Annotated in this window: 41 protein-coding genes and 1 tRNA gene (1 of these 42 running past the window's edge); 9 read left to right on the plus strand and 33 right to left on the minus strand. The window is 46.5% G+C overall.

Going from position 1 to position 57,671, the window contains the following annotated elements:
• Nucleotides 1-362: 362 nt before the first annotated feature.
• From QUB20_RS07180 to QUB20_RS07260, 17 genes are all read right to left on the minus strand, one after another.
• A tRNA-Leu gene (locus QUB20_RS07180) sits at nucleotides 363-444 on the minus strand.
• A 603-nt stretch (nucleotides 445-1,047) separates the two neighbouring features.
• Entirely contained in the window at nucleotides 1,048-1,758 is a 711-nt protein-coding gene (locus tag QUB20_RS07185) for a peptidoglycan-binding protein (RefSeq protein ID WP_333249774.1), read from the minus strand.
• Nucleotides 1,759-2,298: 540 nt separating this feature from the next.
• Nucleotides 2,299-2,427: a hypothetical protein gene (locus tag QUB20_RS07190; protein ID WP_333291272.1), complete on the minus strand. Its 129-nt coding sequence runs from the start codon at nucleotides 2,425-2,427 to the stop codon at nucleotides 2,299-2,301.
• A gap of 149 nt (nucleotides 2,428-2,576) precedes the next feature.
• Complete coding sequence (locus QUB20_RS07195) at nucleotides 2,577-3,278, minus strand: glycosyltransferase (RefSeq protein WP_333249776.1); 702 nt, start codon at nucleotides 3,276-3,278, stop codon at nucleotides 2,577-2,579.
• 33 nt (nucleotides 3,279-3,311) lie between these two features.
• The gene (locus QUB20_RS07200; RefSeq protein ID WP_445299380.1) at nucleotides 3,312-3,497 is read right to left on the minus strand and encodes a hypothetical protein; all 186 of its coding nucleotides are present in this window, start codon (nucleotides 3,495-3,497) and stop codon (nucleotides 3,312-3,314) included.
• Between the two features lie 250 nt (nucleotides 3,498-3,747).
• Nucleotides 3,748-5,271, minus strand: coding sequence for a carboxypeptidase M32 (locus tag QUB20_RS07205; protein WP_333236282.1), 1,524 nt, complete (start codon nucleotides 5,269-5,271; stop codon nucleotides 3,748-3,750).
• A 79-nt stretch (nucleotides 5,272-5,350) separates the two neighbouring features.
• Nucleotides 5,351-6,553 carry a tetratricopeptide repeat protein gene (locus QUB20_RS07210; protein WP_333249780.1) on the minus strand — a complete coding sequence of 401 codons (1,203 nt, stop codon included), beginning with the start codon at nucleotides 6,551-6,553 and terminating at the stop codon, nucleotides 5,351-5,353.
• A gap of 413 nt (nucleotides 6,554-6,966) precedes the next feature.
• On the minus strand, nucleotides 6,967-7,710 hold the full coding sequence (locus QUB20_RS07215; protein WP_333249782.1) for a Uma2 family endonuclease: 744 nt from the start codon (nucleotides 7,708-7,710) through the stop codon (nucleotides 6,967-6,969).
• 205 nt (nucleotides 7,711-7,915) lie between these two features.
• Nucleotides 7,916-9,412 (minus strand): tetratricopeptide repeat protein, encoded by a 1,497-nt coding sequence (locus QUB20_RS07220; protein ID WP_333249783.1) that lies wholly within the window; start codon nucleotides 9,410-9,412, stop codon nucleotides 7,916-7,918.
• A 136-nt stretch (nucleotides 9,413-9,548) separates the two neighbouring features.
• Complete coding sequence (locus tag QUB20_RS07225; RefSeq protein ID WP_333249785.1) at nucleotides 9,549-10,151, minus strand: Uma2 family endonuclease; 603 nt, start codon at nucleotides 10,149-10,151, stop codon at nucleotides 9,549-9,551.
• 267 nt (nucleotides 10,152-10,418) lie between these two features.
• Nucleotides 10,419-10,937, minus strand: a complete 519-nt coding sequence (locus tag QUB20_RS07230; protein ID WP_333249788.1) for a Ycf51 family protein — start codon at nucleotides 10,935-10,937, stop codon at nucleotides 10,419-10,421.
• A gap of 135 nt (nucleotides 10,938-11,072) precedes the next feature.
• Entirely contained in the window at nucleotides 11,073-12,131 is a 1,059-nt protein-coding gene (locus QUB20_RS07235; protein ID WP_333236297.1) for an adenylate/guanylate cyclase domain-containing protein, read from the minus strand.
• Nucleotides 12,128-12,502 carry a response regulator gene (locus QUB20_RS07240; RefSeq protein WP_333143834.1) on the minus strand — a complete coding sequence of 125 codons (375 nt, stop codon included), beginning with the start codon at nucleotides 12,500-12,502 and terminating at the stop codon, nucleotides 12,128-12,130. The genes QUB20_RS07235 and QUB20_RS07240 overlap by 4 nt, the downstream gene beginning before the upstream one ends.
• A complete protein-coding gene (locus QUB20_RS07245) occupies nucleotides 12,495-16,226 on the minus strand; it encodes a response regulator (protein WP_333249791.1) in 3,732 nt (1,243 codons plus the stop codon). Before QUB20_RS07245 ends, QUB20_RS07240 begins: the two co-directional genes overlap by 8 nt.
• 296 nt (nucleotides 16,227-16,522) lie before the next feature.
• On the minus strand, nucleotides 16,523-19,036 hold the full coding sequence (locus QUB20_RS07250) for an MASE1 domain-containing protein (protein ID WP_333249793.1): 2,514 nt from the start codon (nucleotides 19,034-19,036) through the stop codon (nucleotides 16,523-16,525).
• Nucleotides 19,037-19,605: 569 nt separating this feature from the next.
• A complete protein-coding gene (locus QUB20_RS07255) occupies nucleotides 19,606-20,949 on the minus strand; it encodes an ABC transporter substrate-binding protein (protein ID WP_445299381.1) in 1,344 nt (447 codons plus the stop codon).
• A gap of 340 nt (nucleotides 20,950-21,289) precedes the next feature.
• The gene (locus QUB20_RS07260) at nucleotides 21,290-21,892 is read right to left on the minus strand and encodes a hypothetical protein (protein WP_333249803.1); all 603 of its coding nucleotides are present in this window, start codon (nucleotides 21,890-21,892) and stop codon (nucleotides 21,290-21,292) included.
• A gap of 51 nt (nucleotides 21,893-21,943) precedes the next feature.
• Between QUB20_RS07260 and QUB20_RS07265 the strand changes: the two genes are divergently transcribed.
• The gene (locus tag QUB20_RS07265) at nucleotides 21,944-22,117 is read left to right on the plus strand and encodes a hypothetical protein (RefSeq protein ID WP_333236305.1); all 174 of its coding nucleotides are present in this window, start codon (nucleotides 21,944-21,946) and stop codon (nucleotides 22,115-22,117) included.
• Between the two features lie 104 nt (nucleotides 22,118-22,221).
• On the opposite strand, the gene QUB20_RS07270 is transcribed toward QUB20_RS07265, so the two are convergent.
• On the minus strand, nucleotides 22,222-22,356 hold the full coding sequence (locus tag QUB20_RS07270; protein ID WP_333249796.1) for a hypothetical protein: 135 nt from the start codon (nucleotides 22,354-22,356) through the stop codon (nucleotides 22,222-22,224).
• A gap of 61 nt (nucleotides 22,357-22,417) precedes the next feature.
• On the opposite strand from QUB20_RS07270, the gene QUB20_RS07275 reads away from it, so the two are divergent.
• Together QUB20_RS07275 and fmt are read left to right on the plus strand one after the other, a co-directional pair.
• Nucleotides 22,418-22,618, plus strand: a complete 201-nt coding sequence (locus tag QUB20_RS07275; RefSeq protein WP_333249797.1) for a hypothetical protein — start codon at nucleotides 22,418-22,420, stop codon at nucleotides 22,616-22,618.
• A 167-nt stretch (nucleotides 22,619-22,785) separates the two neighbouring features.
• Nucleotides 22,786-23,799 carry a methionyl-tRNA formyltransferase gene (gene fmt / locus QUB20_RS07280; protein ID WP_333249799.1) on the plus strand — a complete coding sequence of 338 codons (1,014 nt, stop codon included), beginning with the start codon at nucleotides 22,786-22,788 and terminating at the stop codon, nucleotides 23,797-23,799.
• A 253-nt stretch (nucleotides 23,800-24,052) separates the two neighbouring features.
• On the opposite strand, the gene QUB20_RS07285 is transcribed toward fmt, so the two are convergent.
• The 4 genes from QUB20_RS07285 to QUB20_RS07300 form a co-directional block, all read right to left on the minus strand.
• A complete protein-coding gene (locus tag QUB20_RS07285; RefSeq protein ID WP_333250029.1) occupies nucleotides 24,053-25,294 on the minus strand; it encodes an exonuclease SbcCD subunit D in 1,242 nt (413 codons plus the stop codon).
• A gap of 192 nt (nucleotides 25,295-25,486) precedes the next feature.
• Nucleotides 25,487-26,062, minus strand: coding sequence for a Uma2 family endonuclease (locus QUB20_RS07290; protein ID WP_333250031.1), 576 nt, complete (start codon nucleotides 26,060-26,062; stop codon nucleotides 25,487-25,489).
• Between the two features lie 89 nt (nucleotides 26,063-26,151).
• On the minus strand, nucleotides 26,152-27,429 hold the full coding sequence (locus tag QUB20_RS07295) for an ATP-dependent DNA ligase (RefSeq protein ID WP_333250033.1): 1,278 nt from the start codon (nucleotides 27,427-27,429) through the stop codon (nucleotides 26,152-26,154).
• 308 nt (nucleotides 27,430-27,737) lie between these two features.
• Nucleotides 27,738-28,793: an acyltransferase gene (locus QUB20_RS07300; RefSeq protein WP_333250035.1), complete on the minus strand. Its 1,056-nt coding sequence runs from the start codon at nucleotides 28,791-28,793 to the stop codon at nucleotides 27,738-27,740.
• A gap of 207 nt (nucleotides 28,794-29,000) precedes the next feature.
• On the opposite strand from QUB20_RS07300, the gene QUB20_RS07305 reads away from it, so the two are divergent.
• The gene (locus QUB20_RS07305) at nucleotides 29,001-29,306 is read left to right on the plus strand and encodes a glutaredoxin family protein (protein WP_333250051.1); all 306 of its coding nucleotides are present in this window, start codon (nucleotides 29,001-29,003) and stop codon (nucleotides 29,304-29,306) included.
• 199 nt (nucleotides 29,307-29,505) lie between these two features.
• Nucleotides 29,506-31,065, plus strand: a complete 1,560-nt coding sequence (locus QUB20_RS07310) for a UDP-N-acetylmuramoyl-L-alanyl-D-glutamate--2,6-diaminopimelate ligase (protein WP_333250038.1) — start codon at nucleotides 29,506-29,508, stop codon at nucleotides 31,063-31,065.
• Between the two features lie 258 nt (nucleotides 31,066-31,323).
• Here QUB20_RS07310 and QUB20_RS07315 read toward each other — a convergent pair whose 3' ends face one another.
• Nucleotides 31,324-32,940, minus strand: coding sequence for a HAMP domain-containing sensor histidine kinase (locus QUB20_RS07315; RefSeq protein WP_333250039.1), 1,617 nt, complete (start codon nucleotides 32,938-32,940; stop codon nucleotides 31,324-31,326).
• A gap of 482 nt (nucleotides 32,941-33,422) precedes the next feature.
• Here QUB20_RS07315 and QUB20_RS07320 point away from each other — a divergent pair, with 482 nt between their 5' ends.
• Both QUB20_RS07320 and QUB20_RS07325 read left to right on the plus strand, forming a co-directional pair.
• Nucleotides 33,423-34,613 (plus strand): transposase, encoded by a 1,191-nt coding sequence (locus QUB20_RS07320; protein ID WP_333250041.1) that lies wholly within the window; start codon nucleotides 33,423-33,425, stop codon nucleotides 34,611-34,613.
• A gap of 89 nt (nucleotides 34,614-34,702) precedes the next feature.
• Nucleotides 34,703-36,109 (plus strand): TldD/PmbA family protein, encoded by a 1,407-nt coding sequence (locus QUB20_RS07325; protein ID WP_333250043.1) that lies wholly within the window; start codon nucleotides 34,703-34,705, stop codon nucleotides 36,107-36,109.
• A 51-nt stretch (nucleotides 36,110-36,160) separates the two neighbouring features.
• On the opposite strand, the gene QUB20_RS07330 is transcribed toward QUB20_RS07325, so the two are convergent.
• The 3 genes from QUB20_RS07330 to coaE all read right to left on the minus strand — a co-directional run bounded on the left by QUB20_RS07330 (nucleotide 36,161) and on the right by coaE (nucleotide 38,257).
• Nucleotides 36,161-36,322 (minus strand): hypothetical protein, encoded by a 162-nt coding sequence (locus QUB20_RS07330; RefSeq protein WP_333291274.1) that lies wholly within the window; start codon nucleotides 36,320-36,322, stop codon nucleotides 36,161-36,163.
• 96 nt (nucleotides 36,323-36,418) lie between these two features.
• Complete coding sequence (gene patX / locus QUB20_RS07335; RefSeq protein WP_333208308.1) at nucleotides 36,419-36,622, minus strand: heterocyst-inhibiting protein PatX; 204 nt, start codon at nucleotides 36,620-36,622, stop codon at nucleotides 36,419-36,421.
• Between the two features lie 903 nt (nucleotides 36,623-37,525).
• Nucleotides 37,526-38,257, minus strand: a complete 732-nt coding sequence (coaE, locus tag QUB20_RS07340) for a dephospho-CoA kinase (protein WP_333250045.1) — start codon at nucleotides 38,255-38,257, stop codon at nucleotides 37,526-37,528.
• A gap of 206 nt (nucleotides 38,258-38,463) precedes the next feature.
• Here coaE and QUB20_RS07345 point away from each other — a divergent pair, with 206 nt between their 5' ends.
• Nucleotides 38,464-43,611: a CHAT domain-containing protein gene (locus tag QUB20_RS07345; protein ID WP_333250047.1), complete on the plus strand. Its 5,148-nt coding sequence runs from the start codon at nucleotides 38,464-38,466 to the stop codon at nucleotides 43,609-43,611.
• A 100-nt stretch (nucleotides 43,612-43,711) separates the two neighbouring features.
• On the opposite strand, the gene QUB20_RS07350 is transcribed toward QUB20_RS07345, so the two are convergent.
• The 6 genes from QUB20_RS07350 to cobA form a co-directional block, all read right to left on the minus strand.
• Nucleotides 43,712-44,344: a restriction endonuclease subunit R gene (locus tag QUB20_RS07350; RefSeq protein WP_333250049.1), complete on the minus strand. Its 633-nt coding sequence runs from the start codon at nucleotides 44,342-44,344 to the stop codon at nucleotides 43,712-43,714.
• Between the two features lie 329 nt (nucleotides 44,345-44,673).
• Entirely contained in the window at nucleotides 44,674-45,252 is a 579-nt protein-coding gene (locus tag QUB20_RS07355; protein WP_333248664.1) for a Uma2 family endonuclease, read from the minus strand.
• Nucleotides 45,253-45,339: 87 nt separating this feature from the next.
• Entirely contained in the window at nucleotides 45,340-46,530 is a 1,191-nt protein-coding gene (locus tag QUB20_RS07360) for a tetratricopeptide repeat-containing serine protease family protein (protein ID WP_333248662.1), read from the minus strand.
• 230 nt (nucleotides 46,531-46,760) lie between these two features.
• Nucleotides 46,761-47,123 (minus strand): type II toxin-antitoxin system death-on-curing family toxin, encoded by a 363-nt coding sequence (locus QUB20_RS07365; RefSeq protein ID WP_333236335.1) that lies wholly within the window; start codon nucleotides 47,121-47,123, stop codon nucleotides 46,761-46,763.
• A 16-nt stretch (nucleotides 47,124-47,139) separates the two neighbouring features.
• Complete coding sequence (locus QUB20_RS07370) at nucleotides 47,140-47,331, minus strand: DUF2281 domain-containing protein (RefSeq protein ID WP_333053201.1); 192 nt, start codon at nucleotides 47,329-47,331, stop codon at nucleotides 47,140-47,142.
• A 32-nt stretch (nucleotides 47,332-47,363) separates the two neighbouring features.
• Nucleotides 47,364-48,950 carry a uroporphyrinogen-III C-methyltransferase gene (gene cobA, locus QUB20_RS07375; protein ID WP_333248659.1) on the minus strand — a complete coding sequence of 529 codons (1,587 nt, stop codon included), beginning with the start codon at nucleotides 48,948-48,950 and terminating at the stop codon, nucleotides 47,364-47,366.
• Nucleotides 48,951-49,139: 189 nt separating this feature from the next.
• Here cobA and QUB20_RS07380 point away from each other — a divergent pair, with 189 nt between their 5' ends.
• Nucleotides 49,140-52,358 carry a glycosyltransferase gene (locus QUB20_RS07380; RefSeq protein WP_333248656.1) on the plus strand — a complete coding sequence of 1,073 codons (3,219 nt, stop codon included), beginning with the start codon at nucleotides 49,140-49,142 and terminating at the stop codon, nucleotides 52,356-52,358.
• Nucleotides 52,359-52,431: 73 nt separating this feature from the next.
• Here QUB20_RS07380 and QUB20_RS07385 read toward each other — a convergent pair whose 3' ends face one another.
• Nucleotides 52,432-57,671, minus strand: the 3' portion of a protein-coding gene (locus tag QUB20_RS07385; protein WP_333248654.1) for a tetratricopeptide repeat protein. 4,798 nt of this gene lie beyond the right edge of the window; only the last 5,240 of its 10,038 coding nucleotides appear in the window; its start codon lies beyond the right edge, outside the window; it ends in the stop codon at nucleotides 52,432-52,434.

Consider the following 57,671-nt stretch of genomic DNA (forward strand, 5'->3'; position numbering starts at 1 on the left):
ATCAATAATTTATAACTCTGCAATTATACATTGTTAGACCTATTTTAGCAATCTTTTCCTATCATTCAACACTTCTGCATCCGGTGCTAAGAAATCAAAATACTCATTAAGTCCCATATCTAAACTTCCTGTTTTAGCCATCTACTATTCTACTGGTGATCGGGAATCCCTTGATTCGCCTGATCGGCATCATCAGAAGTTACAAAATCACAGTCAAGGCTACGCAAATGCTCGAACATTGCGATCGCACAAAGTGTTTTGATCGACCGCCTTACTCGCAAGAGTCAGCGAAAGATTAGCTAAAAACGGGATTCTTGGTTGCATGAACCTCAAACCCTTGATTTATAAAGTATTAGATAGTATGCGGATAAAAGGACTTGAACCTTCACTCCTCTCGGAACCAGAACCTAAATCTGGCGCGTCTGCCAATTCCGCCATATCCGCATTTTGACATTTAAATACTATAACACACAACAGAGCGATCGGTCAATCGATTTTAGATTTTAGATTTTAGATTTTAGATTTAAGAAAGCGATCCACTGATAAATCCGCAGGCTGATGACCACATATAGCCTTTATCACTAACATGAGGTGCTCTCGCGGGCATAGGACATAGGGCATAGGACTCGCCCCCATACCTCACAACGCTTGAGAACCGCTATAGCTCGATCGCCCAACATCGATTTTAGATTTTAGATTTTAGATTTTAGATAGAAGGAAGCGATCCACTGATAAATCCGCAGGCTGATGACCAAATTGCTCGATCGCCCAACATCGATTTTAGATTTTAGATTTTAGATTTTAGATAGAATAAAGCGACCCACTGATAAATCTGCAGGCTGATGACCAAATTGCTCGATCGCCCAATCGATTTTAGATTGTAGATTTTAGATTTTAGATTGAAGAAAGCGACCCACTGATAAATCCGCAGGCTGATGACCCAATTGCTCGATCGCTCAACATCGAGAAACCCGGTCATTTTTGGACACCGGGTTCAATCATGAGTTATCGCCACAGCAATTTTCCGTATTTTTCACTCCTCGTCGCTTACTTTTGGCCCAGCGCCTTCCAGGTTGTGTCGTCCACCATGCCGCTAGCCATCAAACCCTTATACTGCTGAAAGTTCTTGACAGCCGTAGCAGTGCGAGCGCCAAAAATGCCGTCGATCGGGCCCGGATCGTAACCCTGCATTTCCAAACGCACCTGTAGCGTCTTCACCTTGGAACCGACAGCGCCTTTATTTAGAAGAGTTGGAGGATTGCCCGGAACAGCAGCATTGCTCAGAATTGGAGCATTGCTCTGCACAGTTTCAGAAGCCGACGCCGGATCTGCTGCTAAAGCTGTCCAAGTTTCTTTATCCACAATGCCATCTGCGTTCAAACCCTTAGACTGCTGAAAAGCACGAACCGCCGATCGGGTGCGAGAGCCATAGGTACCGTCGATCGTCCCCACCTTGAAACTGTGCACCTGCAAGCGCTGCTGTATGGCTGCAACTTCTGGCCCGTCAGCACCCGCCGAGATAGTTTTTTCCTTTTTCACTGGCGCCTGCTCGCCCGCGTAAAAAGGCTTGTTAAACATATCTGCTTTGGACTTTCCCTCCGGCGATGCTGACGCACCCGGCTCGGCGGGAGCCGTAAAGTCTCTGCGGTACTCTTCCTGCACCAAGGGTTCGGAGTCAAAAGCAGCAATTGCCTTTCGGGTTAAGCCGGGAGCGAGCAGAGCAATCAAGCTGAAAATCGTAACAGTAGTCACACGCATAAATTTCATCCTGTTAGTGAGGTTTGACAAGGTTTCGCTGTTTTCATGTTTCTAAATCTAATTGTATTACCCGGACAGCTTTCTGAGACATATAGCAGAAGCAAGAAGCAAGAATGCCCTTCGACTTCGCGATCGGGTAACAAGAAGTCCGAGAGAAGGGGTAATAGACCGCATTGGTTTAGGCCATTAAGAAAGTTCTAAGCGTCTGGCGCGGTTGCTATATCTGCCCCGGTCTCTAGAATTTCGGCAATCGGGGCATCAGCACTCAGAAGTTGCGAGTTGGAAGTTACCTGTTAGAAGTAGGAGCCGGTTCGCACTATTCCTAATAAACCCGGTTGATTCCGAGATGTTTAGTTACCAAAGCCCATATTTTCGTAGAAACCGGGTTTCTTAGCCTCAGTCCTCTTGTACAAAACCTGCTGTCATTCACAAATATTTACGGGCAGGTTTGGTACAAAGTTGATCCATCAGAGGCGAAGTTTTTTCCTTGAATCCCCCCGTAATATCAATTTCGGTTGTATCTGAGATGTTGCACCATTCTCAATTACTTGTTAGGAACAGGCAAGATGCCTGTTCCACAAGAAAATTCATCTCTTGTGGAATGGGCAGTTTAGGAACAGGCTTTTCGGCCTGTTCCACAAGAAAATTCACTCTTTGTGGAACAGGCATCTTGCCTGTTCTTGAGAATGGTACAACATCTCAGTTGTATCGGAATTATTAAACCCCTCTTGACGCAGAGGATACAGAGAAAGGGAAGAGAGAGATGAATGAATAATTCCGATACCAACGGATTTGATATAAAAAGCAAAACTCGCGACTTATCGATTTGCGTGTTCTGCCAATAAAGCCTTTGCTCTTGGCTTGTAAATGAGATAAAACAGCGATTCTATGTAACGGAGCATATCTTCGCGGTTTTCCTTGGACGAGTAGTTCCAGAAACCGTAAGTCCGGGCCAGTGTCAGCAGCTTGGTAGTGTGAATTTTCCAGGTATACGTGCTGTAAACTCTGTCAATTCCTCGTGTTGAAATTTCATACCAATAGTGGGGATTGTGTTCGCATTTCGATAAAAAATCTAGAATTTTTTGGGCGGTTTCCAGGTGGTTAGTCGGGTTGATATAAAACCCATTTACCCCATCTTGAATGATTTCCAGCGGGCCGCCAAACTGGGTTCCGAAAGTGGGAATCCCGGTAATCATTGCTTCTAGAATTGTCAAGCCGAAAGCTTCAAATAAGGCTGGTTGAACAAATATACCTTGGGCGTCGGCGATTACCCGGTAGATTTCGCCGGACAGGCTTTTGGAAAGCCTCACCCCCAACCAGCGAATTTTACCGTGAAGGTTGTATTGGTCGATAATTGCGTAGAGTTTTTTAATTTCTTCTGCTTCTTCGTAGTCTTCGGTTTCTTCGACCCGCAACTTGCCAGCTACTAGAATTAAGTTGCATTTTTCTTGCAATTCCTGGCTTTTTCCAAACAATTCTGCTAAGCCGGTCAGGTTTTTAATGCGATCGAGCCGGGCCATCGAAAATAAAGGGCGCTTGTGCGGATCGTCGAGTTATCCAAAAACTTGTTCGGGGTCTTCTAGAGTAAACAGCAGTTCGCCCGGCCGATCGCGATCGCCTTGCACCCGGTCTTCTATCCGCGTGTAGGGAAAGTAGACACTTTCGTTGACTCCCGGCGGCACTACGTTGAATTTAGGGAAGATTGATAAAACTGTTCGGGCTTTTCCTATTTGGTGCAGTAGGCAACAAAAGTGTTAACTATATCGTTTCGCAGCAAATATTTGTTGCCCAAAGCGCGTCAATTGCTGGCAAACTGACGCAAGTCGGATTTTTTGTCGCTGGCCATAACAGCCTGAAACAGTTCTGATATAGGTAGCCCCTTAATTTTATATCTTCTTTGAGATTCGCTCTAAGGGGGGGGCGATACAAGTTAGTATCGCCTGTTTTTTTTAGGTAATTTAAAAGCCTGCAATTTTACATTGCTATCCCTCAAATGACATAAAATTCCCCGTATTTGTGGCGAATGTAACGGATAAAGGGATCGATAGTTAAAGGTGAACCGGTAACGCGATCGATCAATTCGACAGCGGTGTATTTACGGCCGTGCTGGTAGATGTTTTGTTTTAGCCAGTTGTGGAGTACGCTAAAATTGCCCCGTTCTATTTCTACGGGAATTTCAGGATTGAGTTTTACTGCTGTTTCGTAGAATTGGGCGCTCATCAAGTTGCCGAGGGTGTAACCTTGGAACATTCCGCCGATCGTACCAACATACCAGTGAACATCTTGCATCGCGCCTTCGCTGTCTGTGGCGGGGACAACGCCGATGTCGGTTCTATAGCGTTCGTTCCAGGCTTCAGGGAGGTCTCGGACTGCTAGTTTTCCCTCTACCATTGCCAATTCTAGGTCAAAGCGGATGGCGACGTGGAGGTTGTAGGTTACTTCGTCGGCATCGGTGCGGATGAGCGATCGCGAGACTTTGTTAATGGCCCGGTAAAATGCGTCAGTGGATACGTGTCCCAACTGTCGCAAAAATATGCCTTGGAGTTGCGGATAGAAACATTCCCAAAAACCGCGGCTGCGCCCGACCATATTTTCCCAAAGTCGCGATTGACTTTCGTGGACGCCGGAGGAAATGCCACCTGCCAGAAGGGTACCTTCAAATTCCGGGGAATTTCCGAGTTCGTAGAGGGCGTGTCCGGCTTCGTGGATGCTGCTGAAGAGTGCTTGATCCAGGTGGTCTTCATAGACGCGGGTGGTAATTCGCACGTCGTCTATGGAGAAGTTGGTCATGAACGGGTGCAGGGTGGTGTCTTGCCGTCCCCGTTGGAAGTCGTACCCCATGCGTTCTACGACTTTACGGGTGAATTCTAGTTGCTGGGATTCTGGGAAGTCTTGGTGCAAGCAGGAGTCGTCGGCGGGAGGTTGCGAGGTGATGGCTTCGACTATCGGCACTAATTCTTGACGCAGTTTGGCGAAAAGCGGGCGCAACAGCGATACTTTCATGCCGTAGTCGCTACGATCGATCAAAGGATCGGCAATGTGTTCGTAGCCGGGAAAAAAATCGGCGTATTGCCTGCTTAATTCTAGGGTTTTTTCGAGATACGGCTCAACGGCTGCGAAGTTGTTGGCTGCCCTGGCCGCGGCCCAAGCTTCGTAGCAGTCGGCTTGGTGGCGGCAGAGTGCGGACATGAAGGTTGCGGGGACTCTGGAGGCGCGATCGTAGTCTCTGCGGGCTATGCGGATCAGGCTGGCTGCGGTGGAGTCGTAGGGCAGGGTTTGTTCGTAGAAACGCAAGTCTTCTAGGAGTTCACCTATTTTTGGATCTGTAAATTTTTCGTGGGATATTTGTTTAAGTGTAGCTAACTGGCGGCCTCTGGCACTTGCACCTTTGGCGGGCATATAAGTTGCTTGATCCCAATGCAGCAGTGACGAGACTGATTCGATGTCATTAACTTCTCTGAGGTGGGCTGCCAGTTGAGCGAATTTTGCTTGAGTTTTGTCTAGGGTTTGCATGATGGGCGTTTATGGTGCTGTTTTGCCTACAAAGGTTGCAGTGCGGCATCCGTATCCATCAATCATAGCTACCCTGAAATCAAGCTAAAAACCGCACTTCTTCCCGTATTGTACGCAATTTAGAGTCATTTTTGCACAATTTCCGGTATTTATGCGGATTGAGTTCGATCGCCTTGGATAAGTTTTCGATCGCCAGCCGGATGCTGGTGGCAACAAGTTCCTGGCTGTTTGTGAGCTCGCCTGCTTCTTTTTCCATGGCGTAAATGCAAGCTTTTTGATAGTAAAGGTTTGGATCGTCGGGTGTGAGTGCGATGATTTTATCGTAGGAGGCGATCGCTTCGGTAAATCGTTGAATTTTTTTGAGGGCGATGGCGCGGTTGTACCAGGCTTCGGTGTTGTCTGGCTGCAACTCTACGGTTTTGTCCCAAGAGGCGACTGCTTCATCAAAGCGTTGTAAGTTGGCGAAGGCTAAGCCACGGTTGTAAAAGGTTTCGCTGTCGTTTGGGTTGAGTGCGATGGCTTTGTCCCAGGATGCGATCGCTGATTCAAATTGTCCCATTTGTGCGATCGCCCTGCCGCGTTTGTTCCAAGCTTCGGCAGAATTCGGCCGCAGTTGCAGTGTTTTGTCGTAGGAGGCGACGGCTTCCGGGTAGAGTTTTTCATCGGCTAGGGCTAAGCCGCGGTTGTACCAGGCTTGATGCAAGTCTGGTTTGAGTTCGATCGCTTTGTCGAAGGAGGCGATCGCGGCTGTATTTTCGTCGGATTTTCTCAGGGCAAATGCTTTGTTGTACCAAGCTTCGCAGTAGTCTGGTTTGATTGCTATAGCTTTCTCGTAGGATGCGATCGCTTCTGATAATTTTTCTAAGCTGACGAGGGTGTTGCCGCGGTTCGTCCAAGCTTCGGGGTAGCTGGGCTTGACTTCGATCGCCTTTTCGTAGGATGCGATCGCTTCTGAGAGTCTGTTGAGCTTCCGCAAAACGTTGGCTCGATTGTACCACGCTTGGGGATTGTTTGGTTTGATTTTTAGGGATTGGTTGTAGGCTGCGATCGCTTCTTCTAGCTGGCCCAATTTTTTGAGGGCTACGCCTTGGTTGTACCAGGCTTCATAAAATTTTGGTTCAAGTTCGATCGCTTCTTCCCAGGATTCGATCGCAGCTTGGAATCGTCCCATTGCTTCTAGGGCGTTGCCGCGTTCGTACCAGGTTTGAGCCTTTTGGGTGTTGACTGCTATGGATTTTTCCCCTGAGTCGATCGGCTTTTCTATGCTGGCTAATTTTTGCAAGGGGTTTCACCTCATTATTTTCTGTCTAATTGATTCTTTTCTTTTTTATATGCGATCTTTTTCGCCTTTGAGTGCTTTCGATCGATCCTATTTGGTTATTTATGGCAATTTTACAGGAATTTGGGGACTTTTTCAATTTTTTTTATTATAATTCTAGAGCTGGGATTGGTAGGTATAGATTAATACTATTTTTTTGAGCTGACCGAAACCATCCAGGATACAAGGCCCCGAATTTATCCGTGGGGTCAATGCTAAAATCTAAAATCTAAAATCTAAAATCCAAAATCGATTGACTGCGTAGAAAAGAGGAAAGGGCGATCGGGCTGACAGGATTACGTTAAAAGCACAAATAACCGCGATCGCCACAAACGACATTTTTCAAACAAACCGGGCTTCTGAGCATTTATTCGGGGTTAAATGCTATCTGGATCGATGTTCAATTCGCGCAATTTAGCTGCTAAACGTTGAGCAATTTGATTGGCTTGTTCGGCCCTTTGATCTGCTTGTTCGGCTCTTTGATTGGCTTGTTCGGCTCTTTGATTGGCTTGTTCGGCTCTTTGAGACTCTTGTTGTAGGCGCTGGCGATCTAATAACCTCTCTTCTTCTAATTCCGCATAGGAAAGAAACTTTTCTCCATTAGGTCGATAAATTTCTAACCCATCTTCTCCCAACTCAAATCGCACACCTAATCTCGGACTAATCCATCCCTCCATCGGCTCAATAACTTCTAAATTTCCCTCAATTCTTTGCCAACCTTCCAGTTCATTTATTTGTGGATCGTAAAGGTAATACTCCTCAACCCCATGACGCTGGTAAAATGAAAGTTTTTTATTCATTTTAGTGTTGCTGTCGTTATGGGAGCGAATCTCAAAAACGACTTGAGGGCCAATATTATCCTCTCGATGTTGTATGTAGGAAGGGCGATCGCCCTTTGGCCTCCCAAATATCACCATCGTATCAGGTGCTTGAGAAATTTCCGGTTTCCCCTCAACTGGATACCACAGTAAATCGGCAGCAACAAAAACGTTTGGGTCATCTTTAAACAGCGATTCGCAACCTTCTTTGATTTTGACAATTAATTCGTATTGAATTGTGCTTTCTGCCATTGGTTGACCGTCGCTGGAAGGATAAATGATTTCTTGGGTTGTGACTTGCATAGTCGTTGTCTCCGAGAAGTATCTAAGTTTAATTGTACTATTTATTCAGATAACCAGGCGGTTGAAACCGCGTCTACACAAACAATCTCCGCCTACGCGGACTAAGAAATAGTGTGTATTTGTGATGCTGTAGGGGCGGGTTCGCCAACAATTTCTGCCAATAACTAACAACCTCATAAACCCGCCCCCACCCAACGACAAATCTCTATCCTTGAATCAAGGTTTGAAATTGAGGGTGCGATCGAATGCTATCAAAATTAGAGTCAGTTTTTGCCATTTCTCGGTATTTGTCAGGATTCAGATTGATGGCTTGCTGCAAATTCTGAATCGCTTGGTCAATCTGACTCTGTAACGCATAGCAGCAAGCTTTATTATAGAATGCTTCGTCATAATCTGGTTTGATTTCTAAGGCTTTGTCGTAGTCGGCTATCGCTTCTTCCCATCTGCCTAAATTAGCTAGTGCAATGCCCCGATTGTTCCAGGCTTCGTATGAATCAGGTTTGATTTCTAAGGCTTTTTCGTAGTCGGCGATCGCTTCTTCAAATCTTCCTAATTTATACATTGCAGAACCCCGATTGTACCAGGCTTCGTGAAAATCAGGTTTGATTTCTAAGGCTTTGTCGTAGTCGGCGGTCGCTTCTTCCCATCTTCCTAAAATACCCAGTGCATAGCCCCGATTAGTCCAGGCCTCGTGAAAATCAGGTTTGGTTTCTAAGGCTTTGTCGTAGGAGGCGAGGGCTTCTTCCCATCTTCCTAAAATACCCAGTGCATAGCCCCGATTAGTCCAGGCTTCGTGAAAATCAGGTTTGGTTTCTAAGGCTTTGTCGCAGGAGGCGAGGGCTTCTTCCCATCTTCCTAAAATACCCAGTGCATTGCCCCGATTGTTCCAGGATTCGTGAGAATCTGGTTTGAATTCTAAGGCTTTGTCGTAAGATGCAATCGCTTCTTCCCATCTTCCTAAATTACCCAGTGCATTGCCCCGATTGCCCCAGGCTTCGTGATAATCTGGTTTGATTCCTAAAGCTTTGTCGTAAGATGCAATCGCTGCTTCAAATCTTCGTAAATAAAGCAGTGCATTGCCCCGATTGAACCAAGCTTCGTAATAATTTGGTTTGAATTCTACGGCTTTGTCGCATGAAGCTATCGCTTCTTCAAACAAGCCTAAACTATTCATTGCATTGCCCCGATTGCTCCAAGCGTAGTCAAAATTTGGTTTGAATTCTAAGGCTTTGTCGTAGGAAGCTACTGCTTCTTCAAATCTTCCTAAGTTATACAGTGAAACTCCCCGATTAGACCATGCTGAGTAATCATCTGCTTTGAATTCTAAGGCTTTGTCGAAGGAGGCGATCGCTGCTTCAGTTCTTCCTAAATAAAGCAGTGCAGTACCCCGATTGAACCAGGCTCCGTGATAGCTCGGTTGGATTTCTAACGCTTTGTCAAAGGAGGCGATCGCTTCTTCCAATCTTCCTAAATTACCCAGCGCACCGCCCCGATCGCTCCAGGCTTGGTGATAATCAGGTTTGATTTTTAAGGCTTTGTCATAGGAGGCTAGCTCTTCTTGAAATTTCCCTGAATTACCCAGTGCAACGCCCTGATTGTAACAGGCTTCGGGATCGGGTTTCATTTCTAAAGCTTCGTCGAAAAAAGCGGTTGCTTTTTCAAACAAGCCTAAGCCTAAATTGTACAGTTCATTCCAATCCATTATTTCTCACCTCATGGCTCAAATTGTGCAAGACTCTCTTGAAATTGCTTAATCCCTTTAATCAGCCGATGAAAATCTTAATAATCTTAAAGGATTTTTTGCAAGTTCAATATTGCTCCAGACTAACACAACCCAACTAGGCTAATAATACCTGAGCCGCCGTCAGCACTAATTCTGGAAAAGTGGGCGAAACAATTTGTTCATTCTCTATAAACTGAGTGCGGTGATATTTGCCTTCAGCATCTAGCGAAAAAACAAATGCCGTCGGATTTTTCGGGTTTCCCAAATACTCTCTTTTGCCAATTGCTAAATAATCAATAATCCAGTATTCAGCAATCCCCAAGCGTTCATGTTCATCTAGCTTATCAACATAATCATCTTCCCAATTAGTTGATACTACCTCCACTGCTAACTGAATCGGCGATTCGAGTGCGGTATAGGATTTGCGTTCATCGCGCCACAAAGTTCGATCGATAACACTGACATCAGGAACTCGTCCTTGTTCTATACCTTCTTTTGTGGTAGTTTTAATCGTGATGCCTCGTTTTACTACATTGTTGAGTTTCAGCCGATCGCACTCTCGATAAAACTGTCTGTCTGTAAATTCAGCCACGTCATCGGGATTTCTGGTAGTTGCCATTTTGACAATCTCTCCGTTCACCAATTCATAAATACCATCTTCCGGGCAAATAGCAATAAATTCGTTAAATTTTAATTTTTGTTTGGTGGTTGCAATCATTTTTTAAATAATCCCTAAAGTTGCAGCCATATCCTCCGGTTCTGCGTTACCAGGCTTTGCTTGGAAACGATTAGTTTCTTAGTCTCGCGTTGCGCGGACTTTGTTTGTGTAGTAGCGATTCCAAATTATTTTTTCATCACTTACGCACTACGACTAAAGAAACCGGGTTTTTTACCGAATCTGCGCGTTACAACGAAGTATTTTTGTAAAAAACCCGGTTTCTGCTCTCCCATGCGTAAGTCCTAAGAATGCTGCAGCACCCTATTTTTAAGCTTGATACTTTTTCAGAATAGCAACTTTTTCGGGGAAGATTTCGATCGCCATTTTGTCATCATAACGAGTCGCGAGCGATCGCCTCACCTCGCCCAAAAACAGCGGCTGCGACAGCCCAGGTTCAGGATGTACCACTGTACGAACCCGGATTGTCATGTAGTCTCTGCCGCGCCCAGAGCGCCCTGGAGAGTACAAATCCGCAGCCGCTTGCTGCATCGTTGCTTCTAATTCCGATTCGGTGATCGTAGGTGGCACGGTAACTACTGTTTGAGCGCCGCCTGTATCGTAAACTAAAGAATAGCGCACCGCACCAGGAATTTCTGTACGAGAAAACAGTCCTAAACCCAGACCGAATATACTCGCAGCAATTACTCCCATAAAGCTGGTCACTCCTACCAATCGGAAGCGAAAACCCCATTTGAAGATAAATGCTATAACTGTTAGAATAGCCAAAGCTGCTGTCAGAATTCCCGCCCATTGGGCGTACATTAAAAGGTTAGAATTTACGCTCATTTGATGATTTGTTGACTGTTGACTGTTGACTGTTGACTGTTGACTGTTGACTGTTGACTGTTGACTGTTGACTGTTGACTGTTGATATTAGTTACCGATGCCCAATGCCCTGTTTGGCCAATGCCCAATGATTAATTAAGCGTTTCGGGCCACAAGCAGATAAGTCATCATATCGCCTTTCCCCTTCACTGGAATCACGCCGCGCTCCTCAAAAACGTACTTACCCCGCAAGCGTTCGTAGGTAGCAACTGTCACCTGAATGCTGCCGGGGACGCCTTGAGATTCCATCCGGGAAGCTGTATTTACCGTATCTCCCCACAAATCGTAAGTAAATTTTTTAGTACCGATTACCCCAGCTTCTACCGGGCCTGTGTGGATGCCGATGCGGATGCTGAGCGGCTGACCTCCCTTGGTACGCATCTTAGTCATTGCTGCTTGAATTTCCAGCGCCATTTCGGCGATCGACTCGGCGTGATCCTCGCTGGGCGTCGGCAAACCGCCAACCACCATATAAGCATCGCCGATCGTCTTAATTTTCTCAAGTCCGTAGCGCTCGGCCAACTCGTCAAAAGCCGAAAAAATTTCGTTGAGCAACTCCACCAATTGGGCAGGCGATAAATGAGCCGAAAGCTTAGTAAAACCGACCAAATCGGCAAACATCACTGTCACCTCAGCGAAACTGTCTGCGATCGTAATTTCCCCGTGTTTCAGGCGCTGTGCGATCGCCCTCGGTAAAATATTTAACAGCAAACGCTCGGACTTTTCCTTTTCCTGAGCCAACTCGTGTAAATAGGCCTGTTCCTTATCCCGCAGCCGCTTCTTTTCCAGACAAGCGCTAATCCGAGCCTTGAGCAATACCGGATTGAACGGTTTAGAAAGATAATCCTCCGCCCCCAACTCTATACACCGAACGATACTGTCGATATCGTCCACCGCCGAAATCATAATCACCGGGATGTAGCGCAACTTTTCGTCCGCCTTCAGATTTTCCAGCACCTGATAGCCGTTCATTTGCGGCATCATAATGTCTAGGAGAACTAAATCAAAAGGATCGCTTCGCAACATTTCCAGAGCTTGCAGACCATCTTCAGCAACAGTCACCACGTGGCCTTGACGCTGAAGTCGGCGGGCCAGCAAATCGCGGTTTACCTCATTGTCGTCAACAACCAGCACGCTGCCCTCGTCACCTTTCATGTCATAGCCTTTTTTAGAAGCAGTTCAATCTTACCCAAAAGTCGAGGAAACTCGACCGGTTTGGTGTCGTAGTCGTCGCAGCCGGCGGCAATACACTTTTCACGATCGCCCGCCATTGCGTGAGCCGTCAGCGCAATCACCGGAATCGTGCTAGTTTCAGAAGCCGCCTTAATTTGCTGCGTTGCTTGCCACCCGTCGAGAACCGGCAGACTCATATCCATCAGAATCAAATCCGGTACTTTCGCGAGCGCCATCGACACTCCCTCAGCACCGTCAACAGCAATAAAGACCTCGTGTCCCTTGCGGGCCAGACGCCTGGAAAGCATATCCCTATTCATTTCGTTATCTTCGACCAACAGGATTTTAGCCATTGGTGTTCTCCTTGCCTTTCGAGTCGTACCTGCGATCGAACCTGTCATTGACTATAGAGCGAACATCGCGCAACAAAGTATCGCAACTGTAGACTCCCTTTTGTAGCACCCGCTCGACGTAGCCGTTTAGCTGCTGGCTTTCGGTCGGTGTCAAATTTTTCCCCGTGATCACAACAATCGGTATAGGATCTCCCGAATGGGATTTGCGAATTTCCCCGATCAACTCAAAACCATCCATTTCTGGCAACATCAAATCCAGTAATATCAGGTGCGGGCGAGCAACTTTTAGCCGATCGAGAGCAGCGCGTCCGCTATCAGCTTCCGTTACTGCCCAGCCTTGTGTTTCTAGTACGCATCGCAGTATTTCGCGCGTGGCAACGTCGTCTTCCACAATTAGAATCTGACAGGTCAAATTGTTACTTGCAACGCCGTCTTGGTCGCGTCGGTACTTGTTCAACAAGGCAGCCAGCCGTTTGCCGTCCACTGGTTTGGTGAGGTAGTCCGAGGCACCCAATGCAAAGCCGAGGCTTTTGTTGCCCACAAAGGATAGCAGGATTACGGGAATTTCGGCAAGGTCAGGATCTGCCTTCAGCGCTGAGAGTACCGCCCAGCCGTCCATTCCGGGCATAATCACATCCAGGGTAATGGCGTCTGGCCGTAGTTGCTTAGCCAGCCGGAGAGCTTGCTCGCCGCCGCCGGCGACTTCTACGTGCAGTCCTTGGCGACTGAGGGCGCGCTGGATTAAATCCCGCGAGATCGGGTCGTCGTCAACTACCAGCACCGTGCCGATAGCGGGGGCGTCGGGAGGGTTTGTGCTGTCGTGGACTTTGTTGGGGATTTCCGGCTGTTTGATGGCGCTGGGCAAGAGCACGGTGAAAGTGGTGCCGGAGCCCAAGATGCTGCTGACTTCTATGCTGCCGCCCATCATTTGACAGAAGCGCTGGCTGATTGCTAGTCCCAAACCGGTGCCGCCGTACTTGCGAGTAGTCGAGGCATCAGCTTGGGTGAAAGGTTGGAAAACTTGCTGCAATTGCTCTTTTGTCATGCCGATGCCGGTGTCGGCGACGCGGAAACTTAAAAATTCGGAGTTGGAAATTAAAATTTGGGAAGATTCCTCTTGATTTTTCATTTTTAATTGTTCATTTTTAAATCTTTCTACTCCGATCGCAATTCTCCCGTTTTGTGTGAACTTGGCAGCGTTGCTGAGCAAGTTAAGCAGCACTTGCCGCACTTTGGTCATGTCCGCGTGCATGGTGTCGAGGTTGTCTGGAAAGTACACTTCTAGGGTATTACCGTTTTTCTCGACCAGCGGCCTGGCCGTGGCAACAGCACTTTCAATTAAGGTATGGATGTCGAAGGTTTCTAAGTAGAGATCCATTCGACCTGCTTCAATTTTAGAGATATCTAGGATGTCGTCGATCATCGACAGCAGGTGTTTGCCGGCGCTGCAGATTTTTTCGAGGTCGGGGACGAAAGCTTCATCGCCCAATTCTTCGGCTTCTTCTTGGAGCATTTCGCTGTAGCCGATGATGGCATTGAGCGGTGTGCGAAGTTCGTGGCTCATGTTGGCGAGAAATGTGCTTTTTGCCCGGTTGGCTGATTCTGCTGCTTCTAGGGCCAACTGCATGGCGGATTCTGCCTGTTTGCGATCGGTGATGTCTTGGACTGTGCCTTCGTAGTACAAAACGCTGCCGCTTTCGTCGCAGATGCTGCGGGCGTTTTCGGAAATCCAGATTGTGCTACCGTCTCGGCGGTATATTTGGGATTCAAATTTTGACACTTGGCCGCGCGCGCCCAATTCGGTCATAAACTCGGCGCGCCGATTGGGGTTCACGTAAAATTGATGGTTGATATCGGTGAGTTCGGCGAGCATTTGGGTACTGGATTCGTAGCCGTAAATTCGGGCTAGTGCGCTATTGCCGCTGAGGTAGTACCCGGAAGGCGTTGTCTGGAATATGCCTTCGACTGCGTTTTCAAAGATGCTGCGGTATTTTGTTTCGGATTGTCTCAAGGCTGCTTCTGCTCGCTTGCGCTCTAGGGCATTGGCGAGCATTTCTCCTACCATTTTTAGCTGTGTGGATATTGTGGATATTTCGGTTGCTCGACCTGCTGTTTGCTTTAAGCCCTCGAATCCGAGAAATCCTACTAGGTTTTTACTACAACCAATTAGGGGAATAATTATCAGCGATTGGATATTTTTTAGCTGTTTTTGTGATTCTAATTTATTGATGGAAGCGCCCATTGCAGGTATTGAGGCGGTTGCTGTTTGATTGACTGTTTGGGATGGGGAGTCTGTCTGGAATTGGGCTGGATTTTTACCGATAAAATAGGCAATTTCGGCTTTTGCTGAGGGCGGGATTTCGCCAATTTCTGGAATATAGAGGCATTCGGCGCGATCGAGCTTTTCTGCAATCCAAGGGATTTGTGCGATGTCTATTGGTTTGTCGGTGCTGTTTTTGACTGCCGGAATGCTTTCGCCGCACCACTCGTAGGTTTTATCGGCGCGGGTTTTGTCGAATGATAACAGGTAGATGTAACTGCGGTCAAACCCGCTCAAGGTGGCGATCGCTTCCAGGGTTTGATCGATACCTTTGTCTATTTCTGATAAGGGCTGGCTGATAAAATGGGTTGACAAACGGGCAATCAATTGAGCGAATTCTATTCGATACTGCAAAGATTGTTCTACTTTTTTGAGTTTTGTAACGTCTCGAAAGCTCCAGACTCTACCGACTGTTTTCGCTCCTAATTTTGAGGGCAACGAATTTAATTCAAGAATTTTCCCGTCTTTAAATTCTAATAATTCGCTGATTTGAGTATCTGAATCTGCCGACACTTTGATCACGTTTTGGAGAAATCTTTGCGGGTCTTTTAATTGTTCCCTGTCGAAGGGGAATCCTGTTTTGATCGTGTTTTTTAGTGTGCCGAAGGTCGATCGGCTCAACTTTCCTTGGCTGGCGGACAAACCCCACATCTCTAGAAAATTCTGATTATAATTACATATATTGCCGTTTCTGTCAACCGCCAAAATTCCTGCATCTGTAGATTTTAGAACTGCTTGCAGTATCGAGAGCGATTGCTTGTGTTCTCTAATGTCAAAAATGTCAAAAAACACCAAGACTGATATTTCGCTGCCCTCAACGGCGGGATGGAAAAAATAGGAAACTGGTAAAATCTTGCCGTCGCGACACAAAAACTCGTCGTCCCAATTGTTGCAAGGTTGACCCGAAGCGATCGCCTGTTGTAAATCTAGTGTAGGTGCGATCGGCCTATCTTCACTCTTGCTTGCCGACTGTTTCGGCTCCGTCAAAACTTGGGATTTGTTGCCTTTGTTTTGCTTCCCGATGCGCTCTAGCAGGGAAACGCCTGCAAGTTCCGACTCTCGCCATCCCAGCAAGCGTTCGGCCTCTGGATTCACCGAGATTACACAGCCCTTTGCGTCAAGGATACACAATCCCGCTCCCCAACTGTTGACACTCGCCCGCAGTCGATCGAATTCTGAAGCTGTTGGAGAGTCTTGAGGAGACTGGGGCGAGTCTGTTAAATCCTTTAACGCCACTGTCTCGTTGTTCAAGCAATCCTGCTGCTGAAGTTCTTGCTGACTCTGAGCTTTGTCATAGCTACAACTTACCTGCTCTAATAAAAGCTGCCACTGCTCAGCAGTGGGAGGAGGAGACTCGCCGACTAAACCGAGCTGTTCGAGTTGGCGCTGGAGGTGGGGGTGCATATTTTCTGGCACTTTGTAGGCAACTTTCTACAGTATATCTTTTTAATTAATAATATTATATATACGCAGCTATACAGTTAGTCGAAAGCTACGGGAGCAAGCAAATCTTAGGTTGGATCGAAAAGCCTATTGAGCATCTGTGTTCTCCAAAACTTTTTAAACGGCGCTAATTATATCCTAACTGCTTTAATGATTTGGCTATATGTTTAAAATCTCGATACCCGCTAGGGAAAGAATCAGCAAATTGCGGAGGCTAATAAAACCGGCCACGCTCGAAAAGAAATGTCAATAAATTATTATTTGTCAGACTTTTCGGTTGAGATTGAAAGGTCGGTGAAAATAGCTGGCAGCCGAATAGTAAAGGTAGAACCTTTGTCCACCTCGCTGAATGCGGTAATGTCTCCGCCCATCATTTCGCAGAATTTCTTAGTAATCGTCAGCCCCAAACCAGTGCCGCCGTACTTTTTAGTAGTTGAGGAATCTGCTTGGGTGAAAGGCTCAAAGATTCTGGCTAACTGTTCGGGACTCATGCCAATGCCGGTATCTTTGACCGTAAAAATGATCCAATCTTGAGCGGAAGATAATAGAGACAAGCTATTTTCATTTTGGCCACCTCCTCTATACGCTCCAAGTTTTTTGCCTTTCTTTGCAGAGTCGGCAGGGGGTTCGACGGATCGGGTAACGGCGAAGGTAATCGCGCCGGAGCAAGTAAATTTCGCGGCATTGCTGAGGATGTTGAGCAGAGACTGCCGGAGTTTAGTCAAGTCGGTCTGCATTGAGCCAATATCATCGGGGCATTGTATTTCTACAATATTGCTATTTTTGTCTGCCATCGGCGCGATCGTGGCAACTACTTCCTCAACCAGAGTTGAAATGGTGAAGGTTTCGAGGTCGAAGTCGATGCGGCCTGCTTCAATTTTGGTCAAGTCGAGAATATCTTTAATCAGCGCGAGTAGGTGCTGGCCGGCCGTGTTAATTCTCTGGAGGTCGTCGATGAACTCTTCGGCACCGAGGTCTCGGGCGTCTTCTTGCAGGATCTCGCTGTAGCCGATGATGGCGTTGAGGGGGGTTCTGAGTTCGTGACTCATGTTGGCGAGAAAAATGCTTTTGGATCTATTTGCAGCTTCGGCGGCTAATGCGGCGCGGCGGAATTCTTCGGAACGCAAGCGTTCGGTGATGTCGGTGGTCATGATTAAAACGCACTGAGTGCTGCCGAGGTGGATGAGTTCCACTGACAGCAGCCAGTCGCGCACTTCGCCGGCTTTGGTGCGAATTTTGATTTCTTGGTTGCTGATCGAATTTTGTGATTGCAAAATCTGGGCGAGCCGCCCCCCGTCTTCTGAATTGACAAATATTCCTAAGTCGCTGGGAGTGCGGCCGAGAAATTCGTGCCGCAGCCAGCCTAATGAGCGCAAAAAGCTTTCGTTGGCATCGAGGAAGCATCCGTCTGTGAGGGTGCAGATGCTGATCCCGACTGGGGAGGCGTGAAAGGCTTTGGAAAATCTTTCTTCTGAAGAACGCAGGGCGGCTTCGGCTTGCTTTCTGTCTGTAATGTCTTGGACGGTGCTGGTGATGTAGAGGGAGGTGACGGCGGCTTGTTCGTAGACGGTGCGGTTGCTACCGTCGGGAAGTATGAGCCTGTAGTCGATGCTGTAAGGCTGTTGCTGAAATAAAGCGGCTTCGATCGAGGTTCTGACTAATTCTCTGTCTTCCGGGTGCACGTATTCCAAGAAGGCTTCCAGGCTGGGTTCAAAAGTTCCGGGTTCCTGTCCCAGGATGCGGTAAATTTCCTCTGACCATCGCAATTGCTGGGCGTTGCGGTCTAAGTCCCAGTTGCCTAGCTGGGCGATGCGTTGGGCGTTAGCGAGGCTGGCTTCGCTGGCGCGCAGGGAGACTTCTGCTTGGTGGCGTTCGGCGACGGTGGCAGCTAAGACTAAGCCGGTGACGGCGATGACGGCGATGAAGGCTTGCAGGGATAACAGTGCTTGGGGGATACTGCTGGCGTGTTTGAGGAAGGGGCCGCTGCCTCGGGCGATACCCCAGATGGCGAAGCCGCAGAGGATGAAGTTGGAGAGGGCGGTGTAGCGCTGACCGAATCGAAAGGCAGCCCAAACTACTAGGGGAAATGGTAGGTATTCGAGGGGATAGCGGGCGTAGGCGGCGCGGGTGCGGGAGCAAAAGACGAGCCAGCCGACTGCTAGTAGCAGCAGCAGCCAAATCGCTCGTTCAGCTATCTGTTTGCGATGGGTGGGGACTTTGGGCAATTGTTGCCACGTCAGTAGCAGCGGGGCGACGAGCACAATTCCCATGGCGTCTCCGACCCACCAAGTCCCCCAAATCGTGCCAAAATCGCTCCAGCTAGATATACCACTCAGGCATACGAGGATGCTGCCGATGGTGGAGCTGATCAGGGTAGATCCCAAGGCTGCTAGTCCGACTATTCCTAAAACGTCTTTGAGCCGATCGAGCCCGGCGCTAAAGTTAAGGCCTTGGAGTAGATAAGTTCCCGTCCACGCTTGCAGGCTTCTGGCGCCTGCCGATATCAATGCCGTGGCGATGTTTGCCGACGGTACGTTCATGCTGAACAGGAAGCCTCCGATCGCGATTCCCGGCCACAGTTGCCGCCCAAACAGCAGCAGGGCGACTTGGGCAATTCCTGCTGCTGGCCACATCGGGTAAATTTCTGAACTGAGGGTGAGGGTGGAAATGGCGAATTGCGACGCCCAATAGTAGACCAGGGCGATCGTGCCTACTGCGAGGAAGTACCGCCAGGAATGTCCTTTGATTGCATTAAGGAACTTTGTCTGCATGGTCGTTTGGGGAAAAGGTGGACTGTTGTTGGGGTCTCAGTATGTGGCACGGGACAGGCAGAGGGTAGAGAAAATGTTTCTATTAGGTGATGGTAGGTCATGGGTGGTAGGTACTGGGAGAAGCTTTTGAGCTAACTTTTTGTGGTGCCGTTGAGGGAGCGGTTTTTTTGTTGGATCAAATCTGCCCATGAATTTCGGGAGTATCGCTTTTTTGTAAATATATCTCTAATGGCTAAGCAATTGGTTTGTAAATTTTGGTTTTTGTTAAAAATTTATTACCGAGCGACAGCGGGTGTCTTTTTGTGTCGGGCGATCGTAACTCAATGCACCCTAACATCTTGCACCATGCTCAATAATACCTAAAATACCTAAAATACCTAAAATACCAATAACAGAGACGTAAAATCTCTGCTTTTCGGTAAGTTTGGGTCAATAAACACGGTTTCTGATTAGAACTGCAGGCGGTAGTGATTTTCACTAGATTTTTAACCAATCAATCGAGGCTTCAAGTCTTTCGCTTGGATACAGTGAAAGCGGATAATTTACAGAAAAACAATATTTTTTCTGGTCTATTTCTCTTTGGCTGTTGCAATATCTAAGGTTAGTGTCAAACGCTCTTGAGATTCTTTAAGGGCGTCTTGGGAGTTGCGGCCGAGAAGGGTTGCCTCTATGGCGCGACCGAGGTTTTCTGATAGGCGGGAGTAACCTGATATAATTGGTCGCGCTCTGGCTGAGTTCATTTGTTCTAAAAATACTTGCAAAACAGGGTTTTTTTCCACAAAGCTTTGATAAGCTTGGCTCTGTCTCGATTTTAAGTTAATGGGTAAATAACCTGTTCCCAATGCCCATGCTGTTTGGAATTCTTCACCTATAACGTATTCTAAGAATACTAGGGCTGCTCGCTCTCGTTCTGGCGAGGTTTTCATTAAAAATAGGTTTTCACCCCCTACGACGGCTGCGGGGCGTTTGAGGATGGGTAAAGGCATTGCTGCGTAGTCGATCGCGCTTTGCTGCAACTGTGCTAGCGTCCACGGCCCGGTGATTTGCATGGCGACTTTCCCGGCGATGAAGTTGTCGAGTTCGTAACCGCGTTCGGGTGCTGACAATATTGCTGAACCTTCTTTTAACAAGTCGCTCCACAATTCTAAGGCGGCGTGAGAACCGGGATTATCTATTTGGGGTATAGGACTTTGAGGTATTTCGCCTTTGAGTTCGCCCCCTGCGCTGAACATGAATGGCAGCCAGGTAAATACTGTCCATTCTCCTTTGCCTAGGGGGAGCACTATGCCGTGTTGGTCTGTGCGGCCGTCTCCGTTGGTATCTCGCGTGAGCGATCGGGCTGTTTGCTTTAATTGCGCCCAATTCTGGGGCACTTTTTTGATTCCTGCTGCTGCAAATAAGCTGGGACGGTAAAATATGGCGACGTTGTTTGTGCCTAGGGGAACTGACCAAATGTGTCCGCCGAGTTCCATTGACTCGAAGAGTGCCGGGTAGATTTCGGCTTTCCGGGGCGATTTGTCGAGCCAGTTTTCTAACGGCACAATTGCGTTTAGTTCTGCTAGTTTTCCGGCACTTGTAGGACTATTCCACAGCAAATCCGGCGGTGCATTTCCAACTATTGCTGTTAGGATTTTTGGGAGTTGTTGGTCGGGCTGACCGATGTAAATTGGTTTGATCTGGATGTTGGGATGTGTTTTGTTGAATTTGTCTGTGAGGGCTTGAAATACGTCGCGATTTGGGGGGGGATTGATGCCGTGCCACAGTGTGAGTTCGATCGGTTCGCCGTTTTTTGAGGCGGGGGTTCTGCTGTTTTGACAGCCGCTTAATATTAGCAAACTTAAAGTTAGGAAAATGCAGGCTGCACGTTTGGTTGGCAGTCGATAGCGGTTGTCATTTGAGTAGTTACACGGCAGTCCCAAGGCGTGAAAAATTAAGACCAAAACCGATAATAAATCTCGCTTCTCGTCGAGTCTATATCCCCCTAAATCCCCTTTAATAAGACCCACTTTGAGAATATTTCTTGTCCCCCCCTTAGTAGGGGCGGTGCCCCCGTGCCCGCCCTTGGTTAGGGGGGATCTAGACTTTGATACAAACAATAGAGACGAGCGGTTTAACGTTAAGTTGTCACCTCTTGGCAGTGCCTTGTCCCTACTGTATTTCAGAGAATTCAAAAATGCTGCGATCGCATTGTGTAGCTGTCGGTAAATTGCTGTAGCGAATTGAGATAAAATCATTTTCAATAAAAGCGGATAATTACAGAGTAAAACGAGCTAAATCTAGAAAATCTGCTGGTAGCTGATTTCTCTCTCCATCCGAGGTGTTTTGAAACAAAACGGTAAAAGCTCCTGCTCCTAGTCTATCTTGCGGCCACATCCGATAGCAAGGAATTTCTGTCAGGTGCGATCGATATTTTTCTAAATGAGGAACAGTGACTGGCCCCAATTCGGGGAATTTGCTTAACAGCCCTTCGCTGACTTGTTCATTTTCTGCTGTTGAATAAGTGCAGTTCATGTATGCAAGATAACTTTGGGGCGCTACAATTTTAGCAGAATTGGCTAAAATTATTTTTTGGCGATTGGCATTGCTGTTGATGGTGACATGATGAAAGCAGCCTGGTGCTTTGTCTCCTTTTGCTAAGAGTGATTGACGAGTACAAGGAGCATCTACTATTACTAAATTAGCCGTTTGTGGCATCTTTTCGGCAAGTATTTTTGAATCGACGTTGGCGGCGGCTGATGGTTGAATTTGGCAGCGTTTAAAATTAGGCTCGCGAATTAAATAACTTACAATTTTAATTGTTATTGTGGGATGGGCGGGACGCCCGTCCTTTTTGGATGGGCGTCCCGCCCATCCCACTTTCAAGAGTGGAAGTTATTTAATTCTCATTCCTTAGAGATAAGCATTCCCATGCGTTTACCTATGGCTTCGTTGCACAACAGCAGTTCTGGGTTCAATGTTTTCCAAGCAAATATACTTTTTGCTCCGGGGGCGGCGCACATATCTAAGATTAGTTTGATTGGCTGGGGTATTGTTAACAATGTGGAGGCGGCGAAAATTGAGGAAAAGTCGAGACAGTTGTAATGTCCTGCTTGATGTAAGGAATGTTTTCCCGGCTGGTATTCTAAGGCTAGTCTATCTACAAATTGGGGTTGCCAAGAAACTGGAATTTCGAGATTAAATGGGTTTTATGTTGGTTGTGGTTGCAGCCACAAAATAGCAGAATTAAAAGCTTGGGGATTAGTGACGGCATGAATAAAGTTTTCTTGTTCGGCGGTGTCGGCAAATAAGCTGCGGCTGAGTTTTAGCAGAAAATTCGACAATTATTTTCCTGTTCTAGTAGATATGCTAAAATTGAAATTAGCAGTAAAAAATGTACATCATATGAAAATTTTTACTAAAACAGTTATAGTTAACTTGGGAAGCATAGATGCAAATGTTATTGCGTCTATAAAACTCATTGGTTTTGAGCGATCGAGTTGGGCTGCACCTGAGTATCAATCGAGATTTTTTTTGCCGATCGCACAACTCGGAACAATTCTCGAAGTGTATAATCTAGAAGCAAACTATTATTGTTTTAGCTGACCAATAAATATTACACGAGCCCGGTGAGTGAAAATACTCATAAACTCGCTTGTATCATAGCTGCTACGCGCTGAATAGTCTGTATAATATACTATGGTTTTTTGCCATTACCTAATTGACGACTAATGAGTAATGACTGAGGACTACTTACTAATAACGAAGAATCTATGAAAATTGTCTTTTTTGGCACTCCCGACTTTGCTGTTCCTACTTTATCCAGTTTGCTGAGTCATCCAGAATTTGAGGTGGTGGGTGTGGTGACTCAGCCGGACAAACGTCGGGGAAGAGGCAATCAATTGATGCCTTCACCTGTAAAAGATGTGGCTTTAAATCACAGTCTCCCGGTTTGGCAGCCGCGCCGAATTAAGAAGGATGCGGAAACGCTTGCTAAGTTGCGGGAAGCAGAGGCGGATGTGTTTGTGGTGGTGGCTTACGGTCAAATTATTTCTCAAGAAATTCTGGATATTCCTAGTTTGGCTTGTGTTAACGTTCACGGTTCAATTTTGCCGAAGTATCGCGGTGCGGCACCGATTCAGCGCTGTCTTTTTGACGGGGAAAAGACAACAGGAATTACTACTATGCTGATGGATGCTGGGATGGATACTGGGGCGATGCTGTTGAAGGCTTTTGCTGGTATTTCACTGTTGGATAATGCTGATTCTTTGGCGGATAGATTGGCGGAAGTTGGGGCGGATTTGTTGATAGAAACTTTGGTAAAATTGAGAGACGAGAAGGTTAAAGCTGTTGTTCAAGATGATGCTGAGGCGACTTATGCGCCGATGATTAAGAGTGCCGATTATGTGCTGGATTGGTCGAAAAGTGCGATCGCCCTTCACAATCAAGTTAGGGGCTTTTTCCCGGATTGCACAACCAGTTTTCGCGGCAATTCTCTGAAGGTGATTGCTACTGTGCCCGTCGGGCCGGAATATTGGCTGCAAATGCCAGCGGATTTGAGAGTTTTGGAACGCGAATGGCCTGTTTTAGCCCAGTTGTCGGGCGCAAATGGGGAAGTTGTTAAGGTTGTGAAGGGGTTGGGGGCGATCGTCCAAACCGGTGATGGTTTATTATTGTTGCGGGAGGTGCAGTTGGCGGGGAAAAAGGTGCAGTCTGGGGTGGATTTTGCCAACGGAACTCGGTTGGTTGTAGGGGAAGTTTTTGGGATGGTTGAAGTTAAGGAATGAGAATTAAATAACTTCCACAAGTTTGTGGGATGGGCGTCCCGCCCGTCTTTTTTGGACGGGCGGGACGCCCATCCCACAATAACAATTAAAATTGTAAGTTCTTTAATTCGCGATCCTAAGTAAATGAGTGGTAGGGAGAAACCGGGTTTCTGCGAATCATTTGGGTTGAGTACGAAAAATATAGGAAGAAACCCGGTTTCTGAGATTGTGTGGTAGGGAAAATTTACATACCCTATCTTACCTAAAATTCTACCTAAAATTCGACCAAAACTTCCTCCGCCCCGCCCAACAAACCCTGTGCCGCCTCTAACATACTCTCCGCAACATCTTTCAAATCTTCGCGACTTGCCAGATAAGTTTTCAAAGCTTCTAAGGGTTCTATACTATTATTAGCATTCAATTCTGGTAAACGCGGCCTCGCTAACTGACTGACTAATTCCGGCTGGATTGTATAGCTGTGCGCTTCCCCCAAAAGTGTGTGCAATTCAGCGTTGTCGATTAAATCTAATTGTTCCGATCGCAATTGGTAAATTAATCTCACAACCGCGTCTTGTATCTCTTTCTTGCCAATAGCTTTAACTAACTCGGCTTGCGGATTTTCCGATTCGGAAACATTCACTTTAATCGTCTGAAACACCCGCACGGGCAAAGCGCAAAATTCCCACTCTGCTTTCCCCCGTTCCAAATTAACTAACACAAAACCTTTATCTTCTTTCTCTTCGCTAAAGTCAACTCGTTCGATACTTCCGGGATAAATTACGGGCGGATTGTTGGAAGCATTGAGATTTTGGTGTTTGTGTACGTGGCCGAGAGCAACATAATCAAAACAAGGGCGAGTTAGCATGGAAACGGGTATGTTAAAACCTTTGCCAACTGCTAAAAAACGTTCGGCGCCCAGACTTGCTTTATCTGCCATTAAGTGCGCTAAAAGTACGGTTGGTATGTCGGGGTTGAGGCGGCGGATTTCGCCTTCCATTGCGATCGTCAGTTTTTCGGTTAATAATTGGTTAACATCGCCCATAGACAGGCTTTCAGTCTCGGAACGTGTCATTAAGGTCGATCGAGTCAACCAAGGCAATGTTACCACCTGTACGGGCCCGCTGCGGGTTTGAATCAGGTGAGTGTCCAGGCGATCGCCTACAATAAACTTAGGTATTCCCAAAGTCCGATATATCCCCAAACTCGCGCCGCCTTGTCCCTGAGAATGTTGGTCGTGATTTCCTACTAACAAAACCGTCGGAATTTGCGCCTCCACCAAGCGGCTGAATTGGCGAGCAAAAGCCTCTTTTACAAACGGTGGAGGCGTCGAATCCGGGAAAGCATCGCCGCCGAATATGACTAAATCTACGGGTTCAGAAATTGCTCTATCCATACATTTACTCAGCGTCGCCGCGAAGTCTTCCAGCCGCGTATTTAAACCAGTTTCGGGATTAATCCGGCCGTGGGAAAAGCCGCTGCCCATGTGAATGTCTGAAAGGTGTAAGATTTTAATCATTGTTTTTTTCTTGGTAATTTATCATTTCGGTTAGTAGTAACAAGTTCAGTATTGAGCGGTTTGTAATTAGGACTTTCGTCCTGATTTAGCTTGTGAATAAAAACTAAACTATTTACTACTACGAACTTGGTTTAAGATTCTTGGCCACCTAGAGACGAGACAAATTTACTACTAAAAATCTGGTTTCATACATCACAGTACCATGCCGGGTACTTTTTGATAAACTTGTGCGATCGGGCAGCGAAAATCTATACTCGTTAACTCTAACTCCTCTCCTTGTCGGTAAGTCTGAGAAACCCAATTTCCCTCAGCGTTGACGCGAAAACACTCAATTTTGATTTCTGATTGAGTTATGAGTACGTATTCTTGCAAACTCGGAGAAGTTTGGTAATCTGCAAATTTATCGCCTCTGTCAAAAGCTGCCGTTGAGGGCGACAATACCTCAACTACTAAAGATGGATATAAAATGAAATCTTCAGTAGTTGAGGTATCCCTTTCGTCGCAAGTCACCGCTACATCAGGATAGTAATAGCAATTTGCCTCTTCCAGTCTGACTTTTATATCTGATGGTAAAACGATGCAGTCGGTGTCATCAAGATGATTTCCCAGCCGCCTTACTAAGTTACTAGCAATAATGATATGGGGCTTTTTTGCCCCTGTCATTGCATAAACGTGTCCGCGTCTGTACTCATGTTTGATCGGGCTTACTCGCTCGCCTTCTAGGTACTCTTCTGGAGAAATGTAGAAATTATTTTTGCTGATAACCATTGATTTTTACTCCGATGATTTTATCTGATACTATGTGTTTGAACTCACATATTCGGGGAAGGAAACGGCAGTGCCGTTTCCCTACAAATTTAACAAAACTCCAGAAATCGTGCGTGCCACAGTTTGCCACTTTCCGTCAAACCCTGCGATCGCACTTTAATTTTGACACTTTTGGGGTTAGCCTCGTAGAGTCGGGCAATTTCCTGCATTTCCTCCCCGCTAAACCCGGTTCCCACGGTTCCTACTGGGACTAATTTGCCATCAATTTCTTGCGCTACTTTGACGGCACTAAACGGCCGCCCCGCAACTTTGGTCGCCGTCAAACCCACAATAAATAAATCGTGTTCTTGACAGTATTTAGTCCTCACCATCGGATATTTCTTAACATCTTTGCCGCCGACATACTGGCAGTTGTGCAACACCCAAACTTCGCCTTCTCTATTTTCAGATTCCTGCTGATTTGCCAGGACGAGTTTTTCGGCGGTGGTGCGAAATGTCGGTACAACTTCAAAGGCTGGGGATATATTTGCCAGAATTTCGCCAACTTCAACTCCCGCTGCAATTCGTTCGGATTCTGCCACGGGAGTTAAATCATTTCCTTTGAAAAACAAACTTTTAAAAATGCCATAAATTGCGTTGGGCTGGATTGTGGGAAAACCGCTTTCAATATTAACTGTAGCAGCTTGCGCGCCGGTGCGGTGTTCGCTGCCGGTACAGCTTTTGTAATACAGTTCGCCGTCTAAAATAAAGGTGCCAATTTTAGCGGCTGTGTCGATTAATGTGCGATCGATCTCAATCGATGCTTGTTGCCGCAGGTTAGTCGATCGCGATTGGTAGTATGCTTTATCTGGCGTCGCGATGACCACTACTCGATTGCCGTCGCGCTTTGGCTGTCCCCAATAATCGGGATTTTCGATGTAATAAGAACGTTCACTCGGCGCGTCAACTGGCTGCATTGTCACAATCCTTCCCGGCTGCAAATGCGGCGGCAATTCGGGAACTACGGGGTTATTAACAGTCTCTATTTTTGGGGCGGAAGTTGATTTGGCAGCAGGAGCAAGATTGGTGGTAGATTTGTTTGGAGTATTGAGGGCGATCGGCTTTTCTCCTGTTTCCAATTCAAACGCTCTTTTCCAAAAGCCGATCGCCATTTCGGGGTATCCTTCCGACTCCGCGCACAGTGCAAAACCAATAACTTTTGCCGTACCAATTCCGCGCCCGTAATCAGCTAAATACTGCACTGCTCCCGCTTCTCCCATCAAGTGCAATTCTCGCTGAACAATGCGATTGTTCCAGCGTTCTCGAATGTCGGCGCTAATTTTTTTTGCTGCTTTTCGCTTGGCTTCTGCGTATTCGGTGCAGTCCATACTGCCTCCTTTATGTAGGGCTATTTCTATACTATACTAAAGCTTGATTTATTAGTCAATCCTAATTGGAAAATTAGTTGGTGTGAATAAATTTAACTTTTTCATTGGTGAACTAGATTTATTTTTTTACCGCAGAGGCGCAGAGGGCACAGAGGAAGAGCAGAAAGAGAGTAATCTAAACTCTCTAATCCCCAATCTAAAATTGATATTAGGTAGCCCCAAAAAATGCTACTGTAGGCAAGAGCGAAACGATGATAATCATCCCTCCCCAATCTAAAATCTAAAATCTAAAATCTAAAATTGTATGATTATCCCCTGGCACCTGTTATCAATTGGAAAAATTTAGGCGTGTACCTTTGTAAAAGACTACCCGCAGCCAGCGTTAGTAAAGTGGAAATTGTCAATATCAACAAATAGTGTATCATGACAGTTATCGAATTTGGCGTTTTTGACAATTTCTCAAAAACTTCCTTCAAAACTGTTACCGTCGGTTCGTGAGAAGCATAAACAAAAAATGCCAAACCCGAAAGATTTAAACACACCTTTTGCAGCTTCCCACCTACCAAATCGGCAGCGCACCAAATCGCCATCGTACCTACTACTCTGGTGCAGCATTCAAACAGGTGTTGGAAAGTTTCTATTTCGGATGTTTTCATTATTGCCAGCACAACAGCCATCGCTAAGTATATGCTTATGATCAAACTTTTTCGTCGATTGATCCAAGTTAAATCCAATTTTTGAACAGCAATCAGACATCCCAAATAAAAGAACAGTGGCCCCAACCACTGGATTTTAATAAAACCAAGTTGTAATTTCAGCAACCAAGGCGCGGCAAACAAAGCCAAACCTAGATAGGGTATCTTTCTAGCTACCAGTAAAAATACCGGAGATAGAATCACCATCGCGATTAAGTCCCGGACATACCAGAAATGAAATGCGATCGGATAACCGTTTCTGTACCCCGTCAAACAATCTATAAAATTGGCGAAGCTGTAGTCTTCAATGTATTTTTTGTAATGACCTTGAATAATAGAAGTTGTTGCCGGTATGTTCAAGACAATTAAGACCATTGCCAATAAAGCTAAGTTCCAAAATAAATAGGGAACCAGGAGAGTCCAAAACCGAGACTTGAGCTTTTCTTGGTAAGAATTTAGCGATAAGTTAAAAGTTTTGAAAAAAAGAAATCCTGAAATAACAAACAAAAAAGAAACGCAGGAACCACCCCAAGTGCTCGCAATAAAAGTCTGGAAAAAATTGTCAGCATATCCCACAGAATTTATAGACGAGTGAATAGTAACAATCCCAATAATTAGGGGGAGACGTAATAATTTAATTTTCCCAGAAATTTCAGGCGTAATTTGCATTTTTTACTGACCGAGTGTATGGATAGATCGACCTGTATTTACATTGAGATGGCAAATTACCGTAATCGGTTTGCCGTCAATGCTAAGATAACATCGATCGCGCATTGCGACCAATAAAGCCGTGAGTTGTGTCTTACTCGCGTTGAGTTAGCCCAATGGCGATCGCACGTTCGAGAATTTAAGATCGAGTTTAATCTTACTGTTATGATGCGATTGATTTTGTACAGCAAACCCGGATGCCACTTGTGCGAAGGGTTGCAAGAAAAACTCGAACAGATTGAAAGCCTGAAGTTTCAACTCGAAGTCCGAGATATTACCGAACGCGATGACTGGTTTCAAGCTTATCAGTACGAAGTTCCAGTTTTGTTTAAAGTGCAGCCCCAGCCAACAAATTCTGTTGGCGAGGCTGCATTCTCCCCTGAAGAAGTGTTACCCCGTCCTTCTCCCCGCTGTAGTGTCGCCCAATTGGAGCAAATGTTACAGAAATATTTGCAAATCGATCTGTCACAATAATACAATTTACCCAAAAACTCAGGTTTTAATCCTGACTTCGGGGTGCTCGGTGTGCAGCTTACTCTAGGGCGAGAGCTTTTACACCGCGCACCAAAAAAACTTAGGCTTTGCACCGCCCACAGCAAAAACCTGTAGAGAGTGGCTCAAACAATGTGTTCCGCCAGTCATATTCAAGACATCCAAGTGAGGAGTTTTTCAGATGAAATTGAGAGAATTATTAGCAGCAGTTCCCAGCATTTCCTTTGACGCCCAACATCCCGCCCTCGATGTCGAAGTCAAGGGTTTATCCACTAATTCCCACGCTTGTCAGGCGGGCGATTTGTTTTTGGGAATGCCGGGAACTCGGGTAGATGGCGGAGATTTTTGGCAAAGTGCGATCGAATCTGGTGCACTTGCCGCCATAATTTCCACCCAAGCAGCCGAGAAGACACCCCCCCAACCCCCCCTTGCTAAGGGGGGGCTAGAAGAGGTTCCTTCCCCCCTTAGCAAGGGGCTAGAAGAGGTTCCCTGCGTCATCGCAGCAGCGGATATGGCTCAAGTTTGCGGTCAAATAGCCACTGCTTTTTACGGCAATCCAGCTAGCAAATTAAAACTTGTCGGCGTTACCGGGACTAACGGCAAAACTACAACCACTCATTTAATCGAATTTTTGCTCAATGAAATGCAGTTGCCGACGGCAATTTTTGGTACGCTTTATACTCGCTGGCCGGGATTCCAACAAACTGCACTTTACACCACACCTTTTGCAGTTGACCTACAAAAGCAATTAGCAGAAGCTGTAGTCGCCGGATGCAAACACGGGGTAATGGAAGTCAGTTCCCACGCTTTAGCGCAACAGCGAGTTTTGGGGTGTAGTTTTGAAGTTGCTGTCTTTACAAATTTGACTCAAGATCATCTCGATTATCACCGGGATATGGAAGATTATTTTGAGGCTAAATCGCTTTTGTTTGGTTCGGATTACCTCGCAAATCGCGCTGTGATTAATATTGACGATACCTACGGGCAGCGGATAGTTGAAACCCTCAAATCTGACCTAGTTTGGAGTTACAGCACTAGCGACAAAACGGCAGATTTGTATGCTTCAGATTTGCAGTATCAGCCTAATGGAGTTACGGGAATGCTGCACACTCCCAAGGGTGAAACAGCTTTTTCTTTGCCTTTAGTCGGTCAGTTCAATTTATCAAATATGTTGGCTGCTGTTGGTGCTGTTTTAGAATTGGGTTTAGATTTGTCCGCAATTGTGGAGAAATTATCTCAGTTTTCGGGAGTTCCGGGACGGATGGAACGGGTGCAAATTAGTCCCGACCAAGATATTAGCGTTATTGTCGATTACGCGCACACTCCAGACAGTTTGGAGAACTTGTTGAAGGCGTCGCGGCCGTTTATTCCGAGTAAGATGATTTGCGTGTTTGGCTGCGGTGGCGATCGCGATCGCACTAAGCGGCCGATCATGGGTAAAATTGTGGCAGAATTAGCCGATTTAGCTGTTGTTACTTCCGACAATCCGCGCACGGAAAATCCCGATCGCATTTTGGAGGATGTTTTAGCAGGAATTCCCGCCGCAGTAAAGCCGATTGTGATGTGCGATCGAGCCGCTGCAATTCGCACTGCTATTATGGACGCTAAACCGGGAGATGGCGTGCTGATTGCAGGGAAAGGACACGAAGATTATCAGATTTTGGGCACCGAAAAAGTCCATTTTGACGATCGAGAACAAGCGCGAGATGCCTTGAAAGCCAGAATGAATTCGGTTAAATGAATTCGGTTAACAGTTAACAGTTAACTGTTAACTGTTAACTGTTAGCTGTTCGTGGGCTGTGAAATTTGTTGTATTTTTAAGTATTGATAGGACGATAGAATCTGATTGGCACTAGATTATATCTGATTAATCCTGAGACTAAACAACTCAAACTCATTGACTGTTGTATTTCTGCACTGGGAGAAGGAACGGAGTTTGTCATTGAGATTTTCATTGATTAAAACTAATGACTAATGACTAATGACTAATGACTAAGCACTATTGCAGCGGCAAAAATACCGTCATCACCTCGCCCTTTTGGGGTCGCTGGCGAATTACCAACTTCCCGCCAGCAGCCCGAAATAAATTCTTAGTCACGCTCAAATTTAAACTCAAACTTCCCGTCTCCGGCTGCACCATCAACAAAGGCCCGATCGATCGCAAAGGAGCATTCGCCGCTTCTGCAAAAGTCGATGCGACATTACCTTCAGGTAGGTGTTCCGATTCCAACTGCAACTTTAACTGATTGCCCGCCAATGTCACCTCCACCTGAATGCGACTCCCGGAAGGCAAAGTTCGAGTAAAATTCTCAATCAAATTAGTTAAAACCTGATCCAGCATCGTCGGATCGCTGACTACCGCCGGCAACTTTTTCGGCACAATAACTTCCAAAGTGTGGTTTCGCACAGTCGCCTGTTTTTGCCAGCGGGGAATGCTATTTTGTAGCACTTCACCGAGGGACATTGCTGTTAGCTGCACGCCAGAATTTTTAGCTTGCGACATTTCCAATTCCACGGCGCGGAAAATTAAACCGAAGCGATCGATCTGAGTGGTGCACTCAGCATCAATCATTTCCAAACGCTTGACCACCACCGGATCGAGTTTGGGACGTTTCAGCAGCAATCGAGTCAGCGTGCGAATAGTAGCCAAAGGAGTGCGGACTTCGTGGGCGATCGCCTGTAGCAATTCCACCTCTTTAGTAGCGAGAGGCATTGGAGATTTGCAGTTGATATCTGTAGCCGATAACTTGTGATGTCTATGGTTCAAACCATCATCACTTCTTTCATCCTTTATCCTGCCTGCTTCATCTTTCCCAATTGGCAAATTATGCAACAGCAAGCGGCTGAACTGCATCACTGTTTGATAATTGGGCTCCACAGGAAAAAACTGCTGGAACAGCGCGTCTAATTTAGTAGAATTATTAGTTAATTTGCTAACTGGTAAATTGAAGCTACCGTCAGAATTGGCAAGCAAACATTCGCTTTCAGTCACCCTGCGCCGCAAAACTTCCCAAGCTTTGGCGACTACTTGCGGATCGAAAGAAAATAGAAAAGCCGGAATTCCCGCAGAATTTTCACCCAAAACCATCACCAGGCTAAAACTAGCAGTTAAAACCAAACAAAACTGCTCGTTGGCTAAGGGATCGCCACTTGCCAAAGCCAAAGCCGGGGCCGTCGCAGGTACTGAGGTTTGCACATCGGCCGCCGGCATTAAAGCTAAAGTTTGTCTAGCCCGAAAAGACCACAAAGCTGCATCGTTGTCGGGAATACTGGTAAAAATCCAATTGGCAAAGCCGTTAGCCAAAGCGGGGTGAGTCAAAACCGAAGACGGGCCGGACAACACCAATCCCTGACAGGAATTGGAGATTGTCGATCGACCATTTGCTCGATCGGCATCTGTTTTTTGTCCTGCTTTTTGCCGATCGAGCATTTGATTCAAAGCTGCGATCGCCCCATACCATTCCTGTTCAGCTTTCAGCCGAGAAGCCCCACGGCTTGCAGGACACCGATGGCGGTTGTTTCCTCCCGCCAACTTAGCATCAAAGAGACTGAGGTCATTTTCTTGGCCTTCGGAGGCTAAAATTTCGCTTATTGTCGGTAAAAAGTAAGTATTCACAGTTATAAACCCACCTTCGGAGGCATGAAGGGTGAAGTATTTATGTATAGGAAAGTTCAGGAGTTAGGAGTCAGTCGATTTTAGATTTTAGATTTTAGATTTTAGATTTACCCCACAGATGCAATCTGGGAGATTGAACTTTGGTCTAAAATTTTTATCTTTCCACGACAGGAGTACGTGGCACGGTATCCGTTTTTGGGCTGGGTCAAGCACCAGCACGATCGAAAAATCCCGCATAATTTCTTGCGCCTTCCTCCTAACTCACAGGATATCCACATTTGTCAACTAAGGATATTGGCAGAACCGTACCAATAAGTCGCAATCTCCGCGCTTGCGGCGGTATTTTGTACGATCGCCCGCCCGGTGACCAGAGAAATGGGTACAAGCCTCCCCTTCTAGGGGGACTTTCAATGAAGATGTCTTCAGTGAGGAGTCTGAATAAACAAGCTGCTATTTATTCAGAGTCGCTGTAGAATGGTTATATGTTGAATCTAACCTACGAGTACAAGCTCATTCCCACCAACGCGCAACGCGAAACATTCGACCTGTGGCTGAACATCTGTCGCAAGGTCTATAACTTTGCGTTGCGGGAACGGAAGGATTGGATAAATTCTCGTAAATGTGATATCAACTCGTGCAGCATCAAACAGGAATACATCATCCCTGCCGATGCACCGCGTCCAACCTTTGCGGGCCAATGCAAAACACTGGCCCAAGCAAAGAAGTCAATCCCCGAATTGAAGCTCCCTCACACCCATGTCTTGCAGCAAGTGTTGCGCCAGTTAGAGGCGGCGTTTGTGGCAAGGTGGGATCGCGGGCACGGCTTTCCTAGATTCAAAAAGCGGATGCGCTCATTTGTGTTTCCTCAATTGAATCTAGAATCTGTTCAGCGCTTTAATGGCATCCATTGGGTCAACTTGCCCAAGATTGGAAGCGTCAAAATGCACCTATCGCGCCCAATCCCTGAAGGCTTTGAGGTCAAGCAAATTCGCGTTGTGAAACGGGCATCTGGCTACTGGGCCATGCTCACTTTACAATGTGATGTTGAAGTGCCTCAAGTCTCGGCATCAGGGCATGGATTGGGGATTGATTTAGGGCTAGAACATTTTTTGGCAACGTCTGATGGTGAATTGATTGATAGACCTCGATTCTTTGTGGGTGGACAACGCAAGCTGAAATCGCTGCAACGTCAACTGAAACGGAAGAAGAAAGGCTCTAGGAAATTTCGTCAGCTTCACCATCAAATTGCCAAACACCACGAGTACATCTCGAATTCTCGGAAAGACTTTCACTTTAAGACCGCTCATCATTTGTGCGACGGAGCCAAGACTGTCTTTGCCGAGGACTTGAATCTCAAAGCCATGTCAGCCGGGATGCTGTGTAAGCACACCCTAGATGCGGGGTTTGGGCAGTTTCTCAACATTTTGAGTCATATCTGCTTTAAGCGAGGTGTGTACTTCGCCAAGGTAGATGCTCATGGTACTAGCCAGACCTGCCCCAAGTGCCAAACCCATACAGGTAAAAAGGAACTGTCTCAAAGGGTGCATAAATGCCAAACGTGTGGCTATGAAACGAATCGAGATGTTGCAGCCGCCCAAGTGGTGTTGCAGCGTGGATATACAGCGGTGGGGCACATCGCAGTGAATTTTGGGGAGGGCAAGCTACATGAGTAGTCCCCATGAACCAAGAATCCCCTCGCCTTTAGGCAGGGGAGTTGTCAAAAAAGTGCAAAATGAAGTAAGTTAAACACCGTGCTTTCCTTATGCCCACCTCGATCGCCGACTCGAAAAATCTGCTGTCAGACTTAATGGCACGCTACCGCCACCAAGTCGATTATCTGGCAATTCGACTGGAAGAAGCCGAAGGCACCGACATCCTGCTGCGGGGCGAAAAAATTGAAACCCTCAGCGAAGGAGTCTCAATTGGCGGCCAAGTCAGAGCTTGCCACAAAGGCGGTTGGGGCTTTGCCAGTTTTAACAGACTTTCCACCCTCGCCGAAAGAATCGAAGAAGCCATCGCCGCGGCAAAACTGATCGGCGAAGAAGAAACGATCCTGGCGCCAGTTACACCAGTACAAGACATTTGCTTGCTGCCGCTGACAGGAACAGACCCCCGTCTGGTTCCCCTAATTGACAAAAAGCAATTGTGCGATCGTTACGCGGCCATCCTCCGCAGCATTGACCCGCGCATCGCCACAATCTCCGTGCGCTACGGCGACAGCACCCAGCGGATCATCCTCGCCACCTCCGAAGGCACCATGCTCGAACAAGGTTGGGCAGACATGGAAATGCGCTTTGCCGCCACAGCCCGCAGCGGGGAAACCGTACAAACCGGCCGCGAAACCACTGGTTCCCGCAAAGCTTACGAAGATTTAACCGATCTCGATGTTCAAGTTCGCAGCGCCGCCCAGCGAGCCGTAGATTCCCTAGCCTTACCCCCCGTCCAAGGCAACACCTACACCGTCGTCATCGACCCGATTTTGACCGGATTGTTTGTCCATGAAGCCTTCGGACACCTTTCCGAAGCCGACATGGCCTACGAAAATCCCGACATTTTGGAAATTATGACCCTCGGCCGCCAGTTCGGCCCAGAAAACTTGCAAATTTTCGACGGTGCATCGCCAGAGGGACACCGGGGCAGCTATTTCTACGACGACGAAGGCACTCCCGCGACTACTACTCAGTTAATTAAAGACGGCGCTTTAGTCGGGCGACTGCACTCGCGGGAAACAGCAGGCAAATTGGGAGAAACGCCTACTGGCAATGCTCGCTGTTTGAATTATCATTATCCGCCGATCGTCCGCATGACGAATACTTGGATCGAACGCGGTGACACGCCAGTTGCTGACTTATTTTCTGGGATCAAAGAAGGAGTTTATGCGCGCAATTGGCAAGGTGGCATGACTAACGGCGAAATGTTTACTTTCAGTGCCGGCGAAGCTTGGATGATCCGCGACGGAAAACTAGACAATCCGGTGCGGGATGTTACTCTTTCGGGTAATGTTTTCAGCACTTTAGCTGATATTGAGGCGATCGGCGACGATTTCTACTGGGATGAATCCGGCGGCTGCGGCAAGGCAGGACAAAGCGGTTTGCCCGTCGGCTGTGGGGGCCCGAGTTTGCGGATTCGCGATGTCGTTGTTGGTGGCGAAGCTGCGGAAGAAGATTAAATCTGCAAAAGTTAAAAAAAAAAGGTAAAGCGTAAGATTCCTACTCGCGCTTTACCTTTCTTTTTTTTTGAGTGCAACATTTCCCGCCCGTTGGTGGTGTCTGATATCTTGAGGACGCTTGGCCAAAAAACCGGAATAGCCAAAAATTATGCCTTGAGTCGTCAAATACTGCTGAAAAATCGGTTTTTTGCTACGCAGTACGTAAGTCCGCAATTAATGGCTCGAAATATTCAATTTTTCTCTTGTTCTCCCAATTTTATATTCTCCCATTCTCCCCCTAATTCCCTGCAATTATCGCTTTTTTCGGCTTTATCTCCCGCTTCCTCGTTGTGGCGGCTTATTATCTGGCTCCTTATCGTAAAAGGTCTGAGAGTCGGCTATGGCGGTTAAAATTTCGGGAGCAGAGTTGTCTTGAGCAAAAAAGGTCGATCGAGTTTCTAAGCTTTGAGCATTAACTGCGCCAGCACTCAGTAACAGGCTTGACATCAGGATGGAAGAGTAAACGCGCATCATAAATTTTGGTGGGTGTATTTTCCCTTCTTGATACGCAGTCTGTACTCTGCTATCAGGATAAAAAAAATAATTGTGGTGAAATCATCAATTAGTAAGTGACGGCACCTGCAATTTTTTTGAATTTTGGTTAAAAGCGGATTAAATCCCTCATCTAGCTCGCTTTTTCGCTGGTAATTTCTAGTTCTCTGCTAGTTGCGGGCAACCAGCAGAATTCAAGACCATGTTCAAAAAAAGAATGCTACTCTTCTATGCCCGTGTTCCCCACCCTGGTAGTTATAAATCCTTCCCAAATCTAAAATCTAAAATCTAAAATCTAAAATGGTATCGCCTCTGGAATCCTCTGGAAACAGTCTTCCAAGAAGGAAACAAAAACCGCCAATTGTAAAGTTTTACGACTTTTATGATTAACTTGATAATTTATTGAGTTGAAGCCGCAATCCGGGGATTAAAGACACAACAGGAGAGTACCCAAGCCCGCCATCAGCAGGTTACATATATAGCCTTTCGAGCTCTCATATGAGGTACTATCCGGCATAGGGCATAGGGCATAGGGCATACCTCACTTTTTTGAGAACCGCTATAAATATCTTGGTGAATGAGATTCCTTAAAGGGGGAAATGCCTAATTTTTCACATTAACTTCATAAATGATTGCTATTGTATTTTTAAATAAATTGTGAACCTTTTATTTTTTCTGATCTTTTCTGATCTTTTCTGATGTTACTTTGTGACAAGAGCGCTTACGCGCCACTTTGAAGGAGGAGTCGAAAGCGGTTGGAGAAAAAAGCCCCTTCACAAAATCGTGGATTCAATCTCAAATCTCACCTCTCAAAGCGACTAACTGCCGCGCAGAAATTAAAAAAACCTGGTTTTAAAACTCATATCGCCGAGTCAATCTCAAATATCAAATCTCACAGCGACTGAGTTGCACATCTACCTGCCGGAATAGCGAGTCGAGGGTTGACGAGTTGTCCAAAATAACATCAGCTTGTTGACACTTTTGAGCTAGCGGCAACTGGGCGTTAATGCGGGCATTAGCTCGATCGTAACTTAAGCCATCTCGCTGCATTAGTCGTTCTAACTGCACTTCGGGTGAACAGTACACTACCCAAATTTCGGTACACAAGTCAGTCATGTTAGCTTCAAACAGCAGCGGCACTACCAAAACCAAAGTCAACGTGTCAGCCTTGGCACAGAAACCGGGTTTTTTTTCAACAATACTTCGTTCTAGCTTTTGGTGAAACAAGCCGGTTTCTTGAGTCTTTGTACCTAAATCCTGTGTGTGTTGGGATACCAAACTCGATGCAGCAATGTAGCTTTGAGTTTCCTCAACTAATCGGCGGCGCACGTAAGGGTGAATCTGTTGTTCCAACCACTGCCGCTCGTCTGCGTTACAAAAAATAATACTTCCCAACTCTGGCCGATTTAAATTGCCGTCCGGGAGCAAAATACCCGCGCCGTATCGTTTTACAATAGAGTCAAGTATTGGCGAACCGGGGTTCACAGCTTCGCGGGCAAAAATATCGGCATCTAAAATCGGAAATCCACAGGCATCGGCCAGATAATTAGATATAGCGGTTTTACCGGTGGCGATGCCCCCAGTTAAACCGATCAGACGGACAATTCGATCGCTCATAATTTTCAGGCGTTTAAACGGAACTGTGTTTCGACACTTACTGTCAGTCTTTGCTATGTTGGTGACACAATCAAATTTAGACTTAAATTTTAAGATTTGCGATCGAGAGTTCGCGTTAGGAAGTGTCAGCATTGGGTGCGATCGACTCTTTTTTACCTAAAATCTCAATTTTAAACTCGAATTAAGGTCTAGACCGAGGCAAACTTATGAATGCTCAACGTGCTGTGCGGTCGATTCTGGCAGCAATTCCCATTGCTGGATTTTTGATATTAGATTTTTTCCCCAACCTGGTTTTCCTCAAAGAAAACAGCAACGGATGGGTACTCGTGGCAATTTATCCCCACTCTCAAATTGCTGCGGCACAATCTATTACTCCAGCCCCAGACGGCACCGGAACCAATGTCACCGCCCCACGTACAGCGTCGCCTCCTCGCTACGACATTCAGGGCGGCACTACCTCCAGAGACGGAGCAAATTTGTTCCACAGTTTTACTCGGTTCAATCTGAATTCGGGCGAAACTGCCAATTTCATCTCCAACCCAAGCGTTAAAAATATCCTCGGCCGTGTTGTCGGGGGCGATGCTTCCTTAATTAATGGTCTAATTCAAGTTAGTGGCGGCAATTCTAATTTGTTGCTGATGAATCCCGCAGGCATCATCTTCGGAACAAATGCCCGACTCGACGTGTCCGGGTCTTTTTTGGCTACCACCGCTAGCGGTATCGGTTTTGACGACGGTTGGTTCAACGGTACTGGGGCGAACGACTACGCGGCCCTCGTCGGAACGCCCAATGCTTTTGCTTTTGGCCCACAGCCGGGGAGTATTGTCAATGCCGGTAACTTGGCTGTCAGCACCGGGCAAAATTTGACTTTGCTGGGCGGTACGGTCATTAGTACAGGACAACTTTCAGCCCCAGGCGGTCAAATTACTGTGGCGGCTGTTCCGGGCGAAAATCTGGTGCGGTTGAGTCAAAACGGACTTTTGCTGAGTTTAGAAGTTTCTCCGGCTGCGGGAGTGTCGGGTTCGGAAGCTCTTCCCTTCTCTGGGCTGAGTTTACCTCGGCTGCTCTCTGGCCCCGGCGTGGCTAACGCTACGGGTATAACTACGAACGCTCAAGGTGAAGTCGTGCTCACAGGCGGCCAAACAGTGCCTGCAGGGGCGGGAACTGCTCTGCTAGGGGGTGCTGCGGACGTGTCTGCCAGGGGGGGCGCCGGAGGAAGCGTCAACGTGTTGGGCGACAAGGTAGGGCTGTTTGGAGCGAAGATTGAGGCTTCGGGGCCGGACGGTGGCGGAACGGTACGGATCGGGGGAGATTACCGAGGCGAGGGAACTGTGCCGAATGCCAGGATGACTTACGTGGATGGCAAAAGTTCGATCGCAGCCAACGCAACTGAATCAGGCAACGGCGGCAGAGTTGTTGTCTGGGCTGACAACACAACAGCATTTTTGGGCAGCATCAGCGCCAATGGCGTTTCTGCAACGGGAACCGCAGGTGTTGGGGGGTTTGTGGAAGTTTCGGGTAAGCAAAGATTGATTTTTAACGGTACTGTTGATACCTCTGGGACAAACGGTTTGGGGACTTTGCTGTTAGATCCTGAAAATATTTTAATTACAGATTCCCCAGAAGCTGCGGGCGATGCGGAAATAATTGCCAACAATAATATTTTGGCAACAGGAACGCTACCAGGACAGGAAAACAATTCTGAGCCTTCGCTGACAATTTCGGCTAGAGCTTTGGAAAGTATGTCGGCGACTGCAAATGTGGTTCTCGAAGCGCTCAATGATATTACAATTGCTGATTTGGCGGACAATCAGTTGAGCTTTCAAGCAACTACTGGTTCGGTAACATTTAGAGCAGATGCGGATGGCAATGGTGCGGGTGCTTTTTCGATGAATGCGGCCGATACAATTAGCACGGCTGGCGGTGCTATAACCATTTCGGGAAGTCAAATTACTGCGGGCAATTTGTCAAGTAACGGCGGAAATATTAGTTTGATTAGTCCGGGTTCGACTGTTGCAAACAACATTTCTTCATCCAATCCCAGCACCGGCAGCAGCGGGAATATTGCGATCGACGGCCTGAACGTAACGGCCCAAAAACTTGATGCCAGCGGCCCGGAAGCGGCGGGAAATGTAACTGTGACGGCTCGGAATGTTCTGGGAGTGAGTTCGATCGCAGGGGGTTCGGGAAACATTACTTTGACTGGTAATGAAATTAATTTTAAAGGTGACAAAAATTCAGTCAGCGGTACTGGCTTTTTGGTACTGCAACCTTGGAGTCCTGGTCAAAATATTGCGATCGGCGGTTCTGGAGATGTCGGTACTAATATTTATTTGAATCTGACGGCAAACGACCTCGGAAGTTTGGAAAATGGGTTTGCTGGAATTACGATCGGCCGCAGCAACGGTATCGGTTCAATTCTGATTGCCAACGATTTCACATTTTACGATCCGCTAATTATTCAATCGCCAGCGGGTTTGGGAACAATCACTACCACAAATTCTTTGACAGCGGCCGACAATGCCTCAATTACTCTCAAAGCTGACGGCAATATCCGTACCGGAAATATCACTACCAACAATCAGGAAGTTCGCATCGTCAGCACCGCAGGCAATGTCACAACCGGTCAGCTAGTTACTGGAACTGCCCGCACTATCAACACTTCTGTCAATTCTTCCCAAGATATAGGTAATTCGGCGGGAGATGTTAGTGTTACCGCACAGGGCACGGTGACTGCCGGGGCGATCGACACGAGGGGCGATCGCGCGGGGAAGGTGACGCTGACGGGGCGCAATGGAGTCACTGCAGGGGCGATCGAAGCTGGCGACTCGCAAACAGGGGGAGATATTACCCTGACGGGCAACGAAATTGACTTGACGGGTGACAAAAATTCGATCGCCAGCAACGGCAATCTAGTGCTGCAACCGGCTGATCCTAGTCAAAATATTATAATTCAAGGTTCTGGCGATACAGAAGCTCTGAACTTGACTGCTGCTGAATTGAACACTTTTCGGAATGGGTTTGCTTCGATCACGATCGGGCGCGCTGACGGTAGCGGTGTGATCTCGATTGGTTCTGGAACGCCAAATTCAACGCCAGATTCAACGCCAGTGGCGTTGACATTTCAAGATCCGACGACGATTCGATCGCCTTCTGGCAGCGGCGCGATCGTGGGAACGGGTGCGATCGTCGGCACTGATAACGCCACGATCTCTCTGATGGGCGGTACTGTAGCCGTCGCAGACGTTACCTCGAAAGCGGGGATTAACATCACTAGCAGTCAAGGCAAGTTGATTGCTGGTACGGTTTCATCTCGCTCAACTTCCGGGGTGGCGGGCCCTATCAATATCCGCAGCGCCGGTGCGGTTGAAACCGGCAACATCGATGCTTTTGGTGCCAGAAGCGGGGGAGATATTTCGATTGCGGCGCCGGGCCGGATCGTTACAGGGGTGATTAACTCGAGTTCGCAATCGGGAAGTGCGGGTTCGAGCCAAATTACCGGGCAGAAAGATGTTGAAGTTGTTTCGATCAAAGCTCGCGGCAATACGGGCGGCGATGTGGCAATCGAGGCTGGGGGAGCGTTTCGGGCTGCTGGAACAGGAACTGCTGCTGAGCGCGCCGAGGTCAGCATTTCTACAGACGGGCTGGCTCAATCGGGTTCACAGACGCTGCTGCAAAGCACTTGCTCGTCGGGAACCTGCACGGCGGCAACTGTTGGGACTGGAAACTCGAAGTCGAACACTGCCACTTCCTCAACTGCGATCGGGCCGCTGGCGATCGTGACGACTCCGGCACCAACTACCAGTGTGGAACTGCAAACTACAGACAATTCTCAACAAATTGTGACTCAGGTGAGTCTCGGCCCCCCAGTGTCTGCGCCAAAGCTCAGTAACGCAAATGTCTCGCCAGAACCTGCTGCTGCGCCTGTTGAGGCTCAGTCGAAGGAAACCGCTGCGGGGCCGGTACTGCTGTCGCCGTCGGTGTTAAAAGGCAATTTTGGTACGCCTGGGGCGACAGAAAACGCCAGCGTGGCAACAACTCCACAGAAGCCGGCGAGTGCGGTGAGTGCAGAAAGTATCGGGAATGTGAGGGTTCCTGAGATTTCTCGATCGAACTCGATCGCGCAAATAAATCCGATCGACGCAGTGCAGCAAAGGGATATAACTCAGGGCCGGGAATTTGAACGTTACTTTGGGGGCAATCTCGGTCAAAAGTCGGTCACGCAGCAAAGTATTCGAGATACTCTCAGCAGCGTCAATCGGTTGACTGGAGTTAAACCCGCCATCCTTTACGTGTGGGCAAAAGACAAAAATTTAGAACTTGTGTTGTTATTGCCAAACGGCAAAAATGTTTTTAAAAGCGTGCCTGCAAGCCGCGAGACAGTCCTGCAAGTTGCTAAAGAATTCACTAATGCTATCAGAAGTCCCAGGAGATTGAATGCTGTTGATTACAAGCAACCTGCCGAGGAACTTTACCAGTGGTTAATTGCACCGCTGCAACCGGAATTGGAGGCTAACAAGATTGACACTTTGGTGTTTTCGATGGATGTCGGTTTGCGAACTTTGCCTTTGGCTGCTCTTTACGACGGCAAGCAGTTTTTGGTAGAAAAGTACAGTTTGGGGCTGATTCCGAGTTTGAGTTTAACTGATACTCGCTATGCCGATGTTAAGGGTTCTGAAGTGTTAGCGATGGGTGCGTCGAATTTTCCTGCCAAATACGATCAAAATCCTTTGCCTGCGGTGCCGCTGGAAATATCGACCATTGTGGGCAAGATTTGGCCTGGTTCGTCTTTTCTTAATGAAGCTTTTACTTTGGCAAATTTGAAGCAGAAGCGCAATCAATCGCAATACAAAATTATTCATTTAGCTACTCACGGCGATTTTCAACCTGGGGGGGCCCAAAATTCTTACATTCAGTTTTGGGATACTAAGTTGCGGTTGAATCAGTTGGATCAGTTGAAGTTATCTAACCCGCAGGTGGAGTTATTGGTTTTGAGTGCGTGTACTACGGCGGTGGGAGACGAACAAGCTGAGTTGGGGTTTGCGGGGTTGGCGGTGCACGCTGGGGTAAAATCGGCTTTGGCGAGTTTGTGGTATGTCAGCGATGTCGGTACTTTGGGGCTGATGACTGAGTTTTACCAGCAGTTGCGTACAGCGCCGATTAAGGCTGAGGCTTTGCGACAAGCGCAGTTGGCGATGTTGCGGGGTGAAGTGCGGTTGCAAGATGGTTATTTGGTACGATCGGGCAACAATCAAGCTCTGCCTTTGCCGTCGGAGTTGGCCGCCAGGGGCGATCGAAATTTGTCGCATCCTTATTATTGGGCCGCTTTTACCATGATCGGTTCGCCGTGGTAATTCTGAAGATAGAAGGAAGAAGGAAGAAGGAAGAAGGAAGAGGGAAGAAGGAAGATTAATGCCTAATTCCCTGCGCGGGCCAATTCCCAATTGCCAATAACTACTGACTAATCACTAATTGAGTCAGCCGTTTGAGGATGCGGAGCACGTCATAAAGTTCGTTGCCGGGGTTCCGGGTGAGATACCCCTTAGATGTGCTATATCGAGGTGATTCTCCGTTAACTAATTTAACAAAGATGAAACTGCCGCCTGTAGCAATCCTGCCGTAACTAGGTTTGTCCGGGTTGGGATTTGCCAGCATATAAGCTAAGATTTGCGCCAATCCCGCTTCGATCGAAAATGAAACTCGTTTCGATTCTATTACCATCAGCCACAACTGCTCTTTTAAAACTAAAGTATCGAGGCTACCTTTGATGATAACCCCTTCATCTTCTTCGTAAATTTCGACGGATTTTTCTGGTTTAATGTAGAAAGGATGCAGATAAAACTCGCCTGCAAATAACAGCGGAGAGACGATCGACAAACTAATGGTTTTTTCCAGCATCGGCGGATACTCTAACAAGTTTAAGTAACCAGCTTTAATCTGATCTAGTTGTCGTTTTTGAAAGTCGGTAATTTCTGGTAACTCATCTTGCCATTCTCTGAAAAATTGGTCGTCTGTGACAAGTTGAAGGTCAAAAAGTGCTTTTAATTCTTCTAATGTGACATTTTTAGCTTGAATTGTTTGAACCATAATTCTAGCCTGTTAATTTTATGGGTACTTATAATTTTATCAAATTTCCAGGTAATATGATGTACCGTCGAGCGATAATAACAAAATTGGTTCGTAGGGACGATCCAGAGTCCTGACCAAATTCGCTGGGAATTGCATTCCTCAATACCAGCTTAGGAATGAGAATTAAATAACTTCCACTCTTGAAAGTGGGATGGGCGTCCCGCCCGTCCACTCATGACGGGCGGGACGCCCATCCCACAATAACAATTAAAATTGTAAGTTATTTAATTCGCGCTCCTTATAACGCTTATTTTACCGAAGATGATATAAGTCAAAATTTAATTCTACTAATTCCAAATTTTTTGCAAATTGAGAACAAATCCCGGCAAAACATTTTCCCCAGAAAGGGTGAGAGGAGATTGTAAAACTTCTACATCTTCACCGGGGCGGTAAATTTCAACTTCGCGTTTTTTGCGGTTAATCAGCCAACCCAAACGGCAGCCATTTTCCATATATTCTTGCATTTTTTCCTGAGTCTTTGTCAAGCTGTCCGTTGGGGAGAGAATTTCGACAGCAAAATCGGGACAAAGCGGGATAAATTTTTCTCTTTGTTGAGGTGTCAAAGCTTCCCAGCGGGATTTCTCTACCCAAGACGCATCAGGAGATCGATCGGCGCCATTGGGCAGAGTAAATCCTGTGGAGGAATCAAACACTTCTCCGAGTTCAGTTCGATCGTTCCAAATTCCTACCTGTAAGTTAAGTTTTGAGTTGCTTTTTCCTGTTTCTCCTCCGGTTGGCGGCATGGCGATTAATTCTCCGTTGGCGTTGCGTTCGAGTTTCAAGTCAGGGTTTTCTTCGCACAGTTGATAAAACTGTTCTGAAGTTAGTTTTATGAGGGAATTGAGATTTAAGGTGATAGCAGTCATGGTTATTTACCTGCTGTTTTTATGAACTACATTAAGAATTAAAAATGGGATTAGTCATTTTTAATTCTTAATTATTAACTTCTCATTCTACTGCAATTGCTTGATTCTGTTGAGCGCGTCTTGATAGGCGCTGGTTCTGCCGCCTTGCTTGTAAAGTTCTGCTGCTTTTTGGAAGTCGGCAATTGCTTTCGGTTGGTCTTTGTTGTCCAGGTAAGCTAAAGCTCGGTTGTAGTAAGCGTCGGCAAAACCGGGATTGGCTTCGATCGCCAGGGTGTATGCTTGAATAGCATTGGAACCGCGTGTGGGTTCGAGTTGGGCTAAGCCGGCGGTGATGAAAGTGCGGGCATTACCGATATTAAAATACAATTCAGGGGTATATTTGGGCTTGAAAGCGAGTGCTCTGTTGAAATCCGCGATCGCCTCCCAAGCATCTCCTTGATCTAACAGCGAAAGTCCTCGAAAATAATAGGCTTGGGCGTCTTGGGGATTGGCGGTGGATACCGGGCCGATCGTTGCGGGAGTATTGTCTACTTTCAACTCGGATTTGTTTATTCCCGCCGCCACTAGCTTGGCGATAAATGTATTGATGGGAACTGCTGCGTTAAATCCGGTTTTAATTGGGGCGACTTCGCCGGAACTGGTTTGAGCAAAACCGAATTCCCCTTGTCCGTGTAAACCGATGACTCGGCCTTCGGAGTCAAAAACTGGGCCGCCACTCATGCCGCTCCAAGTTACGGCCTGATACCGCAAAGTGTAACCTTCCGGGCGGTTGCTGGGGCGGCTGGTAACGAGTCCGGGAGAGAGTTCGGGTTCTCGTTCAGCGCCGAAAAGTCCGCCCGTAGCGGGATAGCCGTAAACGAAGATTTGAGTGCCGATGACGGCTTGATCGGAATCTGCGATCGTCGCGACTGGATATTCTTCGGGACTTTCAAATTTGACTACGGCTAAATCCGGGTCAGTTTCGGCGGTTTGCAAACGGGTGACGGAGGTTGCTTGATAGTTTTTGCCTTTAGACGTGCGAACGGTGTATTTCACGTCTGCTTTTTCTACGACGTGGTTGACTGTTAAAACTGTGTAAGTTTTGCCTGTTTTGGCAATAATTACCCCAGAACCGTCTCCGAGAGCACTGTTAATTTGTACTGTCAGCGGCCCGGCAATGCTGGCGACTTCTTGGGGGGTTTTGGCGATCGCACTTTGGCTGATGACTATGGTTAAGGCTGCGGTAGTTCCTGCTAGCAGGGTGGTTAAGGTGTCGTAACGAGAAAAATTTATATTCATGGCTATTGCTAATTTGTAGTTGGGTAGCGGGATTTGGTGGAGGAAGGGCGATCGGCGGTTGGTGCTATTTTCTGTTTAGTTTTATTACTGGCTTGACGCAAGGGATCTCGGCTTTGTTCTTTAGTGATAACTTTACTCGCTTTTTTGTTCCGCGATTCGCTATTTCACTGTAGGGCGCTTATCGGCGCATCTTACTTAATCTCAATGTAGCGCACTGCCAAACTTACTTATTAAACCTCAACAATACATGACTCAAACTCGGTGGTTAGTTCTTCCTTAGTCATCGTTCCCCGCGCGACTCGCATGACTAAATCATATACTTCATCGTCGGTCAAATTCAAAGCGCCACCATTCAAACGCAAAAAGGTATCTGTCACTGCAAAAGCCGATCGTTTATTGCCGTCAATAAAGGGATGATTCATCGCTATGTGATAGAGATAGGCGGCAGCTTGTTCGCTAATCGTTGAATGCAAAAATTGACCGCCAAAAGTTGCTTGCGGTTGAGCCAAAGCCGACTCTAACAAACCTTCATCTCTAACGCCGGGAGTGCCGCCAAACCTCTCTATCTGTCTGGCGTGGATACTTAAAACCATACTTTTGCTGACAAAATTAGGAGTTGGCAAGGCGACGGTAAACCTCCTTTCTTTCGTGTTCGGAATTTAGATATGCCTGCCATGCTTTGGCTTCTAGTTTTTGTTGTTCTTCTTCAGTCTTTAAGGAACGGACAAATTCAAGCACTTTCAGCAGCACGGGTTCTGGTACTTGGTCTAGTTCTTGAAGAAGTTGGTCTTTTGCGGTCATGTTTCTTTCCTCCTAATGATCGTACAACTATTTTACAACCTCGCTTGTGCCCATTGGACGATCGCCTCAGTCAATCCGTCTAAGGTATATTCTTTGGCTTCCACATCTAACTTACCCAATAATTTCTGACAGCTTTTGGAAGTTTCAGGGCCGATGGATGCGATGCAAACGTTTTCCAACCAATCCTTAGACAGGGATAAGTCTGGGCTTTTTTCGAGGAGATTGCAAAAGTTATGCACGGTTTTGGAACTGGCAAAGGTTATGATATTTACGGCTTGGTTTTGGAGTGCGGATAGGGCGATCGGATCGATAGTTTCGGGACAGCAAGATTGGTAAGCTGGCACTTCTATTACTTGCGCTCCTTTGGCGGTGAATTCTTTAACTAAAACTTCTCTGCCGCCGCTTTCTACTCTCGGAAATAGGATTTTGCAGTTTGTAGGGGCGGTGCCCCCGTGCCCGCCCTGCCAGGGGAAGTTCTCGACTAGGGAATCGGCGACAAAGTTGGGGGGAATAAAGTCGGGTTGTAGAGAGTGCGATCGCAAACTTTCTGCGGTTTTTTTCCCGACAACTGCGATTTTAATACCAAACAAACTCCGGGCGTCTTTGCCTTTTGCTTGTAATCTTTGAAAAAAGCAGTCTACAGCGTTGTGGGAAGTGAGAATTAACCAGTGAAAGCTTGACAATTGTGCGATCGCACTGTCTAATGGTTCCCAACTCGAAGGGGGCCCAATTACCAAGGCGGGCATTTCGATCACGCGGGCTCCTTGTTGCTGGAGTCGATCGCTAAATTCCGCCGACTGAGAAACCGATCGCGTGACTAAAATGGTTTTTCCTGCTAGCGGCAATTGGCTGTTATTAATGGTGACAGGTGTATCGATCATATTTGTGCTTTCTGGCTGGATTAAATATTCGCGCAATCTAACTACTTCCCCAATTACGGTCACGCAAGGCGATAGAGATTGACCGGCTGTTTGGTGTACAATGTTGGAGAGAGTGCCGAGCCAAATTTGCTGTTCGGGGCGGCCGCAATCTCGGATAATGGCGATCGGAGTTTCGGGCGATCGTCCGTGCTTTTGCAATTGCCAAATTATCTCGCTTAAATTGCGCCCTCCCATCAATATTACCAAAGTTTCTATCTGCACTAATGCTTCCCATTCCAAAGCATCAGGTTCATGGGCGCTCATCACTGCAAAACAGCGACTCATTACCGGATCTGTGAGGGGAATTCCTGCTAGTAAAGGTGCGGCTAAGGCGGAGGATATTCCGGGTATTACTTCAAAGTCGCAGCCGGCTGTGATTAATGCTTGAATTTCGGAACTAGAACGACCAAAAATAAACGGATCGCCACTTTTTAAGCGGATTACTTGTTTTCCTAATTGGCAATGTTCTACCAGCAAACGGTTAATTTCTTCCTGCTGGGTGGAAGGTTTGCCGCCGCGTTTCCCGACTTCGATTTTTCGACAAGTTGGTGGGATTAATTCGAGTTGCGGGATGTCGATAAGAGCATCGTAGATTAAGACTTCGGCTTGGGATAGCAGTTTGTGCGATCGCACTGTCATCAAGTTACAATCTCCGGGCCCCGCACCGACTAGATAAACTTTCCCTTTATGGTTTTTCACAATTCCTCCTCGATCGTCTCGATAGTATAGTTTTATGAATATTGCGGTGCTGCGGCGCACCCTACCCTAGCCTATAATTTAATCAGACTTTTCAAGCAGCCTGTAGGGGCGGGTTCACCCCTTCCCCTCAACGGTGCAAACAGGTTAAATAAACCCGCCCCACCCAACGAGATGCACCCGTTACTATTTATGCAGATTATCATCATCACGGCCGCCGATGCAAATTACTTTGAATTGGTGCAAGGTACTATTTTATCGGTGCGGCAAAAACCAGAGGGTGAAAATGTGGCGATCGGCTTTTTCGATCTCGGCTGCACTCCCGAACAGTTGCAGTGGCTAGAAAGGCAAGTAACTTTTATTAAAAAACCGGACTGGGATTTTGATTTTCCCGGTAGAAATGAATCTCCAGAACATTTAAAAGGACTATTAGTTAGACCTTGTTTGCGAAAATACTTTCCCAATTTTGATATATACCTTTGGATAGATGCAGATGCTTGGGTTCAAGACTGGAGAGCAATTAATTTGTTGGTTGAAGGAGCATCGCGCCGGGGGCTGGCAATTGTTCCCGAAGTTCACAGGGCAAGCTTGCAGCAGTACGGGCAACTTCCTCAGTTTTGGCCGTGGGTTTATCAACAATATGAAGCTAACTTTGGTGAAGAAATTGCTAATAAATTCTACACTTATCCGATATTAAATGCCGGAGTTTTCGCACTCCGACAAGATGCTTTGCACTGGGAAATCTGGGCAGAAAAAATCAATCAAGGATTGCAAAGATCCGGCTGTGTCATGACAGATCAATTTGCCCTCAACCTCGCTGTTTACAGTGGCGAATTGTTCAATCTCACTGAAATGCTCCCAGCTTGGTGCAATTGGATATTCAACGGTTTTCCGGTTTGGGACAAGCAGCGAGGCTGTTTTGTGGAGCCGTACTTGCCGCAGGAGGCGATCGGCATTTTGCATTTAGCTGGCCGCCAGCAGTTTGACCGAGTACAATTGATGGCAACTGACGGCGATATACTGGAAATTAGCGTCCGTTACCAACCTAAAAAACAGGAAGCAGTCCAAATATTTCAAAAACCCAAAATGACTTACCAACAACCGGAAATTAGCAAAAATAATTTATTACATCCAGGGGATTATGTCTCGCCAGGGTTCCAAATAATTATACCTGACTCCTATTTCCCCAATATGATTATTGCCGATCTAAATACGAGTAACTGGCCTTATTTGCGCCGGGAAGTTCCGCATAATTGGTATGCAGACAAGCGCTATCCATTTATCGGGTTTTTGAATCGCGACGAAGCACATATTCTTTACAATACTGCTCTGCAATTCAAAGGTAAAAAGGCCTTAGAAATAGGCTGCTGGCTAGGGTGGTCTGCCTGTCACTTAGCCCTCGCAGGAGTTGAGTTAGATGTCGTCGATCCGCTGTTAGAAAGAGAGGACATCAGACAAAGCGTAATCGACTCAATTCAAGGTGCTCTCAATGCGTCGGGCGTTCAAACATCAGTCGAGCTAATACCGGGCTATAGCCCCCAAAGAGTCGAAGAATTTTCCGCTCAATTCAACCGCAAATGGTCGTTAATTTTTATTGACGGGGAACACGAAGGTGAAGGCCCGTTAAATGATGCCATTGCGTGTGAAAAATTGGCTGAGGAAGATGCGATAATTTTATTTCACGATTTAGCGGCTCCCGCTGTTGCGCGAGGTTTAGATTACTTGAAGCAAAGGGGATGGCAAACGGTAGTATATCAAACAATGCAAATTATGGGTGCTGCTTGGCGGGGCAATGTCGAGCCAGTAAAACATCAACCAGACCCCAAGATTTCCTGGCAGTTGCCAGCACATTTGCACGGTTACAATATTAGCAGTTTAGAGACAATTAATTCTCAAATAGCCAGCCAAACCAATCAAAACCAACAGTCATCTTATACAAGAGATTTTTACCAATTAATCGGAGAAGGAACTCGCACTTCTGCTAGAGAAATTATTCCCCTGCTGTTAGAATTGCTGCAACCGATTTTACCTAAAAGTGTGGTAGATGTGGGCTGCGGTACGGGAAGCTGGTTAGCTGCTTTTCACAAGTTGGGAATTTCTGATTGTTTGGGAATAGATGGCGATTATGTCGATCGCACTATTTTACAAATTCCTTTAAATCAGTTCCAATCCGCCGATTTAAAGCAACCGCTGCAAATAAACAGAAAGTTTGACTTAGCAATTTCTCTGGAAGTTGCCGAACATTTACCGGCTACCTGTGCCGAAAACTTTGTTAATTCTCTCACTCAACTAGCACCAGTGATTCTGTTTTCTGCTGCGATACCATTTCAAGGAGGCGTCGAACACGTTAACGAACAGTGGCCAGAATATTGGGTTTATTACTTTCAGAAAAAGGGCTATGCAGTCATTGATTGCTTGAGAAAAAAAATATGGAACAATGACAAAGTAGAGCCTTGGTACGCTCAGAATATCTTGATTTTTGTTAAACAAGAATACTTGCCGGGATATCCGAGGTTAGTAAATGAGTATCAAAATACCGAGCTGAATCAATTAGCGATCGTCCATCCCAAGATTTATTTTTACAGCTTGCAAGCTGCTAGAAATTCGGCACAGAATTTACAATCAGAAAGTGTCAAACAAGTTGCACCTTCGCCACAATCGGCAGATCGACCTTTAATATCTGTGATTATTCCCTGTTACAATCAAGCTCATTTTTTGTCGCAAGCAGTAACTAGCGTTATCAATCAAACTTACAAAAATTGGGAAATAATCATTGTTAATGATGGCAGCTTAGATACTACTAGCACAGCCGCCAAAAATTTGATAGCAACAAATCCCCAGCATCAAATTAGGCTAATAGAACAAGCTAATCAAGGGATATCAAGGGCTAGAAATACTGGCATATCGGCAGCAAACGGCGAATACATAATTCCCTTAGATGCCGATGATATTTTAGATCCCAATGCCTTGATTTGTCTTTTAGAAATATGTCTAAAATCCAAAGTACCTTGCATAGCATTTGGTTCTTATCAACTTTTTGGCGGCAATGAAAATCACACAATACCCAGTTATGATTTATATTCACCAAAAAATATCAAACAATCTAATATGATTTGCACGTCTTCATTGTATCACAAATCAGTTTGGAATTTGGTCAACGGTTACAAAGCAGAGATGAAAGAAGGTTATGAGGATTGGGAATTTTGGGTTAATTGTCACAAACATAGCATTCCTTTTTTTGGAACGAGAGAAATAGTTCTTAATTATCGTCAGGTTCATGGTTCGAGGAATGAAAAAGCTCAAAATTACCATCATAAATTGGTAGCACAAATTGTTTCTTACAATCCCGAACTATACGATATTGAAAGTGTAAACAGTGCTAAAAAACTATTAAAATCAATCGCAAATTAATTTTATTTATAATAATTAAAGTCTTTACTACGAACAATTTTCCGAAAGTTTGTAGTCAGGACTTTAGTGTTATCTACATATCGGCAATCACATCCAAAAAACGCTTAACCTGTTTTTCCCAAGTCCAATCCAGCATGAAATTAGCCGCTGCTAAACCGCGACTTTTAGCTTGTTCCCGATTAGTATAAACTTGCTCCAAAGCCTCGACAACTTCTGCCACATCAGACTCTCCCCAACCTTCTACACCGGAAAAAGGAGGAGTTAGTTTAACTCGTCCTTGACTCCATAAAGGATAGCAAATGTGGCTGTAAATCAAGTCTAAATGACCAGTATTTGCTGATAAAATAGTCGGAATTCCGCAGGCCATACTTTCCATCGCGACTAAATTAGTGCCGCCTTCGCAGCGGTTGGTGAAAACAGCGCAGTCGGCTTCTCGTAAAATTTGTCCGGTGAGGTGATTGGGAATTAAGCCTATGTCGATAAAAGAGTCAACTGGCAAACCGTTAGCCACTAACCATTGAGAAATTCCTAAACTTCCGTCGCGGTTGATATTGGGAAGTCCCGCAACGTTTCCAGTTTGTTCGATTCCTAGCATATACTGAGGCCAGAAGTTGTGCCATGTTGTTAGTAACAAAGCCTCTGGATGTTTGGCGCGAAATCGTTTGAAAGCGGCAATTACAATATCTTGACCTTTGCGATATTCCAGTTTGCCGCCGGAGAAAATGACGAAGCGATCGCCAAATAGATTAGATTTGGGTGCAGGATGGAAAATTGTTGGGTCAATTCCTTGATGTACCATCGCCACATTAGTCAAGCCGTGGCTTCTCAAAACATCGGCATTCCAGTTGGAACCGGCGACAATCACGCTATATTTTTTGGCTGTTTCTAGTGCTTCTGCTGTGATTCGCGTGTCTTCAAAAAATATGACTCCTATTTGACAATCGCTGGTAATTTGATTGTCAACTCCAGAGGATGCTAAATTATTCCCTAAAGCGTAAAGTACGGGAAAATTACAACTGATTTGTTTGTCGGAATTGGTTGCTACTAATTCCTGAAAACTTTTGTGCTTTTCAATGACAGGTAACAACAGCGATTTATGCAGCGGATTCATCGATTCTGAGGTGATTGATGGCGGTGTTAAAAGTGCAACTTCCCAGGCAGGATTTTGCCGCAGTTGTAGTGTTAAATTCAGGGCGTAAATTCCCCAGCCGCTGGTGATGCTGATCGGCCAACTGACGCCCATTCCGGTAATTTGTGGGGGAGTTTCTGGGGGTTGAAGCCGAGGCGGAGCCTCTGAATATGCGTTACCAGGCAGAGCTTGGTAACGAGTAGATTGTAGGGGCGGTGCCCCCGTGCCCGCCCTCTCTAACAAGGCTGCTTTTATACGATCGCACACTCCATCCCAATCACCGGCTTTTTGTTGCCTAAACAGACGCACAGTGGGATACCAAGGGCTATCTTCGCGTTCCAGCATCCAGCGCCAATCGGGCACAAAAGACAGCAAAATCCAGACTGGTTTGCCCAAAGCACCAGCCAAATGCGCGACAGAAGTATCTACACAAATTACTAAATCGAGTTGCGAAATAATTGCTGCTGTGTCGGCAAAATCGACGCAATTTTCGCTCAAATCTTCAATTTGGTGTTGCTTTAATAAAGTAATATCGCCCCCTGACAAATCTTTCTGAAGACTGTAAAAATTCACTCCAGGAACATCTACAAACTTCACAAAATCGCTCAATTTACACGATCGCCGATGGTTGTTGCGGTGCAGCGGGCCGCCCGCCCACACGATACCTACTTTGAGTTTATTGTTCGGCTTTAAATAAATTTTAAAATCCTGTGGCGGTGCTAAATAAGGAATATTCGCCGGTATATTTTCCCAAGTAGTTCCCAGAATTCTGGGCAAACTTAGCAGCGGGGCTTGCACTTGAAAATCAATCAAATCGCTCGGCTTGACTCCAATTCGATCGACTCCGGCAATTCCTTCAAATAAACGCTTCAGCAAGACATGACAAGCCACAATAACTTTGCCGCCTTTTTGCTTAACTAAAGCCGCGTAGCGGATAAATTGTATCGTATCACCAAAACCTTGTTCAGGGTGCAATAAAATTGTTTTTCCCTGCAAATCAGAGCCGTCCCAAAGTGGTTTCTCAAAAGAGCGCGGATCCAATTGTTGAGTTTGCCAGCGCGATTCGTACTCCGCAAAACCACGCTCAAAATTTCCAGTTAAGAGCAAAGCTAAGGCTAGTCTCAAGCGCCAATTTGGCGAGTTGGGACGTAGTTGAATTGCTTTATTGTAGAAGTCGATCGCCTCTGCGACTTTTCCTTGTTCTTCGAGGGCGGAACCCAAATATAAGTTTGTTTCGCTCAGATTGGGATTGGTTTCTAGCGCTTGTTTGTAATGCGAAATTGCCTCGATTATTTGCCCGTTTTCCTGTTTGAGATAACCTAAACAACTGTGGGCTTCTGCGTGGCTGGGTGAGGCGGCAATTACTTGTTCATAACGAGCGGCTGCCTCTGCTTTTTTACCTTGTTTTTCTAAGGCCTTTGCTATGTAAAATTGTACCTGTGGCGGCGATAAGGCAAATCGAGGCGAAGCTTCGGTATCTCCGTTACCAGGCACAGCCTGGAAACGAGTAGATTGTAGGGGCGGTGCCCCCGTGCTCGCCCTCTCTAGCAAGGCTGTTTTTATGCTCTCTAGCAAGGCTGTTTTTACGCGATCGAATACTTCCTCCCAATCGCCCGGTGTTTGCTGCCGAAACAGCCGCGCTGTCGGATACCAAGGGCTATCTTCGCGTTCCAACATCCACCGCCAATCCGGCATAAAACACAGCAAAATCCATACGGGTTTACCCAAAGCACCGGCTAAGTGCGCGATCGCAGTATCCACGCAAATTACTAAATCTAGTTGCGATATCACCGCCGCAGTATCGGCAAAATCGTTCAAATTGTCGCTCAAATCTATCACGGGAATTTGAGTTAACAAACTACGATTTTCAGGCGATAAGTCTTTCTGAAGACTGTAAAAACTTACACCTGCAATATCTAACAATTGCAGGAAATAGCTTAAATCGCTCGATCGCTGAAAATCCTTCAAATGTTCCGAACTTCCCGCCCACGCAATCCCAACTTTGAAATTGCCATCGGAATTTAGAGAAAATTGCCAATGCGGCGGCGCAGCTAAATAAGGAACATTTGCGGGTATATTTTCTAAATTTGTTCCCAGAATATGAGGCAAACTCATCAGCGGTGCTTGCACTTGGAAATCGGGCAATTCATCCATCCGAACCGCCACTTGTTCGATGCCAGGAATCTGCTTAAATAAACGCTTCAGTTCTTGATAGCAAGAAAGGATTACTCTGCCGCCTTTTCGCTGCACAATGGCTGCGTATCGCACAAATTGAATAGCATCGCCCAAACCTTGTTCGGATCGGAGCAAAATAGTTTGCCCATTCAAATCTGAACCATCCCAAACTGGTCGATCAAAATTCAACCGTGGCAATTTTTTCGCCTGTTCTGTTTGCCACCGCCACTCGTATTCTGCTAAACCGCGCGGCAAGTCCCCAGTTAACAGCAAAACTAAGCTTAAATTGAAGTGACTTTTAACACAATTTGCATCAAGTTCGAGAGCTTTACTGTAACACAAAATTGCTCGATTTACGTCTCCTAATTGTTCAACAGCACTGCCTAAATTAGTAAGAGCTTCTAGATAATTAGGGTTCAAAGATATGGCTCGTTCCAAGCTAGAAATTGCCTGTTCTATTTTTCCCGCCCCCAAGCGTAACGTTCCCAGGTGATAGTGTCCTGCAGGATTGTTAGGTTCTGCTTCAATTGCCCGCTCGTAAAGCCGTTGAGCCTCGTCTAGCTGAGATTGTGTTTGCATCGCCGCACCCAAATTTACCAGCGCCGGCACGTAATTGGAATTGACAGAAAGTGCTTGATGAAAACACGCGATCGCACTTGGCAACTCGCCCTGCTGCTGGAGTATCGCGCCGAGATTGTTGAGAGCTTTGACGTAAACCGGATTCAGGGCGATCGCCTTTTGAAAGCAAGATATAGCAGCCATTATATTGCCTTGATCTTGCAGCAAAATACCCAAGTTATTGTGAGATTGAGCGCAGTTAGGGTCAATTTCGGTCGCGCGCTGATAATAGGTGGCAGCTTCGGCTAAATCGCCTGTTTGGTGCAGCGTCACTGCCAAATTCGTGGCGGTCTCTATCGAATTTGGCTGCAAAACCAAAGCATTTTTAAAATAAGCGATCGCCTCGGCAAATCTTCCTTGCGCCTTGAGAATATTTCCCTGATTAAACTGTCTTTGATATAATTCAATATTGGTTAGACTTTCTCTGGGCGGTATAGCTGGTTTATGCTGGACAATTCTTTCTCTCAGCGCCAAAGCAGCTTGTTCTAAAACTCCTTCCCAATCTCCCGCTGTAGACTGGCGAAACAGCCGCGCCGTGGGATACCAAGGACTATCTTCGCGTTGCAACATCCACCGCCAATCCGGCACAAAACACAGCAAAATCCACACGGGTTTGCCCAAAGCACCAGCCAAGTGCGCCACACAAGTATCTACAGAAATCACTAAATCCAGAGCCGAGATTGCCGCCGCAGTATCCGCCAAGTCGTGCAAATAAGAGCTTAAATCTGTTACGGCTATTTGCTCTAACAAAGCGCGATCGTCTGCTGTTATTTCCTTTTGCAAGCTGTAAAAATCTCCTCCGGGAATATCTAACAGTTTGGTCAAGAAATTTAGCGGTAACGATCGCACCTTATTTTGGGAATTTTTAGGATTTCCTGACCATACAATTCCCACTTTCAAATTAGTAGTTGGATTGAGAGTAAATTCCCAACCGGGCGGCGGAGCTAAATAAGGAACTTTGGCGGGTATAGTTTCTAAAGTTGTTCCCAGAAGATGAGGCAAACTCATGAGCTGCGCGCGCACTTGAAAATCCGGCGCATCCTCTGGATTAACTATTAACGCATCGATTCCAGAAACTTCTGCAAACAAGCGCTGCAAGTGCGGCAAACACCAAACAATTACCCTACCGCCTTTTTGTTTGACTAAATCTGCATAGCGGATAAACTGAATTGCATCGCCTAAACCCTGTTCCGGGCAAAGCAAAATAGTTTTTCCCTCCAAATTTTTACCATCCCAAACCGGCTGAATAAAGTTGTGGCGCCGGAACTGTTTTTCTTTAACTAGGAGTCGCCATTCGTACTCGCAAAAACCACGCTGAAAATCTCCCGCCAGCAGCAAAGCTAAACCTAAATTTAGGTGAGATTCGGGGCTAGCGACATTAAATTTAACTG

Source organism: Microcoleus sp. B4-C2, from assembly GCF_036705265.1.
Lineage (GTDB): Bacteria > Cyanobacteriota > Cyanobacteriia > Cyanobacteriales > Microcoleaceae > Microcoleus.

Bases quoted from the DNA above. Each gene is read 5' to 3' on its own strand.
- QUB20_RS07185 (WP_333249774.1), bottom strand. From the start codon at position 1,758: ATGCGTGTGACTACTGTTACGATTTTCAGCTTGATTGCTCTGCTCGCT.
- QUB20_RS07190 (WP_333291272.1), bottom strand. From the start codon at position 2,427: ATGCCTGTTCCACAAAGAGTGAATTTTCTTGTGGAACAGGCCGAAAAG.
- QUB20_RS07195 (WP_333249776.1), bottom strand. From the start codon at position 3,278: ATGGCCCGGCTCGATCGCATTAAAAACCTGACCGGCTTAGCAGAATTG.
- QUB20_RS07205 (WP_333236282.1), bottom strand. From the start codon at position 5,271: ATGCAAACCCTAGACAAAACTCAAGCAAAATTCGCTCAACTGGCAGCC.
- QUB20_RS07215 (WP_333249782.1), bottom strand. From the start codon at position 7,710: ATGCAAGTCACAACCCAAGAAATCATTTATCCTTCCAGCGACGGTCAA.
- QUB20_RS07220 (WP_333249783.1), bottom strand. From the start codon at position 9,412: ATGGATTGGAATGAACTGTACAATTTAGGCTTAGGCTTGTTTGAAAAA.
- QUB20_RS07225 (WP_333249785.1), bottom strand. From the start codon at position 10,151: ATGATTGCAACCACCAAACAAAAATTAAAATTTAACGAATTTATTGCT.
- QUB20_RS07230 (WP_333249788.1), bottom strand. From the start codon at position 10,937: ATGAGCGTAAATTCTAACCTTTTAATGTACGCCCAATGGGCGGGAATT.
- QUB20_RS07235 (WP_333236297.1), bottom strand. From the start codon at position 12,131: ATGAAAGGTGACGAGGGCAGCGTGCTGGTTGTTGACGACAATGAGGTA.
- QUB20_RS07240 (WP_333143834.1), bottom strand. From the start codon at position 12,502: ATGGCTAAAATCCTGTTGGTCGAAGATAACGAAATGAATAGGGATATG.
- QUB20_RS07245 (WP_333249791.1), bottom strand. From the start codon at position 16,226: ATGCACCCCCACCTCCAGCGCCAACTCGAACAGCTCGGTTTAGTCGGC.
- QUB20_RS07250 (WP_333249793.1), bottom strand. From the start codon at position 19,036: ATGCAGACAAAGTTCCTTAATGCAATCAAAGGACATTCCTGGCGGTAC.
- QUB20_RS07265 (WP_333236305.1), top strand. From the start codon at position 21,944: ATGCGTTTACCTATGGCTTCGTTGCACAACAGCAGTTCTGGGTTCAAT.
- QUB20_RS07275 (WP_333249797.1), top strand. From the start codon at position 22,418: ATGAAAATTTTTACTAAAACAGTTATAGTTAACTTGGGAAGCATAGAT.
- fmt (WP_333249799.1), top strand. From the start codon at position 22,786: ATGAAAATTGTCTTTTTTGGCACTCCCGACTTTGCTGTTCCTACTTTA.
- QUB20_RS07285 (WP_333250029.1), bottom strand. From the start codon at position 25,294: ATGATTAAAATCTTACACCTTTCAGACATTCACATGGGCAGCGGCTTT.
- QUB20_RS07290 (WP_333250031.1), bottom strand. From the start codon at position 26,062: ATGGTTATCAGCAAAAATAATTTCTACATTTCTCCAGAAGAGTACCTA.
- QUB20_RS07295 (WP_333250033.1), bottom strand. From the start codon at position 27,429: ATGGACTGCACCGAATACGCAGAAGCCAAGCGAAAAGCAGCAAAAAAA.
- QUB20_RS07300 (WP_333250035.1), bottom strand. From the start codon at position 28,793: ATGCAAATTACGCCTGAAATTTCTGGGAAAATTAAATTATTACGTCTC.
- QUB20_RS07305 (WP_333250051.1), top strand. From the start codon at position 29,001: ATGCGATTGATTTTGTACAGCAAACCCGGATGCCACTTGTGCGAAGGG.
- QUB20_RS07310 (WP_333250038.1), top strand. From the start codon at position 29,506: ATGAAATTGAGAGAATTATTAGCAGCAGTTCCCAGCATTTCCTTTGAC.
- QUB20_RS07320 (WP_333250041.1), top strand. From the start codon at position 33,423: ATGTTGAATCTAACCTACGAGTACAAGCTCATTCCCACCAACGCGCAA.
- QUB20_RS07325 (WP_333250043.1), top strand. From the start codon at position 34,703: ATGCCCACCTCGATCGCCGACTCGAAAAATCTGCTGTCAGACTTAATG.
- patX (WP_333208308.1), bottom strand. From the start codon at position 36,622: ATGATGCGCGTTTACTCTTCCATCCTGATGTCAAGCCTGTTACTGAGT.
- coaE (WP_333250045.1), bottom strand. From the start codon at position 38,257: ATGAGCGATCGAATTGTCCGTCTGATCGGTTTAACTGGGGGCATCGCC.
- QUB20_RS07345 (WP_333250047.1), top strand. From the start codon at position 38,464: ATGAATGCTCAACGTGCTGTGCGGTCGATTCTGGCAGCAATTCCCATT.
- QUB20_RS07350 (WP_333250049.1), bottom strand. From the start codon at position 44,344: ATGGTTCAAACAATTCAAGCTAAAAATGTCACATTAGAAGAATTAAAA.
- QUB20_RS07355 (WP_333248664.1), bottom strand. From the start codon at position 45,252: ATGACTGCTATCACCTTAAATCTCAATTCCCTCATAAAACTAACTTCA.
- QUB20_RS07360 (WP_333248662.1), bottom strand. From the start codon at position 46,530: ATGAATATAAATTTTTCTCGTTACGACACCTTAACCACCCTGCTAGCA.
- QUB20_RS07365 (WP_333236335.1), bottom strand. From the start codon at position 47,123: ATGGTTTTAAGTATCCACGCCAGACAGATAGAGAGGTTTGGCGGCACT.
- QUB20_RS07370 (WP_333053201.1), bottom strand. From the start codon at position 47,331: ATGACCGCAAAAGACCAACTTCTTCAAGAACTAGACCAAGTACCAGAA.
- QUB20_RS07380 (WP_333248656.1), top strand. From the start codon at position 49,140: ATGCAGATTATCATCATCACGGCCGCCGATGCAAATTACTTTGAATTG.